Origin of the sequence: Streptomyces sp. NPDC002566 (assembly GCF_042889585.1) — a bacterium.
In the GTDB taxonomy this organism is placed as follows: domain Bacteria; phylum Actinomycetota; class Actinomycetes; order Streptomycetales; family Streptomycetaceae; genus Streptomyces.
In genome coordinates, this window is the sequence record NZ_JBIARD010000009.1 from 1 (window position 1) to 57,671 (window position 57,671).

Annotated in this window: 46 protein-coding genes and 1 riboswitch (1 of these 47 running past the window's edge); of the genes, 23 read left to right on the forward strand and 23 right to left on the reverse strand. The window is 72.0% G+C overall.

Annotated elements, in window-relative coordinates:
• Positions 1-133: 133 nt before the first annotated feature.
• On the reverse strand, positions 134-2,254 hold the full coding sequence (locus tag ACFYXA_RS30365; protein WP_389038925.1) for a maltotransferase domain-containing protein: 2,121 nt from the start codon (positions 2,252-2,254) through the stop codon (positions 134-136).
• Positions 2,255-2,785: 531 nt separating this feature from the next.
• Between ACFYXA_RS30365 and ACFYXA_RS30370 the strand changes: the two genes are divergently transcribed.
• Both ACFYXA_RS30370 and ACFYXA_RS30375 read left to right on the forward strand, forming a co-directional pair.
• Complete coding sequence (locus tag ACFYXA_RS30370; RefSeq protein ID WP_389038928.1) at positions 2,786-5,404, forward strand: glycosyltransferase family 1 protein; 2,619 nt, start codon at positions 2,786-2,788, stop codon at positions 5,402-5,404.
• 384 nt (positions 5,405-5,788) lie between these two features.
• A complete protein-coding gene (locus tag ACFYXA_RS30375; RefSeq protein ID WP_389038931.1) occupies positions 5,789-6,706 on the forward strand; it encodes a hypothetical protein in 918 nt (305 codons plus the stop codon).
• 32 nt (positions 6,707-6,738) lie between these two features.
• On the opposite strand, the gene ACFYXA_RS30380 is transcribed toward ACFYXA_RS30375, so the two are convergent.
• The 11 genes from ACFYXA_RS30380 to ACFYXA_RS30430 form a co-directional block, all read right to left on the reverse strand.
• Positions 6,739-7,260, reverse strand: coding sequence for a DUF1990 domain-containing protein (locus ACFYXA_RS30380; protein ID WP_352250097.1), 522 nt, complete (start codon positions 7,258-7,260; stop codon positions 6,739-6,741).
• Between the two features lie 72 nt (positions 7,261-7,332).
• On the reverse strand, positions 7,333-8,997 hold the full coding sequence (locus tag ACFYXA_RS30385) for a M4 family metallopeptidase (protein ID WP_389038935.1): 1,665 nt from the start codon (positions 8,995-8,997) through the stop codon (positions 7,333-7,335).
• A 322-nt stretch (positions 8,998-9,319) separates the two neighbouring features.
• Complete coding sequence (locus tag ACFYXA_RS30390) at positions 9,320-11,365, reverse strand: M4 family metallopeptidase (RefSeq protein WP_389038938.1); 2,046 nt, start codon at positions 11,363-11,365, stop codon at positions 9,320-9,322.
• Between the two features lie 285 nt (positions 11,366-11,650).
• Positions 11,651-13,465, reverse strand: coding sequence for an ABC transporter ATP-binding protein (locus ACFYXA_RS30395; protein WP_389038941.1), 1,815 nt, complete (start codon positions 13,463-13,465; stop codon positions 11,651-11,653).
• Entirely contained in the window at positions 13,462-15,258 is a 1,797-nt protein-coding gene (locus ACFYXA_RS30400) for an ABC transporter transmembrane domain-containing protein (RefSeq protein WP_389038944.1), read from the reverse strand. Before ACFYXA_RS30400 ends, ACFYXA_RS30395 begins: the two co-directional genes overlap by 4 nt.
• Positions 15,259-15,298: 40 nt before the next feature.
• The gene (locus ACFYXA_RS30405) at positions 15,299-17,173 is read right to left on the reverse strand and encodes an ABC transporter ATP-binding protein (protein ID WP_389038947.1); all 1,875 of its coding nucleotides are present in this window, start codon (positions 17,171-17,173) and stop codon (positions 15,299-15,301) included.
• Positions 17,170-19,005, reverse strand: coding sequence for an ABC transporter ATP-binding protein (locus ACFYXA_RS30410; protein ID WP_389038950.1), 1,836 nt, complete (start codon positions 19,003-19,005; stop codon positions 17,170-17,172). The genes ACFYXA_RS30405 and ACFYXA_RS30410 overlap by 4 nt, the downstream gene beginning before the upstream one ends.
• Before the next feature lie 122 nt (positions 19,006-19,127).
• Complete coding sequence (locus tag ACFYXA_RS30415; protein WP_352250083.1) at positions 19,128-19,631, reverse strand: ATP-binding protein; 504 nt, start codon at positions 19,629-19,631, stop codon at positions 19,128-19,130.
• 244 nt (positions 19,632-19,875) lie between these two features.
• The gene (locus ACFYXA_RS30420) at positions 19,876-20,643 is read right to left on the reverse strand and encodes an enoyl-CoA hydratase/isomerase family protein (protein ID WP_130443342.1); all 768 of its coding nucleotides are present in this window, start codon (positions 20,641-20,643) and stop codon (positions 19,876-19,878) included.
• A gap of 85 nt (positions 20,644-20,728) precedes the next feature.
• Positions 20,729-21,973: an Ig-like domain-containing protein gene (locus ACFYXA_RS30425; RefSeq protein WP_389038954.1), complete on the reverse strand. Its 1,245-nt coding sequence runs from the start codon at positions 21,971-21,973 to the stop codon at positions 20,729-20,731.
• A 233-nt stretch (positions 21,974-22,206) separates the two neighbouring features.
• The gene (locus ACFYXA_RS30430) at positions 22,207-23,454 is read right to left on the reverse strand and encodes an Ig-like domain-containing protein (RefSeq protein ID WP_389038957.1); all 1,248 of its coding nucleotides are present in this window, start codon (positions 23,452-23,454) and stop codon (positions 22,207-22,209) included.
• A gap of 154 nt (positions 23,455-23,608) precedes the next feature.
• Between ACFYXA_RS30430 and glgX the strand changes: the two genes are divergently transcribed.
• Entirely contained in the window at positions 23,609-25,843 is a 2,235-nt protein-coding gene (glgX, locus tag ACFYXA_RS30435) for a glycogen debranching protein GlgX (protein WP_352250075.1), read from the forward strand.
• Between the two features lie 20 nt (positions 25,844-25,863).
• Here the strand turns inward: glgX and ACFYXA_RS30440 are convergent, their stop codons facing one another.
• Positions 25,864-26,541, reverse strand: a complete 678-nt coding sequence (locus ACFYXA_RS30440) for a GNAT family N-acetyltransferase (protein ID WP_389038961.1) — start codon at positions 26,539-26,541, stop codon at positions 25,864-25,866.
• A 109-nt stretch (positions 26,542-26,650) separates the two neighbouring features.
• Here ACFYXA_RS30440 and ACFYXA_RS30445 point away from each other — a divergent pair, with 109 nt between their 5' ends.
• Positions 26,651-26,863 carry an EF-hand domain-containing protein gene (locus tag ACFYXA_RS30445; protein WP_130443332.1) on the forward strand — a complete coding sequence of 71 codons (213 nt, stop codon included), beginning with the start codon at positions 26,651-26,653 and terminating at the stop codon, positions 26,861-26,863.
• A gap of 25 nt (positions 26,864-26,888) precedes the next feature.
• Here ACFYXA_RS30445 and ACFYXA_RS30450 read toward each other — a convergent pair whose 3' ends face one another.
• The 5 genes from ACFYXA_RS30450 to gcvT form a co-directional block, all read right to left on the reverse strand.
• The gene (locus tag ACFYXA_RS30450; RefSeq protein ID WP_352250071.1) at positions 26,889-27,446 is read right to left on the reverse strand and encodes a glycoside hydrolase family 25 protein; all 558 of its coding nucleotides are present in this window, start codon (positions 27,444-27,446) and stop codon (positions 26,889-26,891) included.
• A gap of 98 nt (positions 27,447-27,544) precedes the next feature.
• Complete coding sequence (locus ACFYXA_RS30455; protein ID WP_389038966.1) at positions 27,545-28,912, reverse strand: L-serine ammonia-lyase; 1,368 nt, start codon at positions 28,910-28,912, stop codon at positions 27,545-27,547.
• 105 nt (positions 28,913-29,017) lie between these two features.
• Complete coding sequence (gene glyA / locus ACFYXA_RS30460) at positions 29,018-30,280, reverse strand: serine hydroxymethyltransferase (RefSeq protein WP_352250067.1); 1,263 nt, start codon at positions 30,278-30,280, stop codon at positions 29,018-29,020.
• 14 nt (positions 30,281-30,294) lie between these two features.
• Positions 30,295-30,672 carry a glycine cleavage system protein GcvH gene (gcvH, locus tag ACFYXA_RS30465; protein ID WP_130443324.1) on the reverse strand — a complete coding sequence of 126 codons (378 nt, stop codon included), beginning with the start codon at positions 30,670-30,672 and terminating at the stop codon, positions 30,295-30,297.
• A gap of 124 nt (positions 30,673-30,796) precedes the next feature.
• Complete coding sequence (gene gcvT, locus ACFYXA_RS30470) at positions 30,797-31,915, reverse strand: glycine cleavage system aminomethyltransferase GcvT (RefSeq protein ID WP_351098914.1); 1,119 nt, start codon at positions 31,913-31,915, stop codon at positions 30,797-30,799.
• A gap of 166 nt (positions 31,916-32,081) precedes the next feature.
• Positions 32,082-32,192: riboswitch (glycine riboswitch) on the reverse strand.
• A 177-nt stretch (positions 32,193-32,369) separates the two neighbouring features.
• On the opposite strand from gcvT, the gene ACFYXA_RS30475 reads away from it, so the two are divergent.
• From ACFYXA_RS30475 to ACFYXA_RS30515, 9 genes are all read left to right on the forward strand, one after another.
• Complete coding sequence (locus ACFYXA_RS30475) at positions 32,370-33,056, forward strand: AAA family ATPase (RefSeq protein WP_352250064.1); 687 nt, start codon at positions 32,370-32,372, stop codon at positions 33,054-33,056.
• Between the two features lie 84 nt (positions 33,057-33,140).
• The gene (locus ACFYXA_RS30480; protein ID WP_352250062.1) at positions 33,141-33,941 is read left to right on the forward strand and encodes an enhanced serine sensitivity protein SseB; all 801 of its coding nucleotides are present in this window, start codon (positions 33,141-33,143) and stop codon (positions 33,939-33,941) included.
• Positions 33,942-34,411: 470 nt separating this feature from the next.
• The gene (locus tag ACFYXA_RS30485) at positions 34,412-35,215 is read left to right on the forward strand and encodes an enhanced serine sensitivity protein SseB C-terminal domain-containing protein (RefSeq protein WP_352250060.1); all 804 of its coding nucleotides are present in this window, start codon (positions 34,412-34,414) and stop codon (positions 35,213-35,215) included.
• A 331-nt stretch (positions 35,216-35,546) separates the two neighbouring features.
• Positions 35,547-36,554, forward strand: a complete 1,008-nt coding sequence (locus tag ACFYXA_RS30490; RefSeq protein WP_130443316.1) for an ABC transporter permease — start codon at positions 35,547-35,549, stop codon at positions 36,552-36,554.
• A 69-nt stretch (positions 36,555-36,623) separates the two neighbouring features.
• Positions 36,624-38,420, forward strand: coding sequence for an ABC transporter substrate-binding protein (locus ACFYXA_RS30495; protein ID WP_352250057.1), 1,797 nt, complete (start codon positions 36,624-36,626; stop codon positions 38,418-38,420).
• Positions 38,421-38,530: 110 nt separating this feature from the next.
• On the forward strand, positions 38,531-39,529 hold the full coding sequence (locus ACFYXA_RS30500) for an ABC transporter permease (protein ID WP_130443312.1): 999 nt from the start codon (positions 38,531-38,533) through the stop codon (positions 39,527-39,529).
• Complete coding sequence (locus ACFYXA_RS30505) at positions 39,526-40,623, forward strand: ABC transporter ATP-binding protein (RefSeq protein WP_389038977.1); 1,098 nt, start codon at positions 39,526-39,528, stop codon at positions 40,621-40,623. The genes ACFYXA_RS30500 and ACFYXA_RS30505 overlap by 4 nt, the downstream gene beginning before the upstream one ends.
• Positions 40,624-40,637: 14 nt before the next feature.
• On the forward strand, positions 40,638-41,855 hold the full coding sequence (locus ACFYXA_RS30510) for an ABC transporter ATP-binding protein (protein ID WP_389039299.1): 1,218 nt from the start codon (positions 40,638-40,640) through the stop codon (positions 41,853-41,855).
• 63 nt (positions 41,856-41,918) lie between these two features.
• On the forward strand, positions 41,919-42,575 hold the full coding sequence (locus ACFYXA_RS30515; protein ID WP_130443306.1) for a trimeric intracellular cation channel family protein: 657 nt from the start codon (positions 41,919-41,921) through the stop codon (positions 42,573-42,575).
• Here the strand turns inward: ACFYXA_RS30515 and ACFYXA_RS30520 are convergent.
• A complete protein-coding gene (locus ACFYXA_RS30520) occupies positions 42,484-43,767 on the reverse strand; it encodes an alpha/beta hydrolase-fold protein (RefSeq protein WP_352250051.1) in 1,284 nt (427 codons plus the stop codon). The two genes, ACFYXA_RS30515 and ACFYXA_RS30520, sit on opposite strands and share 92 nt — an antisense overlap.
• Before the next feature lie 169 nt (positions 43,768-43,936).
• Between ACFYXA_RS30520 and ACFYXA_RS30525 the strand changes: the two genes are divergently transcribed.
• The gene (locus ACFYXA_RS30525) at positions 43,937-44,791 is read left to right on the forward strand and encodes a thioesterase family protein (RefSeq protein WP_130443302.1); all 855 of its coding nucleotides are present in this window, start codon (positions 43,937-43,939) and stop codon (positions 44,789-44,791) included.
• Positions 44,792-45,427: 636 nt separating this feature from the next.
• Here the strand turns inward: ACFYXA_RS30525 and ACFYXA_RS30530 are convergent.
• Positions 45,428-46,105, reverse strand: coding sequence for a TetR family transcriptional regulator (locus ACFYXA_RS30530; protein ID WP_389038982.1), 678 nt, complete (start codon positions 46,103-46,105; stop codon positions 45,428-45,430).
• A gap of 121 nt (positions 46,106-46,226) precedes the next feature.
• On the opposite strand from ACFYXA_RS30530, the gene ACFYXA_RS30535 reads away from it, so the two are divergent.
• The 3 genes from ACFYXA_RS30535 to ACFYXA_RS30545 all read left to right on the forward strand — a co-directional run bounded on the left by ACFYXA_RS30535 (position 46,227) and on the right by ACFYXA_RS30545 (position 47,985).
• Complete coding sequence (locus tag ACFYXA_RS30535; protein WP_352250045.1) at positions 46,227-46,394, forward strand: hypothetical protein; 168 nt, start codon at positions 46,227-46,229, stop codon at positions 46,392-46,394.
• 20 nt (positions 46,395-46,414) lie between these two features.
• Entirely contained in the window at positions 46,415-46,681 is a 267-nt protein-coding gene (locus ACFYXA_RS30540; protein ID WP_389038984.1) for a DUF4190 domain-containing protein, read from the forward strand.
• A 134-nt stretch (positions 46,682-46,815) separates the two neighbouring features.
• A complete protein-coding gene (locus ACFYXA_RS30545) occupies positions 46,816-47,985 on the forward strand; it encodes a cysteine desulfurase family protein (RefSeq protein WP_352250043.1) in 1,170 nt (389 codons plus the stop codon).
• A 13-nt stretch (positions 47,986-47,998) separates the two neighbouring features.
• On the opposite strand, the gene ACFYXA_RS30550 is transcribed toward ACFYXA_RS30545, so the two are convergent.
• Positions 47,999-48,688 (reverse strand): N-acetylmuramoyl-L-alanine amidase, encoded by a 690-nt coding sequence (locus ACFYXA_RS30550; protein ID WP_389038988.1) that lies wholly within the window; start codon positions 48,686-48,688, stop codon positions 47,999-48,001.
• Between the two features lie 129 nt (positions 48,689-48,817).
• Between ACFYXA_RS30550 and mnmA the strand changes: the two genes are divergently transcribed.
• The gene (gene mnmA / locus ACFYXA_RS30555) at positions 48,818-49,948 is read left to right on the forward strand and encodes a tRNA 2-thiouridine(34) synthase MnmA (protein WP_352250041.1); all 1,131 of its coding nucleotides are present in this window, start codon (positions 48,818-48,820) and stop codon (positions 49,946-49,948) included.
• 54 nt (positions 49,949-50,002) lie between these two features.
• Here mnmA and ACFYXA_RS30560 read toward each other — a convergent pair whose 3' ends face one another.
• Both ACFYXA_RS30560 and ACFYXA_RS30565 read right to left on the reverse strand, forming a co-directional pair.
• Positions 50,003-50,785, reverse strand: coding sequence for an alpha/beta fold hydrolase (locus ACFYXA_RS30560; RefSeq protein WP_352250039.1), 783 nt, complete (start codon positions 50,783-50,785; stop codon positions 50,003-50,005).
• 38 nt (positions 50,786-50,823) lie between these two features.
• Positions 50,824-51,147, reverse strand: a complete 324-nt coding sequence (locus ACFYXA_RS30565) for a DUF427 domain-containing protein (protein WP_352250037.1) — start codon at positions 51,145-51,147, stop codon at positions 50,824-50,826.
• Between the two features lie 50 nt (positions 51,148-51,197).
• Between ACFYXA_RS30565 and ACFYXA_RS30570 the strand changes: the two genes are divergently transcribed.
• The 5 genes from ACFYXA_RS30570 to ACFYXA_RS30590 all read left to right on the forward strand — a co-directional run.
• Complete coding sequence (locus ACFYXA_RS30570; RefSeq protein ID WP_389038994.1) at positions 51,198-51,761, forward strand: TIGR00730 family Rossman fold protein; 564 nt, start codon at positions 51,198-51,200, stop codon at positions 51,759-51,761.
• Positions 51,762-51,779: 18 nt separating this feature from the next.
• A complete protein-coding gene (locus ACFYXA_RS30575; protein ID WP_389038997.1) occupies positions 51,780-52,478 on the forward strand; it encodes an SDR family oxidoreductase in 699 nt (232 codons plus the stop codon).
• A gap of 58 nt (positions 52,479-52,536) precedes the next feature.
• Positions 52,537-53,538: a methionine synthase gene (locus tag ACFYXA_RS30580; RefSeq protein WP_389039000.1), complete on the forward strand. Its 1,002-nt coding sequence runs from the start codon at positions 52,537-52,539 to the stop codon at positions 53,536-53,538.
• Between the two features lie 15 nt (positions 53,539-53,553).
• On the forward strand, positions 53,554-55,746 hold the full coding sequence (ligA, locus tag ACFYXA_RS30585; protein WP_389039003.1) for an NAD-dependent DNA ligase LigA: 2,193 nt from the start codon (positions 53,554-53,556) through the stop codon (positions 55,744-55,746).
• Positions 55,747-56,063: 317 nt separating this feature from the next.
• Positions 56,064-57,671, forward strand: the 5' portion of a protein-coding gene (locus tag ACFYXA_RS30590) for a putative bifunctional diguanylate cyclase/phosphodiesterase (RefSeq protein WP_389039006.1). It continues 633 nt past the right edge of the window; only the first 1,608 of its 2,241 coding nucleotides appear in the window; its start codon is at positions 56,064-56,066; its stop codon lies beyond the right edge, outside the window.

Sequence of the window (57,671 nt, forward strand, 5' to 3'; positions counted from 1 at the left end):
CCGACGCCGTCGCCGTTGCTGTCCTGGAAGGAGCGGACGAGGACCTCGTAGAAGACCGCGCGTTTGAACCAGTCGGGGTCGCGGTCCTTGGCGGGGGTGTCTTCGAACGTGTCCTGAACGGGCTCGTTGACGATCATCGTGTGGGTGACCCTCCGATCTGCGGGTTGGACGGTCGCAGGACGGTGAGGACGTGCGCGGGACGGATGCCCGGTTCGAGACGCACGTAGTTGGCCCTGCCCCAGTAGTAGGTCTCGCCGGTGAGCTCGTCTCGCACCGGCACCGACTCGTGCCGTTCCAGGCCGAGTTGCGGCATGTCCAACGAGACCGTGGCCTCCTGGGTGTGGTGGGGGTCGAGGTTGACGACCACCAGAACCGTGTTCGAACCGCTGCGCTTCGAGTAGACGATCACCGCTTCCTGGTCGGCGTGGTGGAAGTGCAGGTTGCGCAGCCGGTGCAGGGCCGGATTCGCCCGCCGGATCTCGTTGAGGCGGGTGATCAGCGGGGCGATGGTGCGGCCCTCGCGTTCGGCGGCCTCCCAGTCGCGGGGCTTGAGCTGGTACTTCTCCGAGTCGAGGTACTCCTCGCTGCCCTCGCGCAGCGGGGTGTTCTCGCACAGTTCATAGCCGCTGTAGATACCCCAGGACGGCGACAGCGTCGCGGCCAGGACCGCGCGGACCTCGAAGGCGGGCCGGCCGCCGTGCTGGAGGTAGGCGTGCAGGATGTCCGGGGTGTTGGGGAAGAAGTTCGGCCGCATGTAGGAGGCCGCCTCCCCCGACAGCTCCGTCAGGTACTGCGTCAGCTCCTGCTTGGAGTTGCGCCAGGTGAAGTACGTGTACGACTGCTGGAAACCGATCTGCGCCAGCGTGTGCATCATCGCCGGCCGCGTGAACGCCTCCGCCAGGAAGATCACGTCCGGGTCCCGGCGGTTGACCTCGCCGATCACCCGCTCCCAGAACACCACCGGCTTGGTGTGCGGATTGTCCACCCGGAAGATCCGCACCCCCGAAGCCATCCAGTGCCGCAGCACCCGCACCGTCTCCTTCACCAGGCCGTCCATGTCCGCGTCGAAGGCGATCGGATAGATGTCCTGGTACTTCTTCGGCGGGTTCTCCGCGTACGCGATCGTCCCGTCCGGCCGGTGATGGAACCACTTCGGATGCTTGTGCACCCACGGATGATCCGGCGAACACTGCAACGCGAAGTCCAGCGCCACCTCCAGCCCCAGCTCCCCGGCCCGCTGAACGAACCAGGCGAAGTCCTCCAGCGTCCCCAGCTGCGGATCCACCGCGTCATGGCCGCCCTCCGGCGACCCGATCGCCCACGGCACCCCCACATCCTCCGCGTCCGGCGTCAGCGTGTTGTTGCGGCCCTTGCGAAACGTCGTCCCGATCGGATGCACCGGCGGCAGATACACCACGTCGAACCCCATCGCCGCGATCGCCGGCAACCGCCTCGCCGCCGAACGGAACGTCCCGTGCGGCCGCTCCGCCGTCCCCTCCGACCGCGGGAAGAACTCGTACCACGACCCGTACAACGCCCGCTCCCGCTCCACCAGCAGCGGCAGGGGATCCGAAGCGGTGACCAGCTCCCGCAGGGGGTGGCGGGCCAGGACGGCGTCCACCTCCGGGGCCAGGGCCCCCGCGAGCCGGGAGGCGGCCGGGCGGTCCTCGTCGCGCAGGGCCTCGACCGCGGCGAGCAGGACCTCCCGCTCACCCTCCGGCGCCTGCGCGGCGGCCCGCTCGTAGAGGCGGACGCCCTCCTCCAGGACGAGGTCGGTGTCGATGCCCGCCGGGATCTTGATCTCCGCGTGGTGCCGCCAGGTGGCGACCGGATCGCTCCACCCCTCCACCGTGTACGTCCAGCGGCCGGGCGCGTCCGGGGTGACGTCGGCGCCCCAGCGGTCCGTGCCGGGGGCCAGCTCGCGCATCGGCGTCCAGGGGCCGGGACGGCCCTCGGGGTCGCGCAGGACCACGTTCGCGGCGACCGCGTCATGGCCCTCGCGGAACACGGTGGCCGAGACCTGGAACGTCTCCCCGGCGACCGCCTTGGCGGGCCGGCGCCCGTGCAGGACCATCGGGCGGACGTCGAGGACGGGGATGCGCCCCACGGCGGTCGCGACGGGTGCGGAGGGCCGCTCGGGGGCGGGCGGCCCGGCGTCGGCGGGGCGCGCACCGGGAGCCGGCCCGGGCTCCTTCGCGGAGCCCTTGGCGCGTGGGGGTGTCGGGGGTGCTGACGAATGGTGCCTGGCGGGCATGACCGCTCCTGTCCGCATCAACGAGGGGTGGGCGGATGGCTGTGGGGAGGTGGGTCCTGCTGTGGGGGTGCCGAAGATGTACTGGTACCCGGAATCGGCCCGGTCGTACAACTGACCGGAAGTCCCGGGGTTCCGTTCGGGTCGTGCTCGGTCTCGTACCGTCTCGTACCGGAGGAGCCTTCCCACCCTGTTCGGGTGAACAATCCGGCACTTTGTTAACTACTCGCGCGTATGTCCACACGTAAGTCCGGCCGTGTTTCCCCTTTCGAACCGGCATACGACAACCGTGCCGTGTGCGCCACTGGGCAGCCTCTCGTGCCCGGTGGAGGGCGACAAGGTGCCCACGGGGGTGAAACCGGCCAGAACGGGCCGTGTCCCGGCCCGGCCGAGCAGAGCGCGTCTCACCTCCCGCAGGCCCCCGGCCCCCGATCGGCCTGCCCTCAGCGGCGGCGACACCCGCACCGGTAACGTTTCAGAAGACGTGGACGCACAGTGCCGTGCGCCTCCTTCAACCGCACGCCGAGGTGGAATGTGAAGGCGATCCGTCGATTCACCGTCCGACCCCTTCTGCCCGACCCCCTCCGGCCGCTGAGCGACCTGGCCCGCAATCTGCGCTGGTCATGGCACGCGGAAACCCGTGACCTGTTCCAGTCCGTCGACCCCGAGAGCTGGGCGACCTGCGGCGGCGACCCGGTACGGCTGCTGGGCGGCCTGCGCCCCGCACGCCTCGCCGAGCTGGCCGACGACCGCCGCTTCCTGCGCCGGCTGACCGCCGCCGCCGACGACCTCCACGACTACCTGACCGGCGACCGCTGGTACCAGACCCAGCCCGCGGGGCTCCCCGCAGCCATCGCCTACTTCTCACCCGAGTTCGGCGTCACCGCCGCCCTGCCCCAGTACTCAGGCGGCCTCGGCATCCTCGCCGGCGACCACCTCAAGGCGGCCAGCGACCTGGGCGTGCCCCTGATCGGCGTCGGGCTGCTCTACCGCCACGGCTACTTCCGCCAGACCCTGTCCCGGGACGGCTGGCAGCAGGAGCACTATCCCGTCCTCGACCCCCACGAACTGCCGGTGACCCTGCTCAAGGAGGCCGACGGCACTCCCGCGCACGTGGCCCTCGCCCTGCCCGGCGGCCGGCAGCTGCGCGCGCGGATCTGGCTGGCCCAGGTCGGCCGCGTCCCGCTGCTCATGCTCGACTCCGACGTCGAGGAGAACGACCTCGGCGAACGCGGGGTGACCGACAGGCTCTACGGCGGCGGCAGCGAGCACCGGCTGCTCCAGGAGATGCTGCTCGGCATAGGAGGTGTCCGGGCGGTGCGCACGTACTGCCGGCTCACCGGCCACGCCGAACCCGAGGTCTTCCACACCAACGAGGGGCACGCCGGCTTCCTCGGCCTGGAGCGGATCGCCGAGCTGTGTGCCGAGGGGCTCGACTTCGACTCCGGCCTGGAGGCGGTCCGCGCCGGCACCGTCTTCACCACCCACACGCCCGTCCCCGCCGGCATCGACCGCTTCGACCGGGATCTCGTCGCCCGGCACTTCGGCCCGCACGCGGAGCTCCCCGGCCTGGACGTCGGCCGCGTCCTGAGCCTGGGCAGGGAGACCTACCCCGGCGGCGAGGCCAACCTGTTCAACATGGCCGTGATGGGCCTGCGCCTGGCCCAGCGCGCCAACGGCGTCTCCCTGCTGCACGGCCAGGTCAGCCGGGAGATGTTCGCCGGCCTGTGGCCCGGGTTCGACCCCGACGAGGTGCCGATCACCTCCGTCACCAACGGCGTGCACGCCCCGACCTGGGTGGCCCCGGAGGTGCTGCGGCTCGGCGCCCGGCAGATCGGCGTGCACCGCACCGAGGACGCGCTCAGCGTCGGCGGCTCCGAGCGGTGGGACTCCGTCGCCGACATTCCCGACCAGGACGTCTGGGACCTCCGGCGCGACCTGCGCGAACAGCTCGTCCAGGAGGTACGGGCGCGGCTGCGGGCCTCCTGGCGGCAGCGGGGCGCGGGGACGGCGGAGCTGGGCTGGATCGACGGCGTGCTCGACCCGGACGTCCTCACCATCGGGTTCGCGCGCCGCGTCCCGTCGTACAAGCGGCTGACGCTCATGCTGCGCGACCGCGACCGGCTGCGGAACCTGCTGCTGCACCCGGAGCGCCCGGTGCAGATCGTGGTCGCCGGCAAGGCGCACCCCGCCGACGACGGCGGGAAGCGGCTCGTCCAGGAACTCGTCCGGTTCGCCGACGACCCCCGGGTCCGCCACCGCATCGTCTTCCTCCCCGACTACGGCATGGCGATGGCGCAGAAGCTGTACCCCGGCTGCGACATCTGGCTGAACAACCCGCTGCGCCCGCTGGAGGCCTGCGGCACGTCCGGGATGAAGGCCGCGCTGAACGGCTGTCTGAACCTGTCCGTCCTGGACGGCTGGTGGGACGAGTGGTTCCAGCCCGACTTCGGCTGGGCGATCCCCACCGCGGACGGCGCCGGCACCGACCCCGACCACCGTGACGCCGTGGAGGCGGCGGCCCTCTACGACCTGCTGGAGCAGCGGGTGACGCCCCGCTTCTACGAGCGCGGACGGCAGGGGCTGCCCGACCGCTGGATCGAGATGGTCCGCCGGACCCTCACCCTGCTCGGCCCGAAGGTGCTGGCCGGCCGGATGGTCCGCGAGTACGTCGAACGCCTCTACGCGCCGGCCGCCCAGGCGCACCGCGCCCTCACCCCGGACGCGGCCCGCGACCTGGCCGCCTGGAAGGCGCGGGTGCGCGCCGCCTGGCAGGGCGTGACCGTCGACCACGTCGAGACCTCCGCGGCCACCCCCACGGCCGAACTGGGCACCACCCTCGCCCTCCGCGTCCGTCTGAGCCTCGGCGACCTCACCCCCGACGACGTCGAGGTGCAGGCCGTCTCGGGGCGCGTCGACGAGGAGGACCGCATCACGGACGCGACGACGGTTCCCCTGAAACCGGCCGGAGCTCCCGATTCCGGCAACCGCTGGACCTACGAGGGCCCGCTCTCCCTCGACCGCACCGGCCCCTACGGCTACACGGTCCGCGTGCTCCCCACCCATCCCCTTCTGGCGACCAACGCCGAACTGGGGCTGATGGCAACGCCGTTGGAGGACGCGGGGGAGGGAGCGGGCGTTCTGATGCGCTGACGGGACGCCTCGGCGCCCCTCTGCTCGACGCGGCCGTGCCGGATGCCCGCCCGGCACGGCCCGTCCGGCGTGAATCCGGCATGATCGACGCCAACCACCCAGTAATCTCGCCTGGTTGAGGACAACCGTTCGAGCATGGGGAAGGTGTGCGTCGGAGTGGTGGGTAGATCTCCGGACGATGAATCCGGAAGTGGTTCGTCCATATCCGATGAGGAACTGCGGGCCTTTCTCGAGGAGAGCGAGCGGGGTGCGGGCGCCTCCGTCCGCAAGGAGCCGTCGGCGCGGGCCCGTATGGTCACGGAGCGTCTGCGGCAGCAGGACGCGCGAGGCGAAGTGCCCGCGGGCTGGCGCACCGGACCGGCCCCGAGGGGGACGGAAGCGCGGGTGGACCGCAGGCGCTGGACGTGGGCGTTCGTCGGTGTGCCCGTGGCGATCGCGCTGGCCGTCGTCGCGATGCGGCCCTCGCTGCTGTCCGGGGACCCCTTCGGCGGCGAGCCGGAGGCCATCTCCGCGTCGCCCCTGCCGGCGGAGACCGCGGCCCCGACCGGAGCGCCCGGTGAGGCCGGCCCCGGCCGGCCCACGGTGGACCGGCCGTTCGCGGGGTCCCCCGCGCTGCGCTGGGCCGACGGAGAGGCGGGCATCGTCCTGCCCGAGGCGACCGCGGTCGGCAGGTGGTCCAAGGCCCAGGTGGAGCAGGCGCTGCGGCAGACCAAGAAGCTCCTCGTCGACGCGAACCTCGACCCGGTCACCCTGCGGGGCGGACGCCCCGAGACCGCCCTCGACGTGATCGATCCGCAGCAGAAGGACCTGCACACCCGGCTGAACACCGCGCTGAGCAGGCCGGACGAGGAACACGACCCGCTGTTGATGTTCAGCCGCTTCGATCCCCGCGAACTGCGCCTCGCCGGCGACGTGGTCAAGACCCGGGGACGGATGACGTTCGCAGCGGGCAAGGACGCCTCCGTCGCCGTGCACGCCGACTACACCTTCGTCTATCCCCTGACGCGGGCCGGGAAGGGCGCCACCGAGGTGTCCCGCGTCATCGTCCGTCGCGTGCTGGACGTCCAGCTGTCCGACCCCGCGAAGTACCTCGTCACGCCGGGGAAGATCTCCGTGCGGAACTACCACCAGGACATCGGCAACTCCGCCTGCGACGTCCACGACGGCTACATGCACCCCTACTTCGCGACGGGCGGCCCCACGGGAGCGGCTCCGAGCGGACCGACTGTGGACCCCTACGACCGCAGCAGGGACATCACCACCGGCCGCGGGGATGAGTGCGGAGTGGTGTCCCGTACCTGACGGGAGGTCACCTTGCTAGCCGGGAAGCCCGTCTACTCCTTGTCCGGTCCCGCCGCCAGTTCCCGGAGCACCGCCCCGCATCGCCGGGCGTACGCCTGCTGCAGGCCGCGGGTCGCCGGGCCGCCCGCCCGGGAGTACCACTTCGCCGGGCGGCTGAACGCCGAGACGGTGAGCCACACGGTGCCGTCGCCGGTGCGGTCCACGACGAAGGACTCCTCGCCGGACTCGGGGTGGCCGGGGAGGGTGCCGTAGGCCCAGCCGGCCCGGCGGCGTTCCTCCAGCGTCCACACGACGCGGCAGGGCGCCTTGATCATGCCGGCCAGGGTGACGGTGACGTCCACGTCGGGCGCGGCGCGGTCGGCGGAGGCCGTGACGCCGACGCCCAGAGCGCGGTGCATCTCCCAGCTGAGGACCGCCTCGGCGGCGCGGCGGAAGACGGCCTCGCCCTCGCCGAGGCGGGTGCGCACGTGCAGGGCGTGGAACCCCGGCGGGCAGTGCCCAGGACGCTCGCGCGTCGCGCCGACGTCGTCGTACGTGAACTCCCCAGCAGACATGGGACCCAAGAGTAAGGGCGGCACCCGGTGCGTCCAGCTTCCGGGTGCCGCCCTCAGTCAACTTGCGGTGATTCAGCCGACGTTGACCGCAGACCAGGCCGCCGCCACCGTCTTGTACTCGGTGCTGGTGGAGCCGTACAGCGCCGAGGCCGCGTTGAGGGTCGCGGTGCGGGCGCCCGCGTAGTTGGTGGTCGAGGTCATGTACGAGGTCAGGGCCTTGTACCAGATCTGGACCGCCTTGGCGCGACCGATGCCGGTGATCGTCGAGCCGTTGGAGGTCGGCGAGTTGTAGGACACGCCGTTGATCGTCTTCGCGCCGCTGCCCTCGGACAGCAGGTAGAAGAAGTGGTTCGCCGGGCCGGACGAGTAGTGCACGTCCAGGTTCTTCAGCGACGACGACCAGTAGTTGGCCGACGCGCCGTCCTTGCTCGGCTGGTCCATGTAGCGCAGCGGGGTGCCGTCGCCGTTGATGTTGATCTTCTCGCCGATGAGGTAGTCGCCGACGTCCTTGGTGTTCGCGGCGTAGAACTCCACCGCCGTGCCGAAGATGTCGGAGGTGGCCTCGTTGAGACCGCCGGACTCACCGGAGTAGTTCAGGCCCGCCGTGTTCGAGGTGACGCCGTGGGTCATCTCGTGGCCGGCCACGTCCAGCGAGGTGAGCGGCTTGGTGTTGCCCTCGCCGTCGCCGTAGGTCATGCAGAAGCAGCTGTCGTCCCAGAAGGCGTTGACGTACGCGCTGCCGTAGTGGACGCGGGAATACGCGGCGACACCGTTGTTCTTGATGCCGTTGCGGCCGAAGGTGTTCTTGTAGAAGTCCCAGGTGGTCTGGGCGCCGTAGGCCGCGTCCACCGCCGCCGTCTGGTCCGTGGAGGAGCTGGAGGCCGCGCCGGTGCCCCAGGTGTCGTCCGCGTCCGTGAACAGCGTGCCCGCCGAACTGCTGGTGCTGCGGGCCTTGTTGTACGTCTTGTGGCCGCCGCGACCGGTGTCGTTCAGCTGGTACGTCGAACCCGACAGGGAGGTGCCGAGGGTGACGGTGCCGGAGTAGAGGCTCTTGCCGGTGCCGGTCTCGATGCCCTGGTACTCGTAGAGCTTCGCGCCGGTGGCCGCGTCGGTGATGACGTGCAGCTCGTTCGGGGTGCCGTCGTCCTGGAGGCCGCCGACGACCGTCTCGTAGGCGAGGGTCGGCTTGCTGCCGTTGCCCGCCCAGACCACCTTGCGGGGGGCGCGGGAGGCGTCGGTGTCCTGCGAGCCCGCGGCCTTGGCCAGGGACAGCGCCTGCGACTCGGCCTTCGCCGCGGGCAGCGCCGCGCTGGTCGAGGCGACCTTGATGGCGGCGTTCGTCGCCTTGCTGACGCCCTGCTCGACACCGGCGGCCGACTCGTGGACGACCAGGTCGCCGCCGAGGACCGGCAGGCCCGCGTAGGTGCGCTCGTAGCGGGTGTGGACGGTGCCGTCGGCGTCTCTGACGACGTCACGGACGACCAGCTTCTCCTGCGCGCCCAGGCCGATCTCCTGTGCGGTCGCGGGGGCCTCGGCCTGCTTGTCCTTGATGAGCGCGGTGCGCGCGGCGGGGGCCAGCGCGGTGGGCACGGCGAGCGGCTTGGCGCTCGTGGATTCCGCCGGCGACTGCGCGGCGGCGGTGCCGGCGGTCAGGCCGGTGGTGACGAGGGCTCCGGCCGCGACGGCGGTGGCGATGGCCAGAGAGGTGCGCTTGTGACGCGCGTAGAGGGAGGTCACACAAGCTCCTTGGATGTGGGGGCTGCCGGTCGGCGTGGGGAGGCCGGCCGGTGCTGCTGTGAAGTTGTGCGGCAGGTGGAAGGAAGATTGGCACCAAGTCGCGTACATGTCATGAGGGTGTGGTGATGTTGGCCGGAAAATGACCAACCGGCGAATGTTGCTGCCGTGTTAAGGGGCTCGACGCCGGTAAAAGGCCAACAGGACGAAGGCAATCGGCGGGCAAAAGAGGGCACCGCCCCGGGGAGTCGAACCTCCGGGACGGTGCCCTGTATGTGGGGGGTGGGCCTCAAATGACCTGGTGGAGAGGCCTCCTGGCAGCGGCCTACGGGAAGGTCAGCTTCCAGCTGTTGATGTAGCCGGTGTCCCGCGCGGCGTTGTCCTGGACCCTCAGTTTCCAGACACCGTTGGCGACCTCGGAGGACGCGTTCACGGTGTACGTGGTGTTGATGTTGTCCGTGCTGCCGCCGGTTCCGTACGCCTTCAGCGTGTACGCGGAGCCGTCCGGGGCGATCAGCTGCACCTGGAGGTCGCCGATGTAGGTGTGGACGATGTCCACGGCCACCGCGAGGTTGGACGGGGCGTTGCCCGTGCGGCCCGAGACGGTGACCGGCGACTCGACGGCCGCGCCGTTGTCCGGGATCGACACGTCGGCCGTGTTCTCGAACGAGGTGCCGCCACCGCCACCGCCGCCGGGACGCGAGCCGACCGCGATGGCCGCCCAGGCGTTCGCCACCGCCGTGTACTCGGCGGAGGTGGTGCCGTACAGCTCACCGGCCGCCGCGAGGGTGCCGGTGCGGGCGCCCGCGTAGTTGGTGTTGGAGACGAACTTGGTCGTCAGGGCGCGGAACCAGATCTTCTCCGCCTTGTCGCGGCCGATGCCGGTGACCGGGAGCCCGTCCGACGTGGGCGAGTTGTAGGACACGCCGTTGATCGTCTTCGCGCCGCTGCCCTCGGCCAGCAGGTAGAAGAAGTGGTTCGCCGGACCGGACGAGTAGTGCACGTCGATCCCGCCGAGACCGGAGTACCAACTGTCCTTGGACGAGCCGTCCTTGCTCGGCTTGTCCATGTAACGCAGCGGCGTGCCGTCGCCGTTGATGTTGATCTCCTCGCCGATGAGGTAGTCACCGACGTCGGAGGAGTTGTTCGCGTAGAACTCGACGGTCGAGCCGAAGATGTCGGACGTCGCCTCGTTCAGACCGCCGGACTCGCCGGAGTACCGGAGGCCGGCCGTGTTGGACGTGAGCCCGTGCGTCATCTCGTGCGCGGCCACGTCGATCGCCGTCAGCGGGTTGGCGTTGCCGGAGCCGTCGCCGTACGTCATGCAGAAGCAGTCGTCCGACCAGAACGCGTTGACGTAGTTGCTGCCGTAGTGGACGCGGGAGTACGCGCCGACGCCGTCACCGCGGATGCCCGAACGGCCGTGCACGTTCTTGTAGTAGTCCCACGTCAGCTGAGCGCCGTAGTGGGCGTCCGCGCCGGCCGACTCCAGGTTCGAGGCGCTGCCGTTGCCCCACACGTCGTCGGGGCCGGAGAACAGCGTGCCGGTCCCGGAGGTGCCGCGGTTGAGGTTGTAGGTCTTGTGGCCGCCGCGCGCGCCGTCGGTCAGGTTGTACGTCGACCCGGACTGCGTGGTGGTGAGCGTGACCTGACCGCTGTACACCGTGTTGCCGACGCCGGTCTCGATCGCCTCCCACTCGTACAGCTTCGCGCCCGTGGTGGCGTCCGTGACGACGTGCAGCTCCTGCGGGGTGCCGTCGTGCTGGAACCCGCCGACGACCGTCTCGTAGGCCACCGTCGGCTTGCCGTTCGCCGCCCAGATCACCTTGCGGGGCTCACGGTTGACGCCGGGGTTCTTCGCGGACTCGGCCTTGGCGGCCGCCAGCGCCTGCGCCTGGGCCTTCGCGGCGGGCAGCTTGGCCGTGGTGGTCGCCGGCGCGATGGCCGCGCGCGTGGCCTTGACGACGCTCTCGGTGGCGCCGGCCGGGGTGCTCTCGACGACCAGGTCGCCGCCGAGGACGGGCAGGCCCGCGTAGGTGCGCTCGTAACGCGTGTGGACCGTGCCGTTCCCGTCCTTGACGACGTCACGGACGACCAGCGCCTCCTGGGCGCCCAGGCCCAGCTCCTTGGCGGTCTGCGCCTTGTCGGCGTTCGCGTCGCGTATCAGCGCGGCGCGCTGGGCGGGGGAGAGCCGGATCGACTCCGAGCCCGGGGCCGCCTGGCCGGCCGCCTTCGGGGCCTCGGTGGGGGCGGCGGTCGCCGCGCCGGACTGCACGGCGGTGGCGAGGAGCGCCGCCACGCCGACCAGCGCGGCGGCCGTGGCTCTGCGGTAAGGGGTGTGGGGGGTGCGTCTGCGAGAACTGCTGCTCACACTGACTCCTTCTGCGCGGCCGCGGATCACGCGGCCAGGGGAGACCGGACGACGGATCGGCCGTCCGGGCACGACGTAGACGTCTTGACGTCTTGGGGCGGTACGCAGAACGGGGTGATGCTGTGGGGTTGCTGTGCAGTAGCAGGGGGAAGAGTGGCAGGTGGCAGCGCTGTCTGTCAGGAGCGCGTCAGAAAGTTGGCCGGAAACGGTTCGTTGACCGGGAGTTCATGTTCGATATACGGATGAGCCACCCGGATCCGGCCTTGAACTCCCTTCCCCCGGTTGTCAGTTCCCCGGCTCCCCGTGCCACGTCCCCCACAGCGCCGCGTACGGGCCCCCGGCCGCCACCAGCTCCTCGTGCGTGCCGAGTTCGGCGAGCCGCCCGTCCTCCATCACGGCCACCCGGTCCGCGTCGTGCGCGGTGTGCAGCCGGTGGGCGATCGCGATGACCGTCCGGCCGCGCAGGACCGCGGCCAGGGCGCGCTCGGTGTGCCGGGCGGTCGTCGGATCCAGCAGCGCCGTCGCCTCGTCCAGGATCAGCGTGTGCGGGTCCGCCAACACCACACGCGCCAGCGCGAGTTGCTGCGCCCGGGAGCCGTCCGTACGGCCCCGGTCCGCGCCCAGCTCCGCGTCGAGGCCGCCGGGCAGCTCCCGCACCCAGCCCTCGGCGCCGACGGCCGTCAGCGCGGCCCACAACTGCTCGTCGGTCGCGGCCGGTTCGGCGATCAGCAGATTGTCGCGAACCGTGCCGATGAACACGTGGTGCTCCTGGGTGACCAGCACGACCTGCCGGCGCAGCACCTCCGGCGCCAGCTCCGCCACCGGCACCCCGCCGACCGTCACCGAGCCCGCCGTGGGCGCGTCCACGCCCGCGATCAGCCGGCTCAGCGTGGACTTCCCCGCGCCGGACGGGCCGACGACCGCGAGCCGCTCACCCGGCCGCACGGTCAGGTCGACCCCGCGCAGCACCTCGCCGCCCCGCTCGTAGGCGAACCGCACGTCCGTCATCTCGATCAGGTCGTCCGCCGGGACATGAGCCGGGGCGGAGTCCGGCGCACCGGCGGCCGCCCCCACCGGCCGCGACGCAGCGCCCAGCCCCTCCACGCGGGCGAACGAGGCCCCGCTGCTCTGGAGTTGGTCCACCCGCATCAGGATCTCGTCCAGCGGCCCGGTGAACTGGCGCAGATACAGCGCCGCCGCCACCACCGCCCCCAGGCTCACCGTGCCCCGCGCGTGCAGCGCCCCGCCCAGCAACAGGACGCCCGCCACCGGCAGCGAGTACGACACCTCGATCACCGGGAAGAACACCGACCGCAGGTACAGGGTGTGGAAGCGGGCCCGCCGCGAGGTCTCCAGCGCCTCCCGGCTGGCCGCGACCCGCCGCTCCCGCAGCCGGAACGCCTCGACCGTACGCGCCCCCGTCGCCGTCGCGGCGAGGATCTCGGCGACCTCGGAGGTGGCCGCGCCCTCGGCCAGATAGCCGGCCCGCGCCCGCCGCAGATACCAGCGCAGCACGATCAGGATCGGCGTGAGCCCGAGCACCCCGACCGCGCCGAGCAGCGGGTCGACCAGGAACACCGCGCCGATCAGGAACAGCGCCTGCACCGAGGACACCAGCAGCTCGGGACCGGCGTCGCGCAGGGTGGCGCCCACGGCGGCCACGTCGGCGGTGCCGCGCATGGTCAGATCACCGGCCCCGGCGCGCTCCACGACCGACGCCGGCAACGACAGCGCCCGGTCGACGAACTGCTCCCGCACCCGGGCGAGCGTGCGCTCCCCGAAGCGGTGCCCCGCGTACCGGGCCCAGCGCGCCAGCAGCAGCTGGGCCAGCGCGCACACCAGGATGGCCGCCGCCAGCCGGTCCACCGCGCCGACCCCGCCGCCCTCCCGCACCGTGTCGACGATCCGGCCCAGCAGCCAGGGGCCGGCCAGACCGGCCGCGGCGGCCAGCGAGTTCAGCGCGAGGACGACGGCGAAGGCCCGCCCGTCCGCCCGCACCAGCCGCCCCACGGCCCGCCGCACCTCGCCCGGCCCGGCGACGGGAAGCCGCCCCGCGCCCCGCCCGTCGTCCGCCGCCACGCCCCCGCCGCCCGCCGTCACCGCAGAACCTCCTCGACACCTTCGGTACCCTCGGCGCCCGGCGCGGCCTGCCCGCCCCGCGCCCTCACCTCGCCTGCGGCGCCCCCGTCGTCCGCGTCGTCGTCCGGGTCCCGCGCCACCAGCGCCCGGTAGCCCGGCTCCGTCGCCAGGAGCCTCCGGTGCGGGCCGCTCGCCGCCACCTTGCCGTCCACCAGGTAGTGGACGGTGTCGGCGTGGTCCAGCAGCAGCGGGGAGGTGCTGGTGACGACGGTCGTGCGGCCGGCCCGCGCCGCGCGCAGACGTCCGGCGATCGCGGCCTCCGTGTGCGCGTCCAGCGCCGACGTCGGCTCGACGGCGAGCAGCACCTCCGGGTCGGCGAGCAGCGCCCGCACCAGCCGGACACGCTGCCGCTGACCGCCGGAGAGACTGCGGCCCTGCGCCGCCACGGGCGAGTCGAGCCCCTCCGGGAGCCCCTGCACGACGTCCTCGGCGGCCGCCGCCCGCAGCGCCCGCCGCTCCTCCTCCGGTGAGCGTTCCCGCCGGCCGCCCACCACCTCGCGCAGGCTGCCCGCGAACAGGTCGGCCTCGTTGTCGGCGACCAGGATGCGCGCCCGGACCTGCTCCAGAGCGACCGTGTCGAGCCGCACGCCGCCCCAGGTGACGTCCGACGGCGTGTACCGGCCCAGCCGGTCGACGACCTCGGCGGCGTCGGCGGGCCGGGCGCCCGCCAGCGCGGTCAGCCGGCCCGGCGCGACCCGCACACCCGACGCGGGGTCCTCCAGCACCGACGGCTCGGCGGGCGCTTCGGCGGTCCCGGTGTCCGGCTCGGGCTCCAGCCGCAGCAGCCGTACGACCCGGCGGGCGGCCACCACACCCCGGCTGAGTTCGTAGCCCATCTCCACGAGGAACGCCACCGGGCCGACCAGCACGGCGACATAGCCGTACACCGAGACCAACTCGCCCACGGTCAGCTCCCCTTGGGCGGCGAGCCGGGCCGCCAGCCAGGTCACCACCGCGAGGAACACCGTCGGCAGCCCCACGCCCAGCGCCTGCATCCAGCTGGTGACCGAGCCGACCCGGTACCCCTGGGCGCGCAGCCGCTGCGAGTCACGGGCGAAGGCGTCCGCGAACAACCGCTTGCCGCCGAGCCCGTTGAGCACGCGCAGCCCGCCCGCGAGGTCGCCGATGCGGGCGGTGAGCACGCCCTGCCGCTCCCGGTACTCGCTCTCCGCGCCCTGCAACCGTGCCATCAGCGGCCCGACCAGCACCGCCACCACCGGCATCCCCAGCAGCACCACCCCCGCGAGCAGCGGCGAGACGGACAGCAACAGCCCGGCGACGACGACGTACACCACGAGTGAGCCGACGCCCGGTCCGATCACCGTCAGCGACGAAGCGACGGTGCCCACGTCGCCCACCCCGACCGTGACGACCTCACCGGCCCCGACCCGGCGCGGCAGCGCGGCGCCCAGCCGCACCGCCTGCCCCACGACCACCTTCACCGTGCGGAAGTTGGCGTCCATGCGCACGCGCGTCATCGTGCGGTGCCGCATGATGCTCACCCAGGCGTTGCCCGCGCCGACCACGAACAGTGCGGTCGTCCAGCCGGCCAGCGCGGCCGTGTCGCCGGGCTCCAGCCCCTCGTCGACGGCCTTCGACAGCAGGTACGGCGCCGACGCCATCAGCACCAGCCAGACGCTGCCCAGCACCGCGCCGGCCACCGACCGCCCGGGCTGCCGGCACACCAGCCACCACAGGTACCGGGCGCCGCCACGGCGGTCGGGCGTCCCCGGGTCCTCGTACGCGTCGATCAACTGTCCCCCCTGCCGGTCCTCACGACTCCTTCGGCGCGCGTCACGCCAGACTGTCCCGCCACGCCCGGTGCAGATCCGCGAACCGGCCCGTGCCCGCGACGAGCTCGGCCGGACTGCCGTCCTCGACGATCCGGCCGTGCTCCATGACGAGCACCCGGTCGGCGATCTCCACGGTGGACAGCCGGTGCGCGATCACCACCGCCGTACGGCCCTTGAGCACCGTCGCCATCGCCGCCTGCACGGCCCGCTCGCCCGGCACGTCGAGCGAGCTGGTCGCCTCGTCGAGGATCAGCACCGCCGGATCGGCGAGCAACGCCCTCGCGAAGGCCACCAGTTGGCGCTGACCGGCGGAGATGCGGCCGCCCCGCTTGCGTACGTCCGTGTCGTAGCCGTCGGGCAGCGCGCTGATGAACTCGTGCGCGCCGATGGCCTTCGCCGCCCGCTCGATGTCCTCCCGGCTCGCCTCCGGCCGGCCGATCGCGATGTTCTCGGCGACCGTGCCGGAGAACAGGAACGCCTCCTGCGTCACCATCACCACGCCGCGCCGCAGCTCGGGCACCGCGAGATCGCGCAGGTCGACGCCGTCCAGAAGGATCCGGCCGGCGCTGGGATCGTAGAAGCGGGCGAGGAGCTTGGCCAGCGTGGACTTGCCGGCGCCGGTGGAGCCGACCACCGCGACCGTCTGCCCGGCCGGCAGGGTCAGGTCGAAGCGGGGCAGCACCTCGCCGCCGGTGCGGTAGCCGAAGCCGACCGCGTCGAACACGACCTCCCGGCCGGGGAGTCCGCCCTGCCGGCCGGGCAGCTCCCGGGGCGCGGACGGCTCGGGCACGGACGGCGTCTGGGCGAGCAGCCCCGCGATCTTCTCCAGCGAGGCCGCCGCCGACTGGTAGGAGTTGAGGAACATGGCGAGCCGGTCGATCGGGTCGTACAGCCGCCGCAGGTACAGCACCGCCGCCGCCAGCACGCCCAGCGCCAGGGTGCCGTCCGCGACCCGGTAGGCCCCCCACAGCACGATCAGCGCGACGGAGGTGTTGGCGACCAGCCGGGAGCCGACGACGTACCGGGCCATCTCCAGGAGCGCGTCGCCGTTGGTCCGCTCGTGCCGCTGGTTCAGCGTGCGGAACTCGGCGTCGTTGACGTCCTCGCGGCGGAACGCGCGCACCGGGCGGATGCCGTTCATCGTCTCCACGAACTTCACGATCACGGCCGCGATCGCGGTGGACCGCGCCCGGTACACCGCCTTCGCGCGCCGCTGGTAGATCCGCACCAGGAAGTGCAGCGGCACGAAGGACGCCACCGCCACGGCCCCCAGCCCCAGGTCCAGCCAGAGCAGCATGGCCGAGATGAGGACGAAGGACAGGACGACCGTGATCAGTTCCTGGAGCCCCTCGTTGAGCAGTTCGCGCAGGGACTCCACGTCCGTGGTGGAGCGGGAGATCAGCCGGCCCGAGGTGTAGCGCTCGTGGAAGTCGACGCTCAGCGCCTGCGCGTGCCGGAAGATCCGGCCGCGCAGGTCCAGCAGCACGTCCTGGTTGACGCGGGCCGAGACGATCAGGAACGCGTACTGCAGCCCGCCGGAGGCCAGCGCGCACAGCAGGTATCCGGCGGCCACGGCGGCGAGCGGGCCGTGGTCGTCGTCGCGGAAGGCCGGCACGGCGCGGTCGATGGCGTACGCCACCAGCAGCGGGCCCGCCTGCACGGCCGCCTGCTGGAGCAGCAGCAGGAGCGTGGTGAGGGCGACGCGCGCCTTCATCGGCGCGAGCAGCGAGCGCAGCAGGGCCGCCGTGGCGCCCGGCGGGGTGGGCAGGACGTCCCGGTCGAAGGGGTCGCCGTCGCCCCGCGCGGGCGGCTGCTCGTGCTCGCGCCCGGTGTCCTCGGCGGTGGCGGAGGGGGTGGGGGTCGTGGGGGCGGTCATCGGCGGTCGTCCTCCTGGTCCCGGGACGGGGCGCCGGCCGTCGCGCCCGACGTCACGTCGCTCGTCTCGCCGGACATCAGGTGCGCGTACTCGGCGTTGGTGCGCAGCAGTTCCTGGTGGGTGCCCACGGCGGTGATCCGGCCGCCCGACAGCAGGGCGACCCGGTCGGCGAGCAGCACGGTCGACGGGCGGTGGGCCACGATCAGCGCGGTGGTGTCGGCGAGGACCTGGCGCAGCGCGGCCTCCACGGCGGCCTCCGTGTGGACGTCCAGCGCGGACAGCGGGTCGTCGAGGACGAGGAACCGGGGCCGCCCCACGACCGCCCGCGCGAGCGCGAGCCGCTGGCGCTGCCCGCCGGACAGGCTCAGCCCCTGCTCGCCGACCTGGGTCAGCGTCCCCTGCGGCAGCGCGTGCACGAAGTCGGCCTGCGCCACGGCGAGCGCCCGCTCCAGCTCCTGGGCGCCCGCGTCGGCGTCCGCCCCCATCAGCACGTTCTCCCCGACGCTCGCGGAGAACAGCGTCGGCTCCTCGAAGGCCACGGCGACCTTCGCCCGCAGCTCCTCCCGGGACATCGCGGTGACGTCCTCGCCGTCGAGCAGGATCCGCCCGGACGTCACCTCGTGCAGCCGCGGCACGAGCGCGGTGAGGGTGGTCTTCCCGCTCCCGGTGGCGCCCACGAGCGCCATGGACTCCCCGGCCCGCACATGCAGATCGACCCGCACGAGAGTGGGAGGGGAGTCCGGTTCGGCGTCGGGGTACCGGAAGACGACCCCGTCGAACAGCAAGCCGTCCTCGGCGCGGGCGGGCGCGGCCGCCTCCCGCGCCGCCGGGCCGCGCTCCTCCGGCTCCGCGTCCATCACCTCGAAGTACCGCTGGGTGGCCGTCGCCGCCTCCTGGCTCATCGCCAGCAGGAACCCGATGGAGTCCACCGGCCACCGCAGGGCCAGCGCCGTGGACAGGAAGGCGACCAGCGTCCCCGCCGACAGGTCCCCGTCCGCCACCTGCACCGCCCCGAGCACCAGCGCCGCCCCGATGGCCACCTCGGGGAGCGTCACGATGACCGCCCAGATCGTCGCCAGCAGCCGCGCCTTGCGCAGTTCCGTCCCGCGCAGCGTCCGCGACAGCTCCCGGAACGCCCGCGCCTGACTGCGGTGCCGGCCGAACCCCTTGATGATGCGGATCCCGAGGACGCTCTCCTCGACGACCGTCGTCAGATCACCCACCTGGTCCTGCGCCTGCCGCGCCACGATCGCGTACCGGTGCTCGAAGACCACGCACATCACCATCACGGGGATCGCGGGCCCGAGGATCACCAGCCCCAGCGACCAGTCCTGCATCAGCATGATGATCACGCCGATGATGATCGTCACCCCGTTGACCAGCAGGAACGTCAGCGGAAAGGCGAGGAACATCCGCAGCAGCATCAGATCCGTGGTGGCCCGGGACAGCAGCTGTCCGGAGGGCCAGCGGTCGTGGAAGGCCACCGGCAGCCGCTGGAGGTGCCGGTAGAGGCCCGAGCGCATCTCCGCCTCGACATGGGCCAGCGGCCGGGCCACCAGCCACCGCCGCAGTCCGAACAGCGCCGACTCCCCGATGCCGAGCAGCAGCAGGTACAGCGCGCCCAGCCAGACCCCGGCCGGGTCCCGGTCGGCGACCGGGCCGTCCACCATCCACTTCAGCACGAGGGGGATCACCAGTCCCGTGCACGAGGCCACGACGGCGACGAACGCGGCGGTGAACAACCGCACCCGCACCGGGCGCACGTAGGGCCACAGGCGGAGCAACGTCCGTACGGAGGAACGATCCTTGGTGCTTGCACGTGTCGTCGGCATCACCGGCGAGCCTACGGACCGCCACTGACATCGCCCAGCGGGTTTTGGCCGGAACGCGATCGTGCGATAGTCCTACGACCTGCGCGTTCGACCATGCGAACGGCCTGGCGGTGGTCCCGGGCTCAGTGGTCCGCGACCCGCATCTCGAACCACGTCGTCTTGCCCCGGGGCAGCAGATCGACCCCCCAGCGGTCGGCCAGCTTGTCGACGAGGAACAGGCCCCGGCCGCTGACGTCAAGCTCCTGCACCGGCATCAGACAGGGCAGCCCGCGCGAGGGGTCGCGGACCTCGACGCGGATCCGTCCGCGCGGGCGGCGCATCCGGAGGCCGAAGACCCGCGCGCCGGTGTGCCGCACGGCGTTGCCGACGAGTTCCGAGGCGAGCAGTACGGCGTCCTCGGTCATCCTCGGGGTGAGCTGCCAGCGGCGCAGGACGATGACCTGGACGAGTCGGCGGGCGGCGGCGGCGGATTCGGGACGGGACGGCAGCTGGACCTCCGCCTCGGTCGGGTCGCCGAACAACTCCACCGCGTTGAGCGCCCGTTCGTCCACGACCGCGGGCGACCAGCGCGCCGCGGCCACGCGACCGTCCCCCCGCGGCTGATCGATACCCTCCAGCCCCGCCATGCCCCCCATCATGGCCGTCCGGCGCGGGCGCCGAGGTGGTTCCCAAGGAATACACCCCCTGGAGGGCAGTGTTCCGAAGGGTGCTCCCGGGATGCGCCGAAGGTGGACGGGGTCGGGGGAAACCCGCGTCCACCTGCCGCGACGACCGGCCGGGAAGCAGGCCCCCGGCTCCCCGGACAAGACAGGCTTAAGGCTCCCTTAAGGTTCCCGTAATCCGGTGGACCGCGCGATCACACGGCTCGCCTCACAGGAACTTCGCCTTGCCCGGCCCCTCCTCGACGAAGCTCCGCATGCCGATCTCGCGGTCCGCCGTGGCGAACAGGCCCGCGAACCAGTTCCGTTCGACGGCGAGACCCGTCTCGATGTCCGTCTCCAGGCCCGTGTCGATCGCCTCCTTCGCCGCACGCAGCGCGATCGCCGGGCCCTGCGCCAGCTTCGCCGCCCACGCGTGCGCCTGCGCGTACACCTCGTCGGCCGGGACCACCCGGTCCACCAGGCCCAGGCTCAGCGCCTCGTCCGCCTTCACCATCCGGCCGGTGAAGATCAGGTCCTTCGCCTTGGACGGGCCGACCAGCCGGGCGAGCCGCTGGGTGCCGCCCGCGCCGGGGATCAGACCGAGCAGGATCTCCGGCTGGCCCAGCTTCGCGTTGTCGCCGGCGATCCGGAAGTCCGCGCACAGCGCCAGCTCGCAGCCGCCGCCCAGCGCGTAGCCCGTCACGGCCGCCACCACCGGCTTGGGGATCCGGGCCACCGCGGTGAAGGCGTCCTGCAGCGCGCGGGCGCGCAGGATCATCGCCGTGTGGTCCATCTCCTGCATCTCTTTGATGTCCGCGCCCGCCGCGAACACCTTCTCGCCGCCGTAGACGACGACGGCCCGCACGTCGTCACGACGGGTCGCCTCCTCGGCCAGCTCCCTGAGCCGGTCCTGGGTGGCGACGTCCAGCGCGTTCATGGGCGGGCGGTCGAGGCGGATGGTGCCGACGCCCTCGGCGACTTCGAGATTCACGGTCATGCGAGCAGGTTAACGGTGACTAACGGGTGCGAGGGCGGCGGCGGGTCACATCGGCGGCCGGGGGGGGCCGGGGTCTGCCGGAGGCTTACTTCTTCCACTCCGCCCACGACATGTTCCAGCCGTTGTAGCCGTTGTCCGGGGACACGACCTCGTCGTTGGAGTTCTTCACGACGACCACGTCGCCGATCATCGAGTTCTTGAAGAACCACGCGGCCGGCACCCCGCCGTCGTAGCCGCCGCGCACGTCGCGCAGACCGATGCAGCCGTGGCTGGCGTTGCGGTTGCCGAACGCGTCGCCGCCCCAGTAGTTGCCGTGGATGAAGGTCCCGGAGGTGGTCAGCCGCATGGCGTGCGGGACGTCCTTGATGTCGTACTCACCGCCGTAGCCGACCGTCTCGCCGTTCATCCGGGTCACCGTCAGCTTCTCGCTGATGACCATCTGGCCGTTCCAGGTCTCCATGCCGGGCTGGCCCGTGGTGACCGGGATGGTCTTGACGGTCTTGCCCTCGCGGGTGACCTGCATGGTCAGCTTGTCGACGTCCACCACGGAGACCTGGTTGCGGCCGATGGTGAAGGAGACCGTCTTGGTCTGCTTGCCGTAGACGCCCTCACGGCCCTCGACGCCGTTGAGGTTCATCTTCACCGTGACCTTGGTGCCGGCCTTCCAGTACTTCTCCGGGCGGAAGTCCAGCCGGTCGTTGCCGAACCAGTGGCCCTGGACGTCCACAGGCGGCTCGGTCTTGACGGTGATGGCCTTCTCGACGTCCGCGGGCTTGGTGATGCCCCGCGTGAAGTTGACCGAGAACGGCATCCCGACGCCGACCGTGGAACCGTCCTCCGGCGTGAAGGCGCCGACGAAGGTGTTCTGAGGGGTCAGCGTGGTGAAGCTCGCGTCCTCGGCGGCCGTACGGCCCTGGGCGTCCTTCGCCACGGCGTGCACCTGGTACTTGGTGGCGGCCGCCAGATGCGTGCTCGGCGTCCAGCCGGCCCCGTCCGCGGAGATCGCGCCCGGTATCGCCGTGCCCTTGGCGTCCTTGACGACGACCTCGGTCAGCTTGCCCTTCGCGGCGGTGACCTTCAGCGTGCCGTTGGTGTCGATGTCCTTCGCGCCGTCCTTCGGGGCGATGCTCACGACCGCCTCCGACTGCGCGCCCTGCGCGGTGGCCGAACCGGAGCCCCCGTCGGCCTTCGGCTTCTCCGAGCCGGAGTCCCCGCCCCCGCCGCAGGCCGTGACGGCCAGCATCAGCCCCCCGACGATCAGCGCCAGCCGCTTGTCGCGGCCGCCTGAGCGCCTGCCAACCGATGCCCCCGATATCGGTCGCATGTTCACTTTTCTCTTCCCCTCCCCCGGGCCGGTCAGGCCCGCGCACCGGCGCGTCCCCCGCGCTGGCCGCATATTAACCACAAGGTCAACGGCCCTGGCGGCCCCCGTCTGTCACCGTTCCGTCCCAACTTCGACCTTGGGAGGAAAGGTTCCCGAAACGGGGGCGGGGAACGCGCGGCGCGTCAGGGAGGGGAGATCACGTCGCCGGTATCACCGGGATCGCCGAGCCGGGGGCGCCGTCACTCCACCGCGCTGCCCTCCGTCCACTCCTCCCAGTCCATGTTCCAGCCGCCGAGCCCGTTGTCCGCCGCGACCGTCTTGTCCTTGCTGTTGACGACCTCGACGACGTCGCCGACGAGGCTGCGGTCGAAGAACCAGCCCGCCGGGGTGTCGGAACCGCCGCCCTTGACATCCCGGAGGCCCACGCAGCCATGGCTGAGGTTCACCGTGCCGAACGCGTCCGCCGGCGCCCAGTAGTTGCCGTGCAGGAACGTCCCGGAGCTGGTCAGCCGCATGGCGTGCGGCACGTCCGGGATGTCGTACTCGCTCTTGCCGTCCTTCTTCTTGAAGCCGACCGTGGCGCCGTTCATCCGGGTCAGCTCCAGCATCTCGGTCACCACCATCTTGCCGTTGTACGTCGTCGTCTTCGGCGCCCCGGCCGTGACGGGGACGGTGGCGATCAGCTCGTCCTCGCGCCGCACCTCCATGGTGTGCGCGGCGGCGTCGACGCGGGAGACCTGGTGCCGGCCGACGGTGAAGGAGAACGTCCTGTCCTGGAGCCCGTAGACCCCCGGCGCGGCCTCCACGTCACGGAAGCGCAGCGCGACGCTCACCCGGGTGCCGGGCTGCCAGTACGTCTCGGGGCGGAAGTCCAGCCGGCTGTCGCCGAACCAGTGCGGCCGGACGTCGACGTCCGGCTCGGCGGTGACCTGGACCGCGCGCTCGACGGCGGCCCGGTCGGCGATCTCCCGGTTGAACTCCAGGGAGACGATCATCCCGGTGCCGACGGTGGAGCGGTTCTCCGGCGTGACGTAGCCGATGAAGCGCTCCTCGGGGACGAAGGTGGTGAAGGCGGTGTGCCGGGCCGAGCGGCGGCCCTTGCCGTCGACGGCCACCGCGTCGACCGTGTACCGGGCGGCGAGCCCGAGCCGCGCGTCGCGGGGGCTCCAGCTGCGGCCGTCGGCGGAGAGCCCGCCCGGCACCGGCGTCTCCCGCGCGTCCTGCCACTTGACGACCTTCACCGACTCCAGCCGCCCCTCCGTCACCCGCACCCGCAGCTCCTTGCCGGGGCGCACCGCCCGTGCCCCGTCCTGCGGGGTGACGCGGATGACGTCCCTCGCCGGCGGCGCCTTGCCCTGCGTCAGGTCAGGGCCGCCGCGGCCGCCCTCCCCGGTGCAGCCGGCCGCGCCGACCAGCAGTCCTGCCCATGTCAGTACGGCGGCCAGCGCGGCCCCCGCGCGCCGCGCGCGCCGTTGTACGTGCCTCACGCGATACCCAACGACGGGGCACGCTCCGGGGAAACGTGAGTGCGAGGCATGGTCTGGGCAGAACAGGGGGGAGGACGACGCTACGGGGAGCCGCGGCCGGGACGCCGTACGCCCCGGGGCCACCGTCGTTCCACGAGCCGCGGGAGGCGCAACGGTGTCCAGCGCAGCCGAGCAGGAGGCGGTGGCCGAGAGGCGTACCGCCGCGTCCGCCGTCGTGAACGGGGGACGGCGGGGGACGCCGGGCGTGCCGGTGTGGCCGGGCGCGTCCACACCGCTGGGCGCCCGCTTCCGGGTCGGCCCGGACGGCGTCGCCGGCACCAACTTCGCGCTGTGGGCGGCCGGCGCGGAGGCGGTCGAGCTGTGCCTCTTCGACGAGCAGGGCCGGGAGACCAGGGCCCGCCTCACCGAGCTGACCCACGAGATCTGGCACGGCTTCGTCCCCGGCGTGATGCCCGGCCAGCGCTACGGCTACCGGGTGCACGGCCGCTGGGACCCGTGGACCGGCGGGCGCTGGAACCCGGCGAAACTCCTCCTGGACCCCTACGCGCGCGCGGTGGACGGCGAGTTCGCGCTGCCGCCCGAGGTGTACGGGCATGTGCGGGACTGGCCCGAGCAGCACGTCGCCGACACCGTGCGCGACGAACGGGACTCCGCGCCCTTCGTCCCCAAGGGCGTAGTCGTCCATGACGACGACGACTGGGCCGACGACCGGCGGCCCAAGACGCCCTGGGCGGACTCCGTCATCTACGAACTGCACGTGCGCGGCTTCACGATGCGGCACCCGGCGATCCCCGAGGAACTGCGCGGCACCTACGCCGGTCTGGCGCACCCCGCCGCGATCGAGCACCTGGTGAAGCTGGGCGTCACGGCCGTCGAGCTGCTGCCCGTCCACCAGTTCGCCCACGAGGACCATCTGCTGCGCCGCGGCCTGAAGAACCACTGGGGCTACAACTCCGTCGGCTACTTCGCCCCGCACGCCGCCTACGCCGCGTCCGGCACCAGGGGGCAGCAGGTCGGCGAGTTCAAGCGGATGGTGCGGGCGCTGCACGCGGCCGGCATCGAGGTCATCCTCGACGTGGTCTACAACCACACAGCCGAGGCGGGCGAGCTCGGCCCGACGCTGTCCCTCAAAGGCATCGACAACCGCGGCTACTACCGCCTGCAGTCGGACGCCCGCCGCTACGCCGACTACACCGGCTGCGGCAACACGCTGCACGTGGTCCAGCCGCAGGTGCTCCGCCTGATCACCGACTCGCTGCGCTACTGGGTCACGGAGATGGGCGTCGACGGCTTCCGCTTCGACCTCGCGGCGGCGCTGGCCCGCTCCATGCACGACGTCGACATGCTCTCCCCGTTCCTCGCGGTGATCGCCCAGGACCCGGTGCTGCGCCGGGTGAAACTGATCGCCGAACCCTGGGACGTCGGCTCCGGCGGCTACCAAGTGGGCGCCTTCCCGCCCCTGTGGACGGAGTGGAACGACCGCTACCGCGACGCCGTCCGGGACTTCTGGCGGCACGCGCTGCCCGACGTCCGCGAGATGGGCTACCGCCTCTCGGGCTCCAGCGACCTGTACGCCTGGGGCGGCCGGCGGCCCTACGCCTCGGTCAACTTCGTCACCGCGCACGACGGGTTCACCCTGCGCGACCTCGTGTCCTACGAGCGCAAGCACAACGAGGCCAACGGCGAGGGCAACCGGGACGGCACGAACGACAACCGCGCCTGGAACTGCGGCGCGGAGGGCGAGAGCGACGACGAACGCGTACGGTCCCTGCGCCGCCGCCAGCTGCGCAACCTGCTGACCACGCTGCTGCTGTCGACGGGCGTGCCGATGCTGGTCGCGGGCGACGAGATGGGGCGGACCCAGCGGGGCAACAACAACGCGTACTGCCAGGACAACGAGATCAGCTGGGTCGACTGGGGGCTGCTGGAGGACCCGGGCTGGAAGAACCTGTTCGACCTCACCTCACGGCTGATCTCCCTGCGGCACGACCACCCCGTGCTGCGCCGCCGGGCGTTCTTCTCCGGCCGGCCCCACTCGGTGGACGGGCTGCGCGACCTGGCCTGGTTCACCCCGCGGGGCACGGAGATGACGGAACGGGACTGGTACGCCCCCGCGGCCACGCTGGGCATGTACCTCTCCGGCCGGGACATCCCGGGCCGCGACGAGCGGGGCGCGCCGATCACCGACGACAGCTTCCTCGCCGTCCTGCACGCCGGCGACCGCCCGGCCCCCTTCGTCCTGCCCGGTCCGCCCTGGGCCGAACGCTACGAACTCGTCCTGGACACCTCGACCGAGGACCAGTCCCGCCCGCCGCTGACCTCGCACCCCTCGGCGGTCCCGCTGACGGTCCCGGCCCGCTCGGTGCTCCTCCTGCGCGTCCTCACCTGAACCCGCGGGCGGCGCGTCCCTCAGCGGGCCAGGAGGAGCGCCTCGGACCCCACCGGGACGTACCCGGCGGCCTGGAACGCCCGCATGCTGCGCGCGTTGCCCGGCGCGATCTGCGCCCACAGCGGCTCACCGGCGATCTGCCGCGCCGCGGTGACCAGGGCCCGGCCGAGCCCGCGGCGGCGCGCGTCGGCGTTCGCTGTGTCTACTGTGTCCGATGTGTCCCGTGTGTCCGCTGTGTTCACCTCCACCGACACCTCCAGCCGTCCGCCCACCCCGCGGCCCATCGCCAGCATCCCGCCGTCCGCGGACCAGACGCGCACGTCGTCACGGCGGCGGCGCGCGTAGCGCACCCGGGGATGCGACGCGTCCTCGATCTCCTTCAGCGCGAGGGCCGGCTCACCCGGCAGCGGCGGGCCGACGAGCAGCGCGTCGACGGTGTCGCAGGCGCGGCCGGTGCGCTCCATGAAGGCCGCCAGGAAGAGCGGGTTCATGGTCGCGGCCAGCGCGTCGCAGTGGAGGGCCGCGAGCGTCTCACGCACCCAGCGGGGGTCCTCGTCCGTGAAGACGACGGAGTGCGCGGTGAAGCACAGCACCCCGGCGTCCCGGGCCGAGTGCTGCGGCACGACCGTCGTGCCGCCGTCGGCCGGCGGGAAGACGCCCCGCGCCGCCGCGTCGATTATGTCCCGCAACGTCTCCACTGCCCCGCTCCTCGCGTCGCCGGTGGCCGCCGCACGGGGCGCCCACTCGGGCCGTTAACCTGACCTGCGTCAGTACGACAGCAAAGCTACGGAATAAGGGGCGGACCCGGTGGTCGACATCGAAGAAGCACGCAAGCAGTTCCAGCGGATCGACACGGACGGTGACGGCTTCATCACCGCGGCCGAGTTCAAGACCGCCCTCGCCCAGCAGGGCGACTGGAACGTCACCGAGTCGGTTGCCGAGGCCGTCATCGCCAGCCGTGACCTCAACGGCGACAAGCTCCTGTCGTTCGACGAGTTCTGGGGCTACCTCAGCAAGTGACGAACGGCCACGGGAGTGGGCGCGCTCAGTCGCCCGCGGCCCACTCCCGCAGCGCCGCCCGGTCGGCGAACCGGGCCACGTTGGTGTCCACGGGGTCGTCGGTGTACTGGTGGAAGCGCCACGGGGCCTCGATCCTGGGCTTGCCGGCCGTGCCGTAGTCGGCGATCCACAGCCCGTCCCCGGCGTACGACGTGGTGTCGACGTTCAGCCAGAAGTGCCGGTTGCAGTAGAGGATCACGCGGTTGTCCGGCCGGAGGGCCTTCACCTTGCGGATGAAGCTGTCCTTCTCGGCGTTGGTCGCGTAGGTCCCGCCGCCGGTGGTCTCCCAGTCGACGGCGAGGATGTCGCCCGGCCGGTCGGGGGCCTTGGCGACGAAGTATTCCGCCTGCTCTGTGAGGTTCCCGGGCCACAGGAAGTGGTAGAACCCCACGACCAGTCCGGCCTCACGCGCGGTCTTGGTCTGGGCGGCGAGCTTGGGGTTGACGTACGTACGCCCCTCCGTCGCCTTGACGAAGACGAAGGAGAGGCCGTCCGTACGGTAGTCGGACGACTGGTACGCGCTGACGTCGATGCCTCGGAGCATGGTGCACTCCTGAAGTGCTGGGGGAGGTGAGGGAGTTGTCTGATGCCCGCTCCCCCCACCCCGGAACCTCCCCCTCCGCCCACATCACCCGATGGAGTTCAACACTCGATGATGTTGACCGCCAGTCCGCCCCGGGCCGTCTCCTTGTACTTCACGGACATGTCCGCGCCGGTGTCCTTCATCGTCTTGATGACCTTGTCCAGGGACACCTTGTGCGAGCCGTCGCCGCGCAGCGCCATGCGGGCGGCGGTGACCGCCTTCACCGCGGCCATGCCGTTGCGCTCGATGCAGGGGATCTGGACCAGGCCGCCCACGGGGTCGCAGGTCAGGCCCAGGTTGTGCTCCATGCCGATCTCGGCCGCGTTCTCCACCTGCTCGGGCGAGCCGCCCATGACCTCCGCCAGCGCGCCCGCGGCCATCGAGCAGGCCGAGCCGACCTCGCCCTGGCAGCCGACCTCCGCGCCGGAGATGGAGGCGTTCTCCTTGAAGAGCATGCCGATCGCGCCCGCCGCGAGGAGGAAGCGGACCACGCCGTCCTCGTCCGCGCCGGGGACGAAGTTCATGTAGTAGTGCAGGACGGCGGGGATGATGCCGGCCGCGCCGTTGGTGGGGGCGGTGACCACCCGTCCGCCGGCCGCGTTCTCCTCGTTGACCGCCATCGCGTAGAGCGTGATCCACTCCATGGAGTGGGCCAACGGGTCGCCCTCCGCCCGCAGTTGACGGGCCGTCATGGCGGCGCGACGGCGGACGCGCAGGCCGCCGGGCAGGAGGCCCTCGCGGGACATGCCGCGCGCCACGCAGGCCTGCATCACCCGCCAGATCTCCAGCAGCCCCTCGCGGATCTCCTCCTCGGTCCGCCAGGCCCGCTCGTTCTCCAGCATCAGCGAGGAGATCGACAGGCCCGTCTCCCGCGCCAGCCGCAACAGCTCGTCGCCCGTGCGGAAGGGGTACTTCAGGACCGTGTCGTCGAGCACGATGCGGTCGGCGCCGACCGCGTCCTCGTCGACCACGAAACCGCCGCCGACCGAGTAGTACGTCTTGGTCAGGAGCTCCTCGCCCCGCTCGCCGTAGGCCCACAGCGTCATGCCGTTGGCGTGGTACGGGAGCGTCTCGCGGCGGTGCAGGACCATGTCGTCGTCGTAGGCGAACGGGATCTCGTGCTCGCCCAGGAGCCGGATGCGGCCGGCCGACCTGATCGCCTCCACGCGCTCGTCCGCCGTCTCCACGTCCACCGTGCGCGGCGAGTCGCCCTCCAGGCCGAGCAGCACGGCCTTGGGGGTGCCGTGGCCGTGGCCGGTGGCGCCCAGGGAGCCGTACAGCTCGGTGCGGACGGAGGCGACCGAGGACAGCAGGCCCTCGTTGCGCAGCCGGCGGGCGAACATGCTCGCCGCCCGCATCGGGCCGACCGTGTGGGAGCTGGACGGGCCGATGCCGATCGAGAACAGGTCGAAGACCGAGATGGCCACGGGAACTCCTCCATACAGGGTGGTGCAGAAGTCTTCCGCCGGGCGCCCCGCACGCCCGTTCACGAGTGCGCGGGGCGGCCGCCGGAAAACGATGGAACTACGGAACTACTTCCCCAGACCGGGGTACAGCGGGTGCTTCTCGGCCAGGGCGACGACCCGCGCCCGCAGCGCCTCGGCGTCGTAGGCGGGCTTCAGCGTCTGCGCGATCACGTCCGCGACCTCGGCGAAGTCCTCGGCGGTGAAGCCGCGCGTGGCCAGGGCCGGCGTGCCGATCCGCAGACCCGAGGTGACCATCGGGGGCCGCGGGTCGTTCGGGACGGCGTTGCGGTTGACCGTGATGCCCACCTCGTGGAGACGGTCCTCCGCCTGCTGGCCGTCCAGCTCGGACTCCCGCAGGTCCACCAGGATCAGGTGCACGTCCGTGCCGCCCGACAGGACGTTGACCCCGGCCTCACGGGCGTCCGCGGCCGTCAGGCGCTCGGCGAGGATGCGGGCGCCGTCCACGGTACGCCGCTGGCGCTCCTTGAACTCCTCGCTCGCCGCCACCTTGAAGGAGACCGCCTTCGCCGCGATCACGTGCTCCAGGGGACCGCCCTGGAAGCCCGGGAAGACGGACGAGTTCAGCTTCTTGGCGAACTCCTTCTTCGCCAGGATGATCCCGCCGCGCGGGCCGCCCAGCGTCTTGTGCGTGGTGGAGGTGACGACGTCCGCGTACTCGACCGGGTTCGGGTGCAGCCCCGCGGCCACCAGGCCGGCGAAGTGCGCCATGTCCACCCACAGGTACGCCTCGACCTCGTCGGCGATCCGGCGGAACTCCGCGAAGTCCAGCTGCCGCGGGTACGCCGACCAGCCCGCGATGATCACCTTCGGGCGGTGCTCCTTGGCCAGCCGCTCCACCTCGGCCATGTCGACCAGCCCGGCCTCGTCCACGTGGTAGGCGACCACGTCGAACTGCTTGCCGGAGAAGTTCAGCCGCATCCCGTGGGTGAGGTGGCCGCCGTGCGCCAGGTCCAGGCCCAGGATGGTGTCGCCGGGCTGGGCCAGCGCGAACAGGGCGGCCTGGTTGGCGGAGGCGCCCGAGTGCGGCTGGACGTTGGCGTACTCGGCGCCGAACAGCTCCTTGATCCGGTCGATCGCGATCTGCTCGGCCACGTCGACGTGCTCGCAGCCGCCGTAGTAGCGGCGGCCCGGGTAGCCCTCGGCGTACTTGTTGGTCAGGACCGAGCCCTGCGCCTCCATGACCGCGAGCGGAGCGAAGTTCTCCGAGGCGATCATCTCCAGCGTGGACTGCTGGCGGCGCAGCTCGGCGTCGACCGCCGCGGCGACCTCGGGGTCGAGCTCGTGCAGGGGCGTGTTCAGGACAGACATGCGTCTACGACTCCTCAGCCGGCGGTGTAGGCGGTGTACTCGTCGGCGGAGAGCAGCTCCTCCTGCTCGCCCGTGACCCGTACCTTGAAGAGCCACCCGCCCTCGAAGGGGGCGGAGTTCACCAGCGACGGGTCGTCGACGACGTCCTGGTTGACGGCGACGATCTCACCGTCGACCGGCGAGTACAGCTCGCTGACCGACTTGGTCGACTCCAGCTCGCCGCAGGTCTCGCCCGCGGTGACCGTCTCGCCGGCCTCGGGGAGCTGGACGAAGACCACGTCGCCGAGCGCGTTGGCCGCGTGCTCCGTGATGCCGACCGTCGAGACGCCGTCCTCGGCGCCCGACAGCCACTCGTGCTCCTTGCTGTAACGCAGCTGCTGCGGGTTGCTCATGGCCTGAATTCTCCTGTACGCGGGGGAGTGCTGATGGCTGGATGACGGGGGAAACCGCTGGTGGGCGGTGAAATGTGCGCGGGGTCACGCCGGTGGATGCGACCTCGCGCGAGGCGCCCGGTGACTACTTGCGGCGCTTGTAGAACGGCAGGGCCACGACCTCGTACGGTTCGTGGCTGCCCCGGATGTCCACGCCCACGCCCTCGGTGCCCGGCGCGGCGTGCGCGGCGTCGACGTACGCCATCGCGATCGGCTTGCCCAGGGTGGGGGAGGGGGCGCCGGAGGTGACCTCGCCGATCACCTCGCCGCCCGCGACCACGGCGTACCCGGCGCGCGGGACGCGGCGGCCCTCGGCGACCAGGCCGACCAGCACGCGCGGCGCGCTCGCCTCGGCGCGCTCCGCGGCCGCCAGCAGCGCCTCGCGCCCGACGAAGTCGCCCTCCTTGCCGAACTTCACCACCCGGCCGAGCCCGGCGTCGAAGGGGGTCAGCGACAGCGACAGCTCGTGCCCGTACAGCGGCATGCCCGCCTCCAGGCGCAGGGTGTCCCGGCAGGACAGCCCGCACGGGATCAGGCCGACGCCCTCGCCCGCCTTGGTCAGCGCCTGCCACAGCTCGACCGCGTGCTCCGGCTTCACGAACAGCTCGAAGCCGTCCTCGCCGGTGTAGCCGGTGCGCGCGATCAGCGCGGGCACCCCGGCGACCGTCCCGGGCAGTCCGGCGTAGTACTTCAGACCGTCGAGGTCGGCGTCGGTGAGGGAGGCGAGGATGCCGGGGGACTCCGGGCCCTGGACGGCGAGCAGCGCGTAGGCGTCCCGGTCGTCGCGGACCTCGGCGTCGAAGCCGGCGGACCGCTCCACCAGGGCGTCCAGCACCGCCTGGGCGTTGGAGGCGTTGGCGACGACCATGTACTCGGTCTCGGCCAGCCGGTACACGATGAGGTCGTCGAGGATGCCGCCGTCCGCCACGCAGATCATGGTGTAGCGGGCGCGGCCCACGCCGACGGAGGCGATGTCGCCGACCAGCGCGAAGTTCAGCAGGGCGGCCGCGGCCGGACCGGTCACCGTGATCTCGCCCATGTGCGAGAGGTCGAAGAGACCGGCCCGGGTGCGCACGGCGTTGTGCTCGTCGCGCTCGGAGCCGTAGCGCAGGGGCATGTCCCAGCCGGCGAAGTCGGTCATGGTCGCGCCCAGCGAGCGGTGCAGGGCGTCGAGGGCGGTATGGCGGAGCGGGGTGCTGCTCATCGGGCGTTCGTCTCCCAAGGCAAGACTGGCGAGGTCGTTCCTCCCCATCTGTCATCGGAACCTGAGAGGTTCGCCATGAAGGCCATCCGTACGACGGGGTGACCATGGCTTGCACCTTGGGTGGAGCCGCCCCCCTACGAGGGGCCGGCCCGCTTTTCAGATGTGCCTCGCCCGCGCGGTACGGGGCCTGAGAGATTCAAGGGAGGGACTTGCTCCTTCGGCGCCCCGGGCCGGCGCTCTGGACGAGCGCCGCCGGGAACTCTCCCGCGCGGATTCAAACGGCCGGTATGCAGTTGGCGCGGCCATCATTGCACGGCTCGCCCCGGTCAGGGCAGGCCGCATCTGTAACCGGCTTGTGGCGGTACGTGCACGAAATCGGAAGACACCGCGCATTACCTTCTCTTTACGCTCGACGGGGAGAAGACTTGTCGGACCCCAGGGGAGGACGACCACGGTGAACAGGACCACGGCGTACGTGACCACCTCGGCCTACGCGACCACCTCGGCGCTCGCCGTGCCGGCGCAGCCCGCGGCGCCCGCCGGAGCGGCCTGCGGCTCCCGGACCGCTCCCGTCGTCCGCGACCTGCGCGCCCGCGCCGGCCGCAGCCCGCACGGCCTGCTGTTCGGCCCCCGCGACCTGGTCGTGGTCACCGGCCTGCCCGGCAGCGGGAAGTCCACCCTGATGCGGCGCACGGTCAAGGGCCACCGCGTCGACTCGCAGGACACCCGGGACCGCTGGGACGCGCGGATGCCGCGCGCGCTGCCGTACGCCCTCTACCGTCCCCTCGTCCGCCTCGCCCACTACGCGGGGCTGCGGCGCGCGCTGCGCGAGGGCAAGGGGGTGGTCGTGCACGACTGCGGTACGCAGGCCTGGGTGCGGAACTGGCTGGCCCGCGAGGCCCGCCGCCGCGGGGGCACGCTGCATCTGCTGCTGCTCGACGTCACCGTGGACACCGCGCTCGAAGGCCAGCGGGAGCGGGGGCGCGGGGTCTCCCGCTACGCCTTCCTGCGCCACCGGCGGGCCGCGTCCCGCTTGCTGCGCGCGGTGGAGAAGGGCCGGCTGCCCGCAGGCTGCGGCTCGGCCGTCCTCCTGGACCGCGCCGCGGCGGACACGCTGCGCCGCATCGACTTCACCGGCTGAGATGTCCCGCGGGGCCGGGGTGGGGTGGCGGTACCCGTTAGCCTTTTCTGGCACCAGTGGTTCTCGGCAGGCGGCGGTAGGCAGATGGAATTCCCCCCGGCGGACTTCCCGGCGGACTTCTCCGCGGGTTTCCCGGCACAGGCGCACCCCCCTTCGCACGGCGGATGGCCCGGCAACGAGCTGGAGGAGGCGCTGTCCGCCTCCCTCGGCGTGCCCGGGGCCGGCGCGCGGATCGTGGAGGTGCTCAGCCGCAGCTTCGTGTGGATCCCGCTGCCCAGCGGCGGCGGCCCGCACAGCGGCCCTCTGGACCTGCCGACGCTGGAGCTCGACGGCCAGGCCTACGTGCCCGTCTTCAGCTCCGAGGAGCAGTTCCGCCAGGTCGCCGGCTCGCACATGTCGTACACCATCGCCCCGGCTGTGGAGTTCGCGCGCGGGCTGCCGCCGCAGGTGGGCATCGCGGTCAACCCCGAGGGCGTGGTCGGCGTCCCGCTGCCGCCCGGCGCCGTCGCCGAGCTGTGCCGGGCCGGCCGCACCCCGCTGGACGGCCCCGCCGCAGGCGGCCGGGTCCGCCTGTTCGAACCCGACTGGCAGGACGACCCGATCGACTTCCTGTCCGCCGCGTCGGCCGAGTTCGAGGCGATCGGCGTAGTCGTCACGGCCCGCCGCTGCCTCGCGGCGATCGAGACGGCCGACCCGGTGATGTTCGTCGGCGTCGAACTCTCCCAGTGGGAGGGCGACCTGAGGACCCTTCCCCTGGAAGCCCTCGGCCGGGCCCTGACCACCACCCCGACCCACTGGCCGGTCAACCTGGTCCTCCTGGACGTCACGGACGACCCGGTAGCCACATGGCTGAAACAAAACGTCCGCCCCTTCTACACCCGCTGACGCACCCAGGGCACCCGGCCCAACTCCAGGGGCGCGGGGACCCCGGGCCCCTCACTCCCAGGGCGCCCGGCCCCACCCAGGGGCGCGGGGAACTGCGCGCCCAGCCCCCACAACCCGCACCCGCAGGGGTGAGGGTCCCCGCCCCCCTCATCCCCAGGGCGCCCGGCCCAACTCCAGGGGCGCGGGGAACTGCGCACCCAGCCCCCACAACCCGCACCCGCAGGGGTGAGGGGCCCCCGGCCCCCTGACCCCCAGGGCGCCCGTCCCCACCCAGGGGCGCGGGGAACTGCGCACCCAGCCCCCCCAACCCGCACCCGCAGGGGTCAACCCGCACCCGCCGAACGGCGAGCCCCACCCCGCCGCCCGGGGCCCCGCCCCAACAACCGACACCCGATGGGCACCCGTTGTCGGCGAAGCCACCTAAGCTGGTCCCCACGAAATGTGGCCAACCAATCGAAGGGGCGGTACAGGTGAGCGCCAGCGGCATCGCGACCGGACAGGTCGAGCACATGCTGCGCCAGGTGACGCCCGGGCGCTACGACGCCTACGAGGCGCTCCTGCGCGCCCTCGCCACCCCGACCACCGGCCAGGTGTGGATGCTGCTGTGGCAGGGCCAGGCCGGCTCCCCGGACGCCCAATACGGCACGATGGACGTCGAAGGCCACGGCTACGCCCCCTGCGTCACCTCCGCCCAGGAACTCTCGGCCAGCGGCTGGAACAGGTCGTACGAAGTGGTCGACGGCCTCGACGTGGCCCGCACGCTGTACCCGGACCACCACGGCCTCTGGCTCAACCCGCACGCTCCCGGCGGAGGCGTCGGCATCCCCTGGCTCGACCTGCGCCGCATCGCGACCGGCCTGGACCGCCAGCCGGCCGGCCCGCTGCGGCTGTCCGAACCGGGCGTCGAGGTCCCGCAGTTCTACGCCCTCCTCGCGCAGAACGCCCACCGCACACCGGCGTTGCGCTCACTGCGCCGCGCCTGGGTCCAGCCGGCCCTGGGCGCGCCGTACCTCGTCATCGGGCTGGACGTGTACGACACGTCCCCGCCGGCCGTGGACGCGGTGCGGGCGATGATGCAGCAGTCGATCGGCGCGGTCCCGGAGGGGCTGCCGGTGTCGACGGTCGCGATGACCGACGACCACGACCCGGTGGTGATGTGGATGCGCGTCCACGCCCGCCCGTTCTACGACCGCGAGGCCCACGCCACGGCCCCCGTCGCCCCCTCGCAGGCGTCCGCGGCGGGCTACGGCTATCCTCCTGCCGGCCGTTTCTGACTCGGCGCCCACCCCTCACCCAGCGTGTTCCCGCCGGGGAGGCACCGACCTTCTTCGCGCGTAGATAGCGGCAGTTGAGACCCATCAATGCGCATATGTCCGCATTCGCCCCCGTCCGGCAGTCATTACCCACCGTCCGGATAACGGAATCCCTCTGACCGCATCACGTTTACGCATCCTTTTCCTGCCAAGTCTGGCAACAGATCGCCAAAGCGTTGAAGACTCCCGCTCCAGGGGTGGGTGCTTCACCCCTGCACACGAACGGACTGATCACGCCGCTACAGCGGCAAGTGCGGGCCGGCTACCGCCGGTTGAGAGGGGTCCCTGCCAGATGACGGCACCATTGCACGAGCCGACCGCGGAAGCGGCCCCGAGCCCGGTCGAGGAAGCTGCGGTCGCCGCTTCCGGCACGAAGGCCGTACAGGGTCGCTCCCTCGGCCGGATCGCCTGGGAGCGCCTGAAGCGGGACAAGCTCGCTCTCACGGGCGGCATCATCGTGCTCTTCCTCGTGGTGGTCGCCCTGCTCGCCCCGGTCATCACCGGCGCGCTCGGGCAGGACCCGAACGAGTATCACGAGAACCTCATCGACCCGCTGTTCGGCACCCCCACGGGCTCGCTCGGCGGCGTGAGCGGTGAGCACCTGCTCGGCGTGGAGCCCGTCAACGGCCGCGACATCTTCGCCCGCATCCTCTACGGCGCCCGCATCTCCCTGCTGGTGGGCTTCCTGTCCGCCGTCGTCGCCGTGATCCTCGGCACGGTCCTGGGCATCCTCGCCGGCTTCTTCGGCGGCTGGGTCGACTCCCTGGTCAGCCGGGTGATGGACGGTCTGCTCGCCTTCCCGCAGCTGCTGTTCATCATCGCGCTGGTCTCCGTGATGCCGAGCAACCTGCTGGGCCTGACCGGCTCCAACGTGCGCGTCTTCGTGATGATCCTCGTCATCGGGTTCTTCGGCTGGCCCTACATCGGGCGAGTGGTGCGCGGCCAGACGCTGTCGATGCGTGAGCGCGAGTACGTCGAGGCCGCCCGCTCGCTGGGCGCCGGCCGGCTGTACATCCTCTTCAAGGAGCTGCTGCCCAACCTCGTGGCCCCGATCATCGTCTACACCACGATGATGATCCCCACGAACATCCTCACCGAGGCCGCGCTCAGCTTCCTCGGCGTGGGCGTCAAGCCGCCCACCGCCTCCTGGGGGCAGATGCTCTCCAGCGCGATCGACTACTACGAGTCCGACCCCATGTACATGGTGGTCCCGGGTGTGGCGATCTTCATCACCGTGCTCGCCTTCAACCTCTTCGGCGACGGCGTCCGGGACGCGCTCGACCCGAAGGCATCCCGCTGAACCGCCGCACCCACTGACTGTCCCGTGGTCTCACACGGGGGCTCTCATCTATCCGGAGGATCCGAGATCGTGACTACCGAACGCACCTCAGGGCGGCGGAAGCAGGCGTTTGCCGCTGCCGCCGCGGTCGCCGCGCTGCTGACCACGGCGGCGTGCGGAGGCGGAGACAACGACGGCGGCGGCTCGAAGAACGGCGCCGCCGGCTTCGACGCCGCGAACAACAAGGTCGCCCAGGCCTCGCTCGCCAAGAAGGGCGGGACCCTGAAGTTCGGCGCCGCCCAGGACGCCGACTCGTGGGACACCACGCGCGGTTACTACGGCATGATGTGGAACTTCGCCCGGTACTACAGCCGTCAGCTCGTCACGAACAAGACCGAGCCGGGCAAGGCGGGCGCCGAGCTCACCCCGGACCTCGCCACGGGTCTCGCCAAGGTGACGGACAACGGCAAGACCTACACGTACACCCTGCGTGACGGCGTGACGTGGGAGGACGGCAAGCCGATCACCTCCAAGGACGTCAAGTACGGCATCGAGCGCGTGTGGGCGCAGGACGTGCTGTCCGGCGGCCCGACGTACCTGAAGGACGTGCTGGACCCCACCGGCGCCTACAAGGGCCCGTACAAGGACACCTCGGCGGACAAGCTCGGCCTGAAGGCCATCGAGACGCCGGACGACAAGACCATCGTCTTCAAGCTGCCGAAGGCCAACTCGGACTTCGAGGAGATGCTCGGCCTGATCTCCGCGTCCCCGGTCCGCCAGGACAAGGACACCAAGGCCCAGTACCAGCTGAAGCCGTTCTCCTCCGGCCCGTACAAGTTCCAGTCGTACAGCCCCGGCAAGTCGCTGACGCTGGTCCGCAACGACCAGTGGAAGCAGGCCTCGGACCCGGTCCGCAAGGCCTACCCGGACAAGATCACGATCCAGTTCTTCTCCGACGCCAACCAGCTGGACCAGCGCCTGCTCAACGGTGACCTGGACCTGGACCTCAACCAGACCGGCATGTCGCCGCAGGGCCGCACCACCGCCCTGAAGCAGCACAAGGGCAACCTGGACAACCCGGTCTCCGGCTACGTCCGCTACGCGGTCTTCCCGCAGAGCGTCGCGCCGTTCGACAACATCGAGTGCCGCAAGGCCGTCATCTACGGCGCCGACCACGTCTCGCTCCAGACCGCGCGCGGCGGCCCCGTCGCGGGTGGCGACATCGGCACCAACATGCTGCCGCCGTCCGTCCCGGGCGCCGAGGGCCAGAAGTACGACCCGTACGAGATCGCCGGCGCCAACAAGAGCGGCAACGAGGCCAAGGCCAAGGAGGCCCTGAAGGCCTGCGGCAAGCCCAACGGCTTCACGACCACCATCGCGGTCCGCAACAACAAGCCGGTCGAGGTGGCCACCGCCCAGTCGCTCCAGGCCTCGCTGAAGAAGGTCGGCATCACCGCCGAGATCGACCAGTTCGACGGCTCGCAGACCACCGGCATCATCGGTAGCCCCGAGAACGTCAAGAAGAAGAAGTACGGCATCATCATCATGGGCTGGGGCCCGGACTTCCCGTCCGTGCAGGGCTTCGGTCTGCCGCTGTGGAACAGCAAGTACATCCAGCAGAGCGGTAACAACAACTACGCGCTCATCAAGGACAAGACCATCGACGGTCTGTTCGACCAGTACGTGAACACGCTGGACGACGCCGGCAAGGAGAAGATCTCCACGGAGATCAACCACAAGGTGATGGAGGGCGCGTACTACCTGCCCTTCGTCTTCGAGAAGTTCGTCAACTGGCGCTCGGACAACCTGGCGAACGTCTACACGACCGACGGCTACAGCGGTCAGTACGACTTCGTCAACCTCGGTCTGAAGAACCCGCAGAAGTAGACCCGGCGCACCCGCCACACGGCACGAAAGGCAGGTGAAGGCCGGCGCAGCGTGACCGCGGGCCATCGGGAAACCCCCGGTGGCCCGCCGTCCGCGGCGGGCCGAGAGCTGTGCTCGCTTACCTCATCAGGCGGCTGTTCGCCGCCGCAGTGATGCTGGTGGTCATCATCATGGTGGTCTTCGGCATCTTCTTCCTCGTCCCGAAGTGGGCGGGTGTCGACATCGCGCTGAGCTTCGTGGGCAAGCAGGCCGACCCTGCCGCCATCGCGGGCGTGCGCGAGAAGCTGTCCCTGGACGAACCGATCTACTTCCAGGTCTGGGAGTTCTTCAAGGGCATCTTCGCCGGCCGCACCTACACCGGCGGCGGGGACACCATCCAGTGCGCCGCACCGTGCTTCGGCTACTCCTTCCGCAGTGAGCAGGCCGTCTGGCCGGTGCTGACCGACCGCTTCCCGGTGACCCTGGGTCTCGCGCTCGGCGCCGCCGTGCTGTGGCTGATCTTCGGTGTCGCGGCGGGCGTGCTGTCCGCGCTCAAGCGCGGCACCCTGTGGGACCGCGGTGCGATGGTCGTCGCCCTCGCCGGCGTCTCGCTCCCCATCTACTTCACGGGCATGCTGAGCCTGGCCGTCTTCGCCTTCGGGCTGAAGTGGTTCAACGCGCAGTACGTGCCCCTGGAGGACAGCTTCGGCGGCTGGTTCGGCGGCATGATCCTTCCCTGGATCACCCTCGCGTTCCTCTACGCGGCGATGTACGCCCGGATCACCCGGGCCAACATGCTGGAGATCCTCGGCGAGGACTACATCCGCACCGCCCGCGCCAAGGGCCTCAAGGAGCAGACCGTCATCGGCAAGCACGCCATGCGCTCCACGATGACGCCCATCCTGACCATGCTCGGCATGGACCTCGGCGCCCTCATCGGCGGCGCGATCCTCACCGAGACCACGTTCAGCCTCCCCGGCCTCGGCCAGGCCGTGCTGAACGCCATCAGGAACCAGGACCTGCCCATCATTCTGGGCGTCGTCCTGATCACTTCTCTCGCGGTGCTCATCGCCAACCTCGTGGTGGACGTCCTGTACGCCGTGATCGACCCCCGAGTGAGGCTCGCATGACGGAACTCAGCAAGACCGGAGCGGCCGTGGGCGAGCCCACGCCGTCCTCCCCGGCTCCGACCGCCTTCCTCGACGTGCGCGACCTGAAGGTGCACTTCCCGACCGACGACGGCCTGGTCAAGTCCGTCGACGGGCTCAGCTTCCAGCTGGAGAAGGGCAAGACCCTCGGCATCGTGGGCGAGTCCGGCTCCGGCAAGTCGGTGACCTCGCTCGGCATCATGGGCCTGCACACCGCCGGCCAGTACGGCAAGCGCAAGGCGCAGATCTCCGGCGAGATCTGGCTGGACGGCACCGAACTCCTCGGCGCCGACCCGGACCACGTGCGCAAGCTGCGCGGCCGCGAGATGGCGATGATCTTCCAGGACCCGCTGTCCGCGCTGCACCCGTACTACACGATCGGCCAGCAGATCGTGGAGGCGTACCGGATCCACCACGACGTCGACAAGAAGACCGCCCGGCGCCGGGCGATCGAGATGCTCGACCGGGTGGGCATCCCGCAGCCGGACAAGCGCGTGGACAACTACCCGCACGAGTTCTCCGGCGGTATGCGCCAGCGCGCGATGATCGCGATGTCGCTGGTCAACAACCCCGAGCTGCTCATCGCGGACGAGCCGACGACCGCCCTGGACGTGACCGTCCAGGCGCAGATCCTCGACCTCATCCGCGACCTGCAGAAGGAGTTCGGCTCCGCGGTCATCGTCATCACCCACGACCTGGGCGTCGTCGCCGAACTCGCCGACGACATTCTGGTGATGTACGGCGGACGCTGCGTCGAGCGAGGGCCGGCCGAGAAGGTGTTCTACGAGCCCCGCCACCCCTACACCTGGGGTCTGCTCGGCTCGATGCCGCGGCTCGACCGCGACCAGCAGGAACGCCTGATCCCGGTCAAGGGCTCCCCGCCCTCCCTGATCAACGTCCCGTCCGGCTGCGCCTTCAACCCGCGCTGCCCGTACGCTGACCTCCCGAAGGACGACGTCACCCGCACGGTCCGCCCCGAGCTGGCCGAGGTCGGCAGCCGGCACTGGGCCGCCTGCCACCTGAGCAAGGAGCAGCGGGAGCGTATCTGGACCGAAGAGATTGCGCCGAAGCTGTGAGTGACGACAAAGCGGTGACGATTCCCGCGCAGGCCGGTGAGAACCGTCGTACCGACGGTGAGGTGCTGCTGAAGGTCACCGGCCTGCAGAAGCACTTCCCGATCAAGAAGGGCCTGCTCCAGCGGCAGGTCGGCGCGGTGCACGCGGTCGACGGGCTGGACTTCGAGGTCCGTTCCGGCGAGACGCTCGGCGTCGTGGGCGAGTCCGGCTGCGGCAAGTCCACGATGGGCCGGCTGATCACCCGGCTGCTCGAACCGACCGGCGGCAAGATCGAGTTCGAGGGCAAGGACATCACGCACCTCGGCGTCGGCGGCATGCGCCCGCTGCGCCGCGACGTGCAGATGATCTTCCAGGACCCGTACTCCTCGCTGAACCCGCGCCACACCATCGGCACGATCGTCGGCGCCCCCTTCAAGCTCCAGGGCGTCGAGCCCGAGGGCGGGGTCAGGAAGGAAGTGCAGCGGCTGCTGTCGGTCGTGGGTCTCAACCCCGAGCACTACAACCGCTACCCGCACGAGTTCTCCGGCGGTCAGCGCCAGCGCATCGGCATCGCCCGCGCGCTCGCGCTCAACCCCAAGCTGGTCGTGGCCGACGAGCCGGTGTCCGCGCTGGACGTGTCGATCCAGGCGCAGGTGGTCAACCTGCTCGACGACCTCCAGCAGGAGCTCGGCCTGACGTACGTGATCATCGCGCACGACCTCTCGGTCGTCCGGCACGTCTCGGACCGGATCGCGGTGATGTACCTCGGCAAGATCGTCGAGCTGGCCGACCGCGACGCGCTGTACAAGTCGCCGATGCACCCGTACACCAAGGCGCTGATGTCGGCGGTGCCGATCCCGGACCCCCGCCGCAAGGACGCCAAGAGCGAGCGGATCCTGCTCAAGGGCGACGTGCCCTCGCCGATCTCGCCGCCCACCGGCTGCCGGTTCCACACCCGGTGCTGGAAGGCGACGGAGATCTGCAAGACCACCGAGCCCAAGCTCGTCGAGCTGCGCCCCGGTCAGCAGGTCGCCTGCCACCACCCGGAGAACTTCGCGGACCAGGCCCCGCAGGACACCGTCCTGCTGACCGCTGCGAAGGAGGCGGCGGAGCTGGTGGCCGACGAGGTGCTCGCGGAGTCGGCGGAGACCTCGGCGGCGGTGGCGTCCCTCACGGAGGAGACGACGACCGCCGAGGCGGAGCCGGCGACGCCTCCCGCCCCGCCTGCGGAGACGCCTTCCAAGGAGAAGTAAGCACCATCGAGCCCCCGCCTTGCAATGGAAGGCGGGGGCTCTGTGCTGCGTCAGAATGGCAGGGTGTTCCAGCAAATGTTCAGCCCCTCCGTCCAGCACACCCTCGACCTGATCGGCATCTTCGTCTTCGCCATCTCCGGCGCGCTGCTGGCCGTCCGCAAGAACTTCGACGTCTTCGGCATCGCCGTGCTCGCCGAGGTCACCGCGCTGGGCGGCGGGATCTTCCGTGATGTGATCATCGGCGCGGTGCCGCCCGCGGCCTTCACGGATCTGGGGTACTTCCTCACCCCGCTGTTCGCCGCGCTCCTCGTGATCTTCCTCCACCCGCACGTGGAGCGCATCCAGACCGGCGTGAACGTCTTCGACGCGGCCGGCCTCGGCCTGTTCTGCGTCACGGGCACGACGAAGGCGTACGCCTACGGGCTCGGCCTCACCGCCTCCGCCGCCCTGGGCCTGGCCACCGCCGTGGGCGGCGGCGTGCTGCGCGACGTCCTCGCCAACGAGGTGCCCTCGCTGCTGCGCTGGGACCGCGACCTCTACGCGGTGCCGGCGATCGTCGGCGCCACGATCGTCGTGCTCTGCATCCGCTACGACGTCATCGGCCCGTGGGCCAGCGGCGGGGCCGCCGTCACCGCCTTCGTCCTGCGGCTGCTCGCGATGCGGTTCCACTGGCGAGCGCCTCGCGCGTGGAACCGTCGCTCAACGGTGAGTGAGGAGTAGCGGGAGGCGAGTGAGGAGCGGCGGGAGGCGAGTGAGGAGCGGCGGGAGCCGTCCTCGCGCCGCCGACCGGGCGCTCGCCCATCTGCTCGGTCAGCCACCGGAACGCCGGCACGATCTGCGGCCGCCACAGCGTCGCGTTGTGACCGCCCGCGCTCTTCGGCAGACACACGACGTGCACGCTCGTCGGCGCCTTCGCCTCCCGCCGCAGCGCGAGGGCGTCCTCGTAGCCGTCGTGCGGCTGGCCGGAGAGGTAGAGCGCGACGGCGGGCGGTTCGGCGGCCCTGCGCAGCACCAGCAGGGGATCGGTGGCCCGGCGCAGGGCCGGGTCCTGCGCGGCCATGGATGAGGGCTCGCCCGCCGGATCGTTGTAGCCGGACAGGCTCACCGCGGCCCGGTAGCGGTCGGGGTGGGCGACGGCCAGCTCGACCGCGCAGTGCGCCCCGGCCGAGAACCCGGCGACCGCCCAGCCCCGGGGCGCCGGCTCGGCCCGGAAGTTGTCCGTCACCATCTTCGGCACGTCCACGCTCAGCCAGGTGTCGGCGTTGACGGTGCCCGGCACGTCGGCGCAGCCGGTGTCCACGCCGGGCAGCAGCGTGGTGCGCGGCGCGACCAGGATGAACGGCGCGATCTCGCCGGCGCGGATCTGCGGCAGCAGCCGCTCGTGCACCCCGAGCGGCCCGAACCACGACTTCGGCGAGCCGGGATAGCCCGGCAGCAGCTCCACCACGGGGAAGGCGCGGTGCCGGTAGGCGGGCTGGTCGTACTGCGGCGGCAGCCACACGTAGACCTCGGCGTTCACGCCGGAGACGCGGCCTTCGAGCTGGGTGACGCGCACCCCGCCCGCCGCGTGCATGCCGGCTCCGTCGCCCTGGGCGAAGGTCTGCCGGACCCTGGGCAGCCGTGCCGCCGCGATGCCCGCCGCGCCGTCGGCGCCGAGGTCGGCGGCCTGCTCCACATGGCTGCCGGTGCCGAGCAGGTCGCCCCAGGTGTCGTACAGGTTGTTCGCGTTGTTGACCAGCACGAAGACCAGGGCGACGGCCGTGCCCTGGGCGAACAGCAGCATCAGCACCCGGGCCGAGGCCCGCACGGCCCTGGGCCCGCGCAACCGCGACCACAGCAGCAGCGGCAGGGCGACGGCGGCGAGGGACAGGACGACCAGGGTGCAGAGGAACGGAGTCCCGGTGAGGCTCATGTCTGTGCAGAGGGGCGGCCGGGGGTGGGGGTTCACGGAGGAGGGGGACGCTTACCGGGGTCTTGCCGGGTTCTCACCTGGGGGAGGGAGATGCCCTCCGGCTCGGGCTCGGGCCGGGACCCAGACAGCAAAGCTACCGCTTAGTAATCTCCTGTTGTACGGTTCAGGCATGCCAGAAGCAGCCATCGCCCCCGCCGCCGTCGGCGACAGCGAGTTCGACCGCGACACCGCCGTCACCCTGCGCGAACCCGGCGTCTACGACACCGACCTCTCCGCCGGATGGACGATCTTCGGCGCCGTCAACGGCGGCTATCTCCTCGCGGTCCTCGGCCGCGCGCTGGCGGACGCCCTCCCGCACGGCGACCCCTTCACCGTCTCCGCGCACTACCTCAGCGCCTCCCGCCCCGGCCCGGCCGTCGTGCGCACCGAGACGGTCCGCGCCGGCCGCACCCTCTCCACCGGGCAGGCCTCCCTCTTCCAGTACGACGGAGAGGGCCGCGAGGTCGAACGCATCCGCGTCCTCGCCTCCTACGGCGACCTCGACGCCCTCCCCGACGACGTCCGCACGTCGGCGAAGCCGCCCGCCTTCCCGCCGATCGGCCAGTGCTTCGGACCCGAGGACGGGCCCGCCCCCGCCCCCGACGCCGACCAGCAGCCCATCGCCCAGCGGCTGATGCTCAAGCTGGACCCCTCGACCATCGGCTGGGCGCTCGGACAGCCCTCCGGCAAGGGCGAGATGAGGGCCTGGTTCGGCCTCGCCGACGGCCGGGACGCCGACCCGCTCTCCCTGCTGCTCGCCGTGGACGCCCTGCCGCCCACCGCCTTCGACCTCGGCATCGCCGGCTGGGTCCCCACGGTCGAACTCACCGTCCACGTCCGCTGCCGCCCGGCCCCCGGCCCGGTGCGCGTCTCCATCACCACCCGCAACCTCGCGGGCGGCTTCCTGGAGGAGGACGCCGAGGTCTGGGACAGCGAGGACCGACTGGTCGCGCAGTCACGGCAGTTGGCCCGCGTGCAGCGGTGACCGCCGGGGGGACCCCCGGGTTCGGGAGGGGGTTCGGCGAGGTGTGCGCCGGCCGGCTGACAGACGGTGCACAGCGCGGGCCCAAGTAGGGCCCAGGCGACGGTGGTTGAGTCCCGGCGCAAGCGTTCCTCATCCTCTCCGGAGCTGGTTCTCATGAAGCGCGCACTGAAGTCGGCCCGTCTCGCGCCCGCGGTGGCCCTGCTGGCGCTCTCGCCTCTGGTCCTCGTGGCCTGCGGCTCGGGCGACTCCTCGTCGTCCACGTCCTCCGGCGGCGGCTCCGCGGGGCAGCAGGGGTGCCAGGCCCCGTCCGGGATGCCCAGCGGGGGGCCGGAGGGAGCGCCGTCCGGGGCTCCCTCCGGTGCTCCGTCGGGGGCTCCCTCCGGGGCGCCGTCGGGTGCGCCCTCGGGCATGCCGTCGGGTGCGCCCTCGGGTATGCCGAGCGGCGGGCCCGGCGGGGGGCAGGGCGGTGGCCAGGGTGGCCCCGGCGGCGGTCAGGGTGGCGGTTGCGGTGGTCCGGGGCCGCAGCAGGGGCAGGTGCAGCAGCAGGGCTGACGTTCGGCGTGTCTTCTGTACGGCACAAGCGGCGGGCGGCGCACTCGGGGTGAGTGCGCCGCCCGTCCGTCCGCGTGGACCGGGTCAGTCGAGCCAGTGATGGCGGCCGATGCTGATGAGCCGCATCTGACGGGTGGCGAGCCGGGTGACGTACTCCTGGGCGGTCTCCCGTTCCGCCCGGACGCCCCCTTCCGCCTCGCCGTCCGCGGCCGGCTGGAGTTCCTGTTCCTGGGCCTCCAGGAACATCGAGGCGGTGACGAGCATCTGGTCGACGTAGAGGTGGGAGAGCATCAGCAGGTCGTCGTCGCTCCAGCCCTCCGACTCCGGGTCCTTGGCCAGTTCGATCCTCACCTCCTCGGCGAATCGGCCGAGTTGCTCCCGGATCGCCTCCCGCACCGGCTGGACTCCGCCATGTCGTTCGCGGGCGATGAAACGGACGTGAGCGGGGTACGCGTGAACGTGACGGGCGATCAACTCGACGGCGCGGGTGATGCGTTCGTCGCTGGACTGGGCGGTGGTCACGGTGGTCCGGATCATCGGGTGCAGGCTGCCCAGGGCCTCCTCGACCAGGGCCACGCCGAGGTCCGCGGTCGAGCGGAAGTGCCGGTAGAAGGCGGTCGGGGCGACGCCGACGGCGCGGGTGACCTCGCGCAGGCCCAGACTGCTCAGGCTCTGCTCCTCCAGCAGGCCCAGCGCCGCGTCGAGGAGCGCCTGCCGGGTCTTCTGTTTCTGGGCCTGACGGATGCCGAGGGTGTGACTCATGTCATCCAGTTAACAACTGTTCTCTGGAAACGCAAGTCGGGAGGCACGGTAGACTCGAAAGTCAGTGAACAACTGTAACTACAACCGTTCACCGAAACTTCACGAAGGGGGATCCGTTCCCATGCTGTTCCTCGTCGCCGCACTGCTGCTGCTCGGCGTCGTCCTGGGCACCGTCGCCCACGCGCCGCTGGGCTTCTCGCTCGCCGCCGCCGTCGTGATCGCCGCCTGGCTCGGCATCTTCGCGCTCCGCGAGCGCCACGGCCGCCGGCACCACACCTCGTCCCACTGACCGGAAGGAGCACAACGACCATGCAGCTCACCGCACCGGCCTCCCGCCGCACGGGCGTCCGCGACACCGACGGCATGGCCGTCGCGTCCTTCGTCCTGGGCCTCGTCGGCCTCCTCGTCCTGAACGTGTTCCTCGGACCCGTCGCGATCGTCCTGGCGTCCGTGGCCCTCTGGCGCGGCACCAAGCGCCGGGGCCGTGCCTGGCTCGGCCTCTCCCTGGGCGTCGCCGACCTGGTCGTCCTGGTCGCCTTCATGCAGGCCGACGCGACCGTCTCCTGGAACTTCTGACCCAGGACGACGGCCCTCCGCGCGCCCGCGCGGCGGCCACCCGCCGAGACGGCCCGCCCCCACCGCCGTGGGCGGCCGCTCCGGACCACCGTGGCACGAGGCACTGCGACCCCGCCCCGTAGAATCGCCTCACCATGGCATACCTCGACCACGCCGCGACCACTCCCATGCTCCCGGAGGCGGCAGAGGCACTGACCGCCCACCTGGGCGTCACCGGCAACGCCTCCTCCCTGCACGCGTCCGGCCGCCAGGCCCGCCGCACGGTCGAGGAGTCCCGCGAGACCCTCGCGGAGTCGCTGGGCGCCCGCCCCAGCGAGGTGGTCCTCACCTCCGGCGGCACCGAGGCCGACAACCTCGCCGTCAAGGGCCTGTACTGGGCCCGCCGGGACGCCGACCCGGCCCGCACCCGCGTCCTCGCCAGCCCCGTGGAGCACCACGCGGTCCTCGACGCCGTGCACTGGCTCGGCGAACACGAGGGCGCCACCGTCGAGTACCTCCCCGTCGACGCCCACGGCAGGGTCCACCCCGACGCCCTCCGCGAAGCGATCGCCCGCGACCCCTCCGACGTCGCCCTCGCCACCGTCATGTGGGCGAACAACGAGATCGGCACCGTCATGCCGGTCCGTGAACTCGCCGAGACCGCCGCCGAGTTCGACGTCCCCCTGCACGCCGACGCCGTCCAGGCCTTCGGTCAGGTGCCCGTCGACTTCGCCGCCTCCGGCCTCGCCGCGATGACCGTGTCCGGCCACAAGATCGGCGGCCCCTACGGCATCGGCGCGCTCCTGCTCGGCCGTGAGTACACGCCCGTACCGGTGCTGCACGGCGGCGGCCAGGAACGGCACGTCCGCTCCGGCACCCTCGACGTCCCCGCCATCGCCTCCTTCGCCGTCGCCGGCCGCCTCGCCGCCGAGCAGCGCGAGTGGTTCGCCCACGAGATCGGCGCCCTGCGCGACTCGCTGATCGACGCCGTCCGCACGGCCGTCCCGGACGCGATCCTCGGCGGCGACCCCGCGCCCGAGGGCCGGCTCCCCGCCAACGCCCACTTCACCTTCCCCGGCTGCGAGGGCGACTCCCTGTTGCTGCTCCTGGACGCCCAGGGCATCGAGTGCTCCACCGGCTCCGCCTGTACCGCCGGCGTCGCCCAGCCCAGCCACGTCCTCCTCGCCACCGGCACCGATCCCGACCTCGCCCGCGGCACCCTCCGCTTCTCCCTCGGCCACACCTCCACCGAGGCCGACGTCGAAGCGGTCGCCGAGGCCATCGGCCCCGCCGTGGAACGCGCCCGCGCGGCGGGACTCACCTGAGGGCCGCCCGGCCTCACGCCGCCGCGGTGTGCGCCTCCCGGACGAGTCTCAGATACCGGTCCCAGTCCCAGTGCTCGCCGGGATCGGTGTGGTCCGTCCCCGGCACCTCCACGTGCCCGATGATGTGCTCGCGGTCCACGGGTATGCCGTAGCGCCGGCAGATCCCCGCCGTCAGCCGCGCCGACGCCGCGTACATCGCGTCCGTGAAGTCCCGCGGCCGGTCCACGAACCCCTCGTGCTCGATGCCGATGCTCCGCTCGTTGTACGACCGGTTGCCCGCGTGGTACGCCACGTCCAGCTCGCGGATCATCTGCGTGACACGGCCGTCCTGACGGACGATGTAGTGGGCGGCCGCCTTGTGCGACGGGTCCTGGAAGACCTTCACCGCGCTCGCGAAGTCCCCCTGCGTGACATGGACGACCACCCGGTCGATGCCGTAGTCGTCCGGCCGGTCGGCCCGGCGGTAGTTCGCCTCCGACGCCGCCACCCACCCCGCGCCGTGGAAGTCGACCGCGCCCTCCACCCGGGGCTTCTCCACGCCCGGCGCCCGCCACCACAGCCGTGCCAGCTCGTCACGCGCCAGCGCCGCCGAACCGGCCGCCGCCGCCAGCCCGCCCACGAGCAGGGCCCGCCGCCCCAGCCGCCGGTCGCCGTCCTTGCCGCTCGCCCCCATACGCCCGCCCTGCCCCTCTGAATCCCTCATCCGCACCTCGACGCACCCACCCGGACCGCCATGCCCGGCCCGCGGGCCCCCACCCGCACCGGGCCCTCGAACACTTCCAACGGATACGCACGGGCTCCGGTTCCCCGCGACCCGTACCCTGGAAGGGTTATGACTGAGACCTCGCAGCGCCCCCGTCCCCTCCGCGTACTCGCCGCCATGTCGGGCGGGGTCGACTCCGCCGTCGCCGCCGCCCGCGCCGCGGAAGCCGGCCACGACGTCACCGGCGTCCACCTCGCGCTCTCCGCCAACCCGCAGTCGTTCCGCACGGGCGCGCGGGGCTGTTGCACCATCGAGGACTCCCGCGACGCCCGCCGCGCCGCCGACGTCATCGGCATCCCGTTCTACGTCTGGGACCTCGCCGACCGCTTCCGCGAGGACGTCGTCGAGGACTTCGTCGCCGAGTACGAGGCCGGCCGCACCCCCAACCCCTGCCTGCGCTGCAACGAGAAGATCAAGTTCGCCGCGCTCCTCGACAAGGCGCTCGCGCTGGGCTTCGACGCCGTGTGCACCGGCCACTACGCCAAGGTCGTCGTCCGCGAGGACGGCACCCGCGAACTGCACCGCGCCTCCGACATGGCCAAGGACCAGTCCTACGTCCTCGGCGTCCTCGACGACAAGCAGCTCGCCCACGCGCTGTTCCCCCTCGGCGACACCGTGACCACGAAGGACGAGATCCGCGCCGAGGCCGAGCGGCGCGGCCTCGCCGTCGCCAAGAAGCCCGACTCGCACGACATCTGCTTCATCGCCGACGGCGACACCCAGGGCTTCCTCGCCCGCCGCCTCGGCCGGGCCGAGGGCGACATCGTCGACGAGGCCGGCAACAAGCTCGGCACGCACGAGGGCGCGTACGGCTTCACCATCGGCCAGCGCAAGGGGCTCAGGATCGGCACCCCGGCCGCCGACGGCAAGCCGCGCTACGTCCTGGACATCTCGCCGGTGAACAACACGGTGACCGTCGGCCCCGCCGACGCCCTCGACGTCACGGGCCTGACGGCGATCAAGCCCCGCTGGTGCGGCACGGCCCCCGCCGGCCCCGGCGTCTACACCGCCCAGCTGCGCGCCCACGGCGGCGAGACCGAGGTGAGCGCCGAACTCGTCGACGGCACCCTGAACGTCGCCTTCACCGAGCCGGTCCGCGGCGTGGCCCCCGGCCAGGCGATCGTCCTGTACGACGGCACGCGCGTGGTGGGCTCGGCGACGATCGCGTCGACCACGCGCGCGTCGACCGCGGCGGTGTGACGCCCCGATCCACGCGCGCGTCGACCGCGGCGGTGTGACGCCCCGAGGAGCCGGTCAGGGCGTCAGGAACTCCGTGAGGACCGGCGCCAGGACGTTCGGGTCCACCATGTGCGTCTGGCCCTCCAGCGTCCGCTGCTCGCCCCGGGGGACCGCCCGCGCGACCTCCTCCACGGCCCGGCGCAGCCACGGCGGGCTCTCCGAGCCCGCCACGGCCAGCACCGGCACGCCGACCCCGGCCAGCAGCTCCCGGGGCAGCAGCCCGTCGCCCATCACCGCGTCGTCGTAGGCGAGGGTCGGGGCCATCGCCTCCATCGACGCCCACATCGGCGACTGGCGTGCCCCCTCGATCACCGCCTCGGCCAGGCCCGTCAGCCGCAGGAACGACTCGACCGCGTCACCCCGCCGGTCCGCCGCCAAGGCCTCGGTCAACCGCGCGGTGTAGGCGGCACGCTCCTGCGCGCCGTGCTCGGAGAAGTCCGCGTACGGCGTCTCGTACACCGCCACCCGGCTCACCGGCAGCCCGCTCGCCGCCGCCCGGAGCGCCAGCGCGCCGCCCGAGGAGACGCCGTACAGCGCCGCCTCGCCGCCCGCCGCGTCGATCAGCGCGGCCAGGTCCTCCACCTCGCGCTCCACCGCGTACGGCGCCGTGTCACCGCTCTCGCCGCGGCCCCGGCGGTCGTACCACAGGGCGGTGAAACGGTGGGCGAGGAGCCCGGCCAGCGGCGCCACCGTGCCGCCCGTCGACATCGCCCCGCTGACCAGGATGACGGCGGGGCCCGCTCCGGTACGTGTGTAGGCGACTTCGGTGCCGTCGCGCGAAACAATCCTCTTGTCCATGCCAGTGCAGACTGCCACCGGGCGGAGGACTCACCGGGTCACGACACCTCCACTTCGTAGAAGCACAGATGGTCCTTGATCTCGGCGACGTCGGGTTTCGGGTCGGGATACGCCCAGACGAGGTCCGCCGCGTCGGGCAGCGACCAGTAGGACGCCGTCCCCTTGAAGGGGCAGTGGGTGTGCGTCTCGGAGGGGGTCAGGAGGTCCAGTCGTACGTCCTCGACGGGGATGTAGTACCGCACGGGACAGCCGGTCTCCCTCAGGACGAGGGCTCGGTCGGTCTCCGCCAGCACCTGGCCGCCGTGGACGACCCTGATGTGCCGGGCGCCCCGCTCGATCGTGATCGTGTGTCCGTCTGCCATACCGGGGAAGCGCTCGCGGGCCCGGCGTTCTTCCCGCGTACGGTGGCGGCATGCGTATCTGCGTCTTCCTCTCCGCCGCCGACCTCGACGACCGCTACACCGGCCCCGCGCGCGAGTTCGCGGAACTGCTCGGCAAGGGCGGGCACACCCTCGTGTGGGGCGGCTCCGACGTCGGGCTGATGAAGGTGGTCGCCGACGGGGTCCAGGAGGCGGGCGGACGGCTGTGCGGGGTGTCGGTGGACTTCCTCGTGGCCACGGCGCGGTCGGGGGCCGACGAGATGGTCGTCGCGCGGGACCTGGCCGAGCGCAAGCGGCTGCTGCTGGAGAAGGCCGACGCGGTGGTGATCATGGTGGGCGGGACCGGGACGCTGGACGAGGCCACCGAGATCCTGGAGCTGAAGAAGCACGGCCACACGGACATGCCGGTGGTCCTGCTGAACACCGCCGGCTTCTACGACGGGCTCGAGCAGCAGTTCCGGCGCATGGAGGCCGAGGGTTTCCTGCCCCGTCCGCTGAGCGAGCTGATGTTCTTCGCGCAGGAGCCGGCGGGGGCGCTGGCCCACCTGGAAGCCGTGACGTCGACGGCCGCCGGGGCGGGCCAGGGCGTCGGGTGAGCCCACGGTGATGCGAGCATGGCGGGCATGGCTACTCATGTGATCACCGGGGCCGGTTCCGGCATCGGCGCGGCCGTCGCCCGCCGTCTCCACGAGCGCGGCGACGAACTCGTGCTGCACGCGCGCGACGCGGGACGGGCGAAGGAACTGGCGGCCCGGTTCCCCGGGGCGCGGACGCTCGTCGGCGACCTCACCGACCCCGACCGGCTGTCCTGGGCCTTCTCGCACCAGACGCTGCCGGAGCGGGTGGACAGCCTGATGCACATCGCGGGCGTCGTCGACCTCGGACCGGTGGGGGAGCTGACGCCCAAGTCCTGGCGCCATCAGCTCAACGTCAACCTCATCGCGCCCGCGGAGCTGACGCGGCACTTCCTCCCGCAGTTGCGGACGGCCCGCGGGCACGTGGTGTTCGTGAACTCCGGGGCGGGGCTGAACGCCCACGCCGACTGGTCCGCCTACGCCGCCTCCAAGCACGGCCTGAAGGCCCTCGCCGACTCCCTGCGCCACGAGGAGCACGCGGGCGGCGTGCGCGTCACGTCGGTCTACCCCGGGCGAACGGCCAGTCCGATGCAGGCCAAGGTGCACCGGCAGGAGGGCAAGGAGTACGACCCCGACCGCTGGATCGACCCCGAGTCGGTGGCGACGGCCATCCTCACGGCGATCGACCTGCCCAGGGACGCGGAGATCAACGACCTGACGGTACGGCCGGGCCGCTGACGGGCCCAGCGGGCGAGGACGTTCAGCCCGTCCGGGCGGGACTCCGTAGGCTTCTCGCGTGAACGCAACTTTCAGTTTCGGCTCCGCCACCGGCGTCGGGTCCTTGCCCGGCGGCGACGCCAGAGAGGCCGCGAAGACAGCCACAGGCTCCTTCGAGGACTTCCCCTTCCTCGCCGAACTCCCCGCCAGAGGCCCCGGCGCCGACATGATCGGCCGTACCGCAGGCCTCCTCGTGGAGCTCTACGCGCGCGTGGAGCCCAGCGGCTGGCGCATCGGCGACCACCCCGGCCGGGACACCAGACGGGCCAGGTCGTGGCTGGGGGAGGACCTCGACGCGCTGGAGGAGTTCACACAGGACTACCAGGGCCCCCTGAAGGTCCAGGCCGTCGGCCCCTGGACCCTCGCCGCCGCACTGGAGCTGAAGAACGGCGAGGCCGCCCTCTCCGACCCCGGCGCCGTACGCGACCTGTCCGCCTCCCTCATGGAGGGCCTGCGCCTGCACCTCGCCGAGGTAGGGCGCCGCGTCCCCGGCGCCGACCTCGTCCTCCAGCTCGACGAGCCCTCCCTCGCCGCCGTCCTGCGCGGCCGGGTGCGGACCGCCAGCGGCTACCGCACCCACCGGGCCGTGGACCGGCAGCTCGTCGAGGCGACGCTGCGGGACGTCGTCGGGGTGCACGCGGAGGGGCCCGTCGTGGTCCACTCGTGCGCGCCGGACGTGCCGTTCGCGCTGCTGCGCAGGGCGGGGGCCGCTGCGGTCTCCTTCGACTTCTCCCTTCTCACCGAACGTGACGACGATGCGATCGGCGAGGCGGTGGAAGCGGGCACCCGGCTGTTCGCCGGTGTCGTGCCCGGCACGGACACCGCATTGTCAGACCCTGCCGGTAGCGTCATGGGTGTCAGGACGTTGTGGCGCAGGCTGGGCCTGCGACCGGGGCTGCTCGCGGAAACGGTCACGGTCACGCCGGCGTGCGGCCTCGCGGGGGCTTCCCCGGGGTACGCGCGACAGGCGCTCGCCCACTGCGCCCGGGCGGCGAGATCACTCGCGGACAACCCAGAGTAACGGGAGGACGACACGGTGGCCGGCGACAGGCAAGCGGAGACGGCGGTGCCCAGCGAGGCACGGGAGCAGCACGCGCAGCTCGCCGAGCAGATCGAGGAGCACCGCTTCCGCTATTACGTGAAGGACGCTCCCGTCATCAGCGACGCGGAGTTCGACCGGCTCCTGCGCACCCTGGAGGCGCTGGAGGAGCGGTATCCGGAGCTGCGCACGCCCGACTCGCCGACCCAGAAGGTCGCGGGCGCGTACGCCACGGAGTTCACGGCGGTCCAGCACCGCGAGCGGATGCTCTCGCTGGACAACGCCTTCGACGATCTGGAGCTGGCCGCCTGGGCGGAGCGCGTCCACAAGGACGTGGGCGCCTCCGTGTACCACTTCCTGTGCGAGCTGAAGGTCGACGGCCTCGCCGTCAACCTCACGTATGAGAACGGCCGGCTCACGCGCGCGGCGACCCGCGGCGACGGCCGCACCGGCGAGGACATCACGCCCAACGTGCGCACCATCGCGGAGATCCCCGAGCGGCTGGCCGGGGACGGCGTGCCCACGCTCGTGGAGATCCGCGGCGAGGTCTACTTCCCGATGGAGAAGTTCGAGGAGCTCAACGCCCGCCTCGTCGCGGCCGGCGAGAAGCCCTTCGCCAACCCGCGCAACGCGGCGGCCGGTTCGCTGCGCCAGAAGGACCCGCGCGTCACCGCCACCCGCCCCCTGCACATGGTCGTGCACGGCATCGGCGCCCTGGAGGGCTACGAAGGGCTGACCCGCCTCTCCGAGGCCTACGACCTGCTGAAGTCCTGGGGCCTGCCCACGTCGCCGCACAACAGGGTGGTCGACGGGCTCGACGGCGTACGGGAGTTCATCGCGTACTACGGCGAGAACCGCCACTCGGTGGCGCACGAGATCGACGGGGTCGTCGTCAAGCTCGACGAGATCCCCCTCCAGGGCCGGCTCGGCTCCACCTCCCGCGCGCCGCGCTGGGCCATCGCGTACAAGTACGCGCCGGAGGAGGTCAACACCAAGCTCGTCAACATCCGTGTGGGCGTGGGCCGTACGGGCCGGGTGACGCCGTACGCCCAGGTCGAGCCGGTGACGGTGGCCGGCTCGGAGGTCGAGTTCGCGACGCTGCACAACCAGGACGTCGTCAAGGCCAAGGGCGTCCTCATCGGGGACACGGTGGTGCTGCGCAAGGCCGGTGACGTCATCCCGGAGATCCTCGGCCCGGTGGCGGACCTGCGCGACGGCAGCGAGCGGGAGTTCGTGATGCCGTCCGAGTGCCCCGAGTGCGGTACGGCTCTGCGGCCCATGAAGGAGGGCGACGTCGACCTGCGCTGCCCCAACGCCCGCACATGCCCCGCCCAGTTGCGCGAGCGGCTGTACTACCTGGCAGGCCGCAAGGCCCTCGACATCGAGCACTTCGGCTATGTCTCCGCGGCCGCCCTCACCAAGCCGCTGGAGCCGAGCGACCCGCCGCTGGTCGACGAGGGCGACCTGTTCGACCTCACCATCGAGCGGCTGCTGCCGATCAGGGCGTACGTCCTGGACCAGGACAGCGGTCTGCCCAAGCGCGACCCGAAGACCGGCGAGGAGAAGATCGCCACGGTCTTCGCCAACCAGCAGGGCGAGCCGAGGAAGAACGCCGTCGCCATGCTGGAGAACATCGCGGCCGCGAAGGAGCGCCCGCTCGCGCGCGTCCTGACCGGTCTGTCGATCCGCCACGTGGGGCCGGTCGCCGCGGAGGCGCTCGCGCGGGAGTTCCGCTCCATCGACCGCATTCAGGCCGCCAGCGAGGAGGAACTCGCGAACACCGAGGGCGTCGGCCCGATCATCGCCGCCTCCCTCAAGGAGTGGTTCGCCGAGGACTGGCACCAGGAGATCCTGCGCAAGTGGAAGGCCGCCGGAGTGCGCATGGAGGAGGAGAGCTCCGGCGAGGACGAGGGGCCGCGTCCCCTGGAAGGCCTCACCGTCGTCGTCACCGGCACCCTGGAGCACTTCACCCGGGACGGCGCGAAGGACGCACTGCAGAGCCGTGGCGCGAAGGTGACCGGATCGGTGTCGAAGAAGACGTCGTTCGTCGTGGTGGGTGACAGCCCCGGATCGAAGTACGACAAGGCGATGCAGCTCAAGGTGCCCGTCCTGAACGAGGACGGCTTCACCGTCCTCCTCGAACAGGGGCCCGAAGCGGCCACCGAGGCGGCCCTCCCGGCCGAGGGGTAGCACGGGACGCCGGCCGAAGACCCGGTTCCAGGAGCGGTTGAAGGCCACTCGATCGGCGCATACCAGATGCATACGGGTGGCCGGGGCGCATTCGGGCAACCGTCGACGACCGCTGCCCGCGGAAGCCGACCGCGGCCTACTGTTGAGGTGTGCGCCTGCCGTGCCCCGCAGCGGTCGGCGCATCCCCGTGAAAGACCCCGGAGCCCCGACGGGCCCGCCGGGACCGGGGTGAAGGGCTTTCCGACGCGGCGCCGCCCGGGCATCGCCGGGCGGCGGGCCGCGGGGCGTGGGCACCGCCGGCTGTGAGAGGGACGGGAATGGAACCGACCGAAAGCGCCGCCCCCGACTCAGGGCTGCGCCGGCGCCGGGCAGCCGGCGTCTGGTGGGGCAGCCGGTGGGTGGCGTGGACAGCGCCGCCCGAGAGCGCGCAGGCGCGCACCGGGACACCGCACGGCTCCATGGCCTCCTGCGCCTCCGCCGCACCGCCGGCCGGGTCCGCGCCCCGGCTGCCCGGCGGCGGGGCCGAGCACCGGCCGCCCTGGCCGGTACTGCCCATGGTGATCGTCTCGGCCGCCGCACTCGCCCTCGGCGCCGGCTTCTACCGCGCCTTCACCGGCCACCACGCCCTCTTCCCGTCCGGCGCCGCCGGCTGGTCGCTGGCCCTGCTGACCGGCGTCGTCGTCGGCCATCTGGTCATGCTCGGCCGGGCCCGCTGGTGGGGCGGCACCGGATCCGGCGCCGCCCTCACCCTCGCCGTCCTGCTGCTCTACGGCTGGCTGCCCGCCGGACTGGTCAGCGTCACCGTCGTCGTCCTCGTCGGCGTGGCCCGGCGCCACCGCTGGCGACAGGGCGTCCTGCACGGCGCGGTCGACATCCTCGGCATCGGCTGCGCCGCGCTGCTGCTGGCGGCCTGCGGGCGGGTGCCGTCCGTCGAGCGTCCGTGGGCCCCCGACACCTGGACGCCGTACACCGCGCCCCAGGTGGCGCTGGTCGCCGTCGCCTACCTCGCGGTCACCCGCGTCCTGCTGTGGTACCTGAACGCGCCGCGCTCCGGCGGTCTGCCCACCGTCGCCCGCACGGCCCTGGTCCGCCAGGGGCTGGTGGCGGTCGCGCTGCTCGGCATAGCCCCGCTGGTGTGCGTGGTGGCCATGGCGAAGCCGGTCCTGCTGCCGCTGTTCGCCATCCCGCTCATCGCCCTCGACTCCACCCTGTGGATGGCCCGCGCCCGGGCCGAGGAGCAGTTGCGCGACCCGCTGACCGGGCTGCCCAACCGCCAGTGGCTCGGGGAACGCATCTGGACCGCCCTGGACGACGCCGAACGCATCGGCGCCCGGGCCGCGCTGATGCTGATCGACCTGGACCGGTTCCGCTCGGTGAACGACACCCTCGGTCATCTGGCCGGGGACCGGCTGCTCCTGCAGATCGCCGACCGGCTGCGTCTCGCGCTGCCCCGGGGGGCCGAGGTCGCCCGGCTCGGCGGGGACGAGTTCGCCGTCTTACTGCCCGTGGCCGACTCCACGACCTCCGCGACCCGGGTCGCCCGCGGACTCGTCTCCGCCCTCAGCTCCCCCCTCGACCTCGACGGACTCACCCTCGTGCTGGAGGCCAGCGCCGGTGTCGCCGTCTTCCCCGACCACGCCCTCGACGCGGAAGGGCTGCTGCGGCGGGCCGACGTGGCGATGTACCAGGCCAAGCGGGACCGCACGGGCGTCGAGGTCTACGAGTCCAAGCGCGACTCCAACACCCCCGACCGCCTGGGCCTGCTGGGCGATCTGCGGCGCGCGCTCGACGCGCACGAGGTGCAGCTGCACTACCAGCCCAAGGTCCGCTTCGACGGGCAGGTCGCGGGTCTGGAGGCCCTGGTGCGGTGGGTGCACCCGGAGCGGGGAAAGGTTCCGCCGGACGAGTTCATAGCGATCGCGGAG

Excerpts from the sequence above, each read along its gene's own strand:
- ACFYXA_RS30365 (WP_389038925.1), bottom strand. The coding sequence starts at position 2,254 with ATGCCCGCCAGGCACCATTCGTCAGCACCCCCGACACCCCCACGCGCC.
- ACFYXA_RS30380 (WP_352250097.1), bottom strand. The coding sequence starts at position 7,260 with ATGTCTGCTGGGGAGTTCACGTACGACGACGTCGGCGCGACGCGCGAG.
- ACFYXA_RS30405 (WP_389038947.1), bottom strand. The coding sequence starts at position 17,173 with ATGACCGCCCCCACGACCCCCACCCCCTCCGCCACCGCCGAGGACACC.
- ACFYXA_RS30410 (WP_389038950.1), bottom strand. The coding sequence starts at position 19,005 with ATGCCGACGACACGTGCAAGCACCAAGGATCGTTCCTCCGTACGGACG.
- ACFYXA_RS30415 (WP_352250083.1), bottom strand. The coding sequence starts at position 19,631 with ATGGCGGGGCTGGAGGGTATCGATCAGCCGCGGGGGGACGGTCGCGTG.
- ACFYXA_RS30420 (WP_130443342.1), bottom strand. The coding sequence starts at position 20,643 with ATGACCGTGAATCTCGAAGTCGCCGAGGGCGTCGGCACCATCCGCCTC.
- ACFYXA_RS30450 (WP_352250071.1), bottom strand. The coding sequence starts at position 27,446 with ATGCTCCGAGGCATCGACGTCAGCGCGTACCAGTCGTCCGACTACCGT.
- glyA (WP_352250067.1), bottom strand. The coding sequence starts at position 30,280 with ATGTCTGTCCTGAACACGCCCCTGCACGAGCTCGACCCCGAGGTCGCC.
- gcvH (WP_130443324.1), bottom strand. The coding sequence starts at position 30,672 with ATGAGCAACCCGCAGCAGCTGCGTTACAGCAAGGAGCACGAGTGGCTG.
- gcvT (WP_351098914.1), bottom strand. The coding sequence starts at position 31,915 with ATGAGCAGCACCCCGCTCCGCCATACCGCCCTCGACGCCCTGCACCGC.
- ACFYXA_RS30480 (WP_352250062.1), top strand. The coding sequence starts at position 33,141 with ATGGAATTCCCCCCGGCGGACTTCCCGGCGGACTTCTCCGCGGGTTTC.
- ACFYXA_RS30490 (WP_130443316.1), top strand. The coding sequence starts at position 35,547 with ATGACGGCACCATTGCACGAGCCGACCGCGGAAGCGGCCCCGAGCCCG.
- ACFYXA_RS30505 (WP_389038977.1), top strand. The coding sequence starts at position 39,526 with ATGACGGAACTCAGCAAGACCGGAGCGGCCGTGGGCGAGCCCACGCCG.
- ACFYXA_RS30520 (WP_352250051.1), bottom strand. The coding sequence starts at position 43,767 with ATGAGCCTCACCGGGACTCCGTTCCTCTGCACCCTGGTCGTCCTGTCC.
- ACFYXA_RS30525 (WP_130443302.1), top strand. The coding sequence starts at position 43,937 with ATGCCAGAAGCAGCCATCGCCCCCGCCGCCGTCGGCGACAGCGAGTTC.
- ACFYXA_RS30530 (WP_389038982.1), bottom strand. The coding sequence starts at position 46,105 with ATGAGTCACACCCTCGGCATCCGTCAGGCCCAGAAACAGAAGACCCGG.
- ACFYXA_RS30535 (WP_352250045.1), top strand. The coding sequence starts at position 46,227 with ATGCTGTTCCTCGTCGCCGCACTGCTGCTGCTCGGCGTCGTCCTGGGC.
- ACFYXA_RS30540 (WP_389038984.1), top strand. The coding sequence starts at position 46,415 with ATGCAGCTCACCGCACCGGCCTCCCGCCGCACGGGCGTCCGCGACACC.
- ACFYXA_RS30545 (WP_352250043.1), top strand. The coding sequence starts at position 46,816 with ATGGCATACCTCGACCACGCCGCGACCACTCCCATGCTCCCGGAGGCG.
- ACFYXA_RS30550 (WP_389038988.1), bottom strand. The coding sequence starts at position 48,688 with ATGAGGGATTCAGAGGGGCAGGGCGGGCGTATGGGGGCGAGCGGCAAG.
- mnmA (WP_352250041.1), top strand. The coding sequence starts at position 48,818 with ATGACTGAGACCTCGCAGCGCCCCCGTCCCCTCCGCGTACTCGCCGCC.
- ACFYXA_RS30560 (WP_352250039.1), bottom strand. The coding sequence starts at position 50,785 with ATGGACAAGAGGATTGTTTCGCGCGACGGCACCGAAGTCGCCTACACA.
- ACFYXA_RS30565 (WP_352250037.1), bottom strand. The coding sequence starts at position 51,147 with ATGGCAGACGGACACACGATCACGATCGAGCGGGGCGCCCGGCACATC.
- ACFYXA_RS30570 (WP_389038994.1), top strand. The coding sequence starts at position 51,198 with ATGCGTATCTGCGTCTTCCTCTCCGCCGCCGACCTCGACGACCGCTAC.
- ACFYXA_RS30575 (WP_389038997.1), top strand. The coding sequence starts at position 51,780 with ATGGCGGGCATGGCTACTCATGTGATCACCGGGGCCGGTTCCGGCATC.